This is a genomic window from Variovorax sp. OAS795 (genome assembly GCF_040546685.1).
Classification (GTDB): Bacteria; Pseudomonadota; Gammaproteobacteria; order Burkholderiales; family Burkholderiaceae_C; genus Variovorax.
This window is the reverse complement of the sequence record NZ_JBEPOH010000001.1, coordinates 1,787,953-1,841,993: the sequence shown is the minus strand read 5'-3', so window position 1 is coordinate 1,841,993 and position 54,041 is coordinate 1,787,953. Positions and strand designations below refer to the sequence as shown.

The following is a 54,041-nucleotide window of genomic DNA, read 5'->3' as shown; positions in this document are numbered from 1 at the left end:
CGAGGCCGGCAACCACCTCAGCCTTGAACTGCTGGCGGCTGTATTGCTCGATGTCCATGATCTTGCGGCGATCGCGGAACTCGGCAAAGGTGATGGCCAGGCCGTCTCGGCCCGCGCGGCCGGTGCGGCCGATGCGGTGGGTGTAGTCCTCGGCCTTCATCGGCAGGCCGAAGTTGAAGACGTGGGTGATGGTGGGCACGTCGATGCCGCGGGCGGCAACGTCGGTGGCCACGAGGATCTGCACCTGGCCCTGGCGCAGTGCCATCAGGCGGCGGTTGCGCAGGCCCTGGCTCAGGGCGCCGTGCAGCGCCACGGCGCTGAAGCCTTCTTGCTGCAGGTCGGCGGCGAGGCCGTCGCACTCGACTTGCGTGCTGGCGAACACGATCGCCTGGTTGATGCTGGTGTCGCGCAGCCAGTGGTCGAGCAGCTTGCGCTTGTGCTGGCTGTTGTCGGCCCAGTACAGGGACTGCTTGATGTTGGCGTGCTTCTCTTGCGGGCTGTCGATGGTGATGCGCTGCGGCTCGCGCATGACGCGCTGGGCCAGTTGCTGGATGCGCGGCGCGAAGGTGGCGCTGAACATCATGGTCTGCTGGCGCTCGATGGTGAGCTGGTTGACTTCGGCCAGGTCGTCGGAGAAACCGAGGTCGAGCATGCGGTCGGCTTCGTCGACCACGAGGAACTTGACCTGGTCGAGCTTGAGCTGCGACGAGCGCTGCAGGTCGAGCAGGCGGCCGGGCGTGGCCACCACGAGATCGGCGTTCTGCAGCTTGGCGATCTGCAGCTGGTAAGGCATGCCGCCCACCACGTTGGCCACGCGGAGGCCGCGGCAATGGCGGACCAGTTCGATGGCGTCGTGTGCCACTTGCTGCGCGAGTTCGCGCGTCGGGCACAGGATCAGGGCGCCAGGCGTGGCGGCCTTGAAATGGCGTGCGTTGGTCGGGTCCTTGCGCTTCGGCTTCTTGGGCACGGCTTCGCCGCGGGCAGCGGCTTCGGCGGCCAGGCGCTGGAATTCGGCCTTGGCTTCGGCTTCGGCTTCGGCCTGGCGCTTGAGCAGCGTGTGCAGCACGGGCAGCAGGAAGGCGGCGGTCTTGCCCGAGCCGGTCTGGCTGGAGACCATCAGGTCGACGAAACGGGCCTTGCCGTCCTGGCCGGCTTCACCGCCCATGGCGAGCGGGATCACCTTGTCTTGCACGGTGGTCGGCTGGGTAAAGCCCAGGTCGGCCACGGCGGCGATCAGTTCGGGCGCGAGGCCGAGCTTGACGAAGCCGTTGGGCGCGCGGGGCTCTTCGGCCACGGCCGCTTCGGGCGTTGCTGCGTCGAGCGCGTCGAGGATCGGCGCTTCGGACAGGGTGTCCGCGGCGGCGATGAATTCGTTGTTGTTGGTGGATTGCACAGGCGCGAACTCGCCCTGCGCTTCAAAAGCGTCGGTCATGTAGAAATCAATCTCAAACGCGAGCGCTGCCGTAGGCGGCGCCCCGTTGGTGGTTAAAAACATCAACCATCCAACGACATTCAACTTCTGGCTTACGCCGGAGGCTGCGGCCCTTTTTGATCAGCAAAAGCGATCGGGCGCGGTGTGCAAGATAGGGAGATGCGAAGAGACGCCGACCAGAAAACCAAAAATACCGGAAGCCGGATCAGCGAAGCCCACGATTATGGCACGAGTCGGGGTTTTTACCTAATCCGTCAATCGCAAGAAGGTTTCCCGGTAGTGCGCGAGCTCCTCGATGGATTCGTGCACGTCGGCCAGCGCCGTGTGGGCCTGCTGCTTCTTGAACGCGCTGTAGGCGGCGGGCTTCCAGCGCTTGGCCAGCTCTTTCAGGGTGCTGACGTCGAGGTTGCGGTAGTGGAAATACGCCTCCAGCTTGGGCATGAACTTGACCAGGAAGCGCCGGTCCTGGCCGATGGTGTTGCCGCACATCGGCGAGCCGCTGCGCGGGATGTACCTGGCGATGAACTCCAGCAACTGCTGCTCCGCGGCCGCTTCGTCCAGCGTGGAGGCCTTCACCTTGTCGATGAGGCCGCTGCGGCCATGCGTGCCCTTGTTCCAGGCGTCCATGGCGTCGAGCACCGCGTCGCTCTGGTGGATGACCAGCACGGGGCCATCGATGCGGGGCGTGAGGTCGGGGCCGGTGACGACCACGGCAATCTCGAGCAGGCGCTCTTTCTCGGGGTCGAGGCCGCTCATTTCGCAGTCGAGCCAGACCAGGTTCTGGTCGCTTTTCTTCAGCACGGGCGGGGCTGCGGGGGTCGTGGGGTCTAGGGATTCGGGCATCGCTGGATTGTCGTCGAAGGCCTGCGCCGGCCGGACCCGAGGGCTAAACTCGGCGCTCATGTCCTATTCGCTCATCTTCACCATTGCCTTCGCCTCTGCACTGGTCGCGGGCCTGCTCGTGAAGTTCTGGCTCGCCTCGCGGCAGATGCGCCACGTGGCGCGGCACCGGGGCGCCGTGCCGCCGGCCTTCGCGCACACCATCAGCCTGGCGGCGCACCAGAAGGCCGCCGACTACACCATCGCCAAGGCGCGCTTCGGCCTGGTCGAAATGGCCTGGAGCACCGCGCTGCTGCTCGGCTGGACGCTGCTCGGCGGCCTCGACGCGCTGAACCGGCTCCTGCTGGCCTGGCTCGGCGGCGGCATGGTGCAGCAGCTGGCCCTGCTGGCGGCGTTCGCGGCCATTGGCGGCCTGCTCGAGTTGCCCTTCACGCTCTGGCAGACCTTCAGGCTCGAAGAGCGTTTCGGCTTCAACAAGATGACCTTTCGCCTCTGGCTCGGCGACACGGTCAAGTCGACGCTGCTCGGTGCGGCCATCGGGCTGCCGATCGCCGCGGTGATCCTCTGGCTCATGGGCACCGCGGGCACCACGTGGTGGCTCTGGGCATGGGCCGTGTGGATGGGCTTCAACCTGCTCGGGATGCTGATCTATCCCACTTTCATTGCGCCGCTCTTCAACAAGTTCAAGCCGCTGGACGACCCGCATCTGAAGGAGCGCGTCACGGCATTGATGAAGCGCTGCGGCTTTGCCGCCAAGGGCCTGTTCGTGATGGATGGCAGCACCCGCAGCGCCCACGCCAACGCTTACTTCACCGGCTTCGGGGCGAGCAAGCGCGTGGTGTTCTACGACACGCTGCTGCGCCAGCTCAACCCGAGCGAAGTGGAAGCCGTGCTGGCGCACGAACTCGGCCACTTCAAGCACCGCCATATCGTGAAGCGCCTGGTGGCGATGTTCGCGCTGAGCCTGGCGGGCTTCGCGCTGCTGGGCTGGGTGTCCACGCAGGCCTGGTTCTACGCGGGCCTGGGCGTGCAGCCCAACATGGCGGCCACGGCGCCGAACAACGCGCTCGCGCTGCTGCTGTTCATGCTGGCGATCCCGGTGTTCGGCTTCTTCATCGCGCCCCTGCCCGCGCGCCTGTCGCGCAAGCACGAGTTCGAGGCCGATGCCTACGCCATTGCGCAAACCAGCGGCGCCGACCTGTCGGCCGCGCTGCTCAAGCTCTACCAGGACAACGCGTCGACGCTCACGCCCGACCCGGTGTTCGTCAAGTTCTACTATTCCCATCCCCCGGCCTCCGAGCGCCTCGCGCGCATGGCGGCGGCCTGAGACATCGCCCCGAAAGCCGAGCCCATGAGCAGCATGTTCAAGCCCAAAGACTGGAAAAACATTCCCCGCAAGGCCCTGAGCGCCACCGAGATCGTCTCGGGCCTTGCCCAGCTCGACGGCTGGAAGCTCAGCGGCGACGGCGCCGAAGTCGCCATCGAGAAGACCTTCAGCTTCGCGAACTATTTCGAGACCATCGCTTTCGTCAACGCGCTGGCCTTCATTGCGCACACGCAAGACCACCATCCGGATCTTTCGGTGCACTACAACCGCTGCGTGGTGCGCTTCAACACGCACGACGTCGGCGGACTCTCGGTCACCGACATCGAGTGCGCGCGGCAGGCCAACGCGCTGGTCGCGGACTCCGCCGCATGACGGACAACGCCCGTGGCTAAGCCGGGCCGCGCCGCCGCGTCCCCGGCCCCTGCCGCCAAGGCACTCCACGACGGCCTCGTCGTTGCCAGCCATGGGCGCCATTGCCTTGTCGAAACACCCGCCGGCGAGCGGCTGATCTGCCATCCGCGCGGCAAGAAGAGCCAGGCCGTGGTCGGCGACCGGGTGCGATGGCAGGCCACGGAGGACGAAGGCACCATCGAGGCGGTCCTGCCGCGCCGCAACCTTTTCTACCGGCAGGACGAGATCCGCACCAAGTCGTTCGCAGCCAACCTGGACCACGTGCTGATCCTGATCGCGGCCGAGCCGGAGTTTTCAGAGCACCAGCTCGCGCGTGCGTTGATCGCGGCCGAGGCCGAGCGCATCACGCCGATCATTGCGCTCAACAAGAGCGACCTCGTCGAGCCCTTTGGGCGCGCCTGGAACAAGCTCGCGCCCTACCGCCGAATGCATCACGGCGTGCTGCCGCTGTCGCTGAAGGCATCGGGCGAAGCAGACTACGCGTCGCTCATGAAGCTGCTGGCCGGCAAGTCCACCCTCGTACTGGGGCCCTCCGGCTCGGGCAAGAGCACCCTGACCAACCTGCTGGTGCCGGGCGCCACCGTGCTGACGCAGGAAATCTCCCAGGCACTGAACTCGGGCAAGCACACGACCACCAGCACCACCTGGTACTGGATCGACGAAGCGCGCACCACCGGCCTGATCGACTCGCCGGGGTTCCAGGAATTCGGGCTGAACCACATCCAGCCGATGCAGCTTGCGAGGCTCATGCCCGACATTGCCGAGCACGCGAACGACTGCAAGTTCTACAACTGCACCCACCTGCACGAGCCGGGCTGCGGCGTGATCGCGAACGTGGATTCGCCGGCCAGGCCGGGGCCGATCAGCGCGTCGCGCTACAGGATCTACGGCGAGCTCTTTGCCGAACTGAGCCAGTCGCGCTACTGAACCTCGAGGATCGATTCGAGCGCCCGCACCAGCGCTTCGCACTGTTCCCGCGTGCCGATGCTGATGCGAAGGTATTGCGCGATGCGCGGCTGCCTGAAATGGCGCACCAGCACCGCACGCTCGCGCAGCAGCGCCGCCAGCTCGGCCGCATCGCGCCCGGGATGGCGCACGAAGATGAAGTTGGCCTGCGAAGGCAGCACTTCGAAGCCCATGTCTTCCAGTTGCAGGCCGAGCCCTTCGCGGGTGTCGACGACCTTGCCGCGGGTGGCGGCGAACCAGTCTTCGTCCTCGAGTGCGGCCACCGCGCCCGCCGTGGCGAGGCGATCGAGGGGATAGGAATTGAAGCTGTCCTTGACGCGCACCAGCGCGTCGATCAGGTGCGCCTGGCCGCAGGCAAAACCGACCCGCAGGCCAGCGAGCGAGCGCGACTTGGACAGGGTCTGCACCACCAGTAGGTTCGGATACCGGCCGACCAGCGGCAGCGCGCTCTCGCCGCCGAAATCGACATACGCCTCGTCCACCAGCACCACGCGCTGCGGGCATGCGGCAAGCAATTGCTCGATGCGCGAAAGCGGCAGCCCGATGCCCGTGGGTGCGTTCGGATTGGCGATCACGAGGCCGGCGCAACCCTGCGCGGCGCGCGCGGCCAGGGCATCGACGTCGATGCGCAGGCCCTCGTCCATCGGCAGCAGTTCGCATGCAATGCCGTAGAGCTGCGCGTAGACGCGATAGAAGCTGTAGCTCACGTCGGGCATCAGCAAGGGCTCGGCCTGCTGGAAGAAGGCGAAGAAGGCGTGCGCCAGCACCTCGTCCGAGCCGTTGCCCGCAAAGACCTGGCCGGGCTGGAGGCCATGCCGCCGCGCGACCGCTTCGCGCACCGCGAGCGAAGCCGGATCGGGGTAGCGCTCCAGGCCATTGGCCGCCGCCTGCTGGATGGCGTCGATGGCGCGGGGCGACGGCGGGTACGGGTTCTCGTTGGTGTTGAGCTTGACGAGGTTGGCGATGCGCGGCTGCTCGCCGGGCACATAGGGTTCGAGCGCGCCGATGCGCGGGCTCCAGAAAGCCGGCACTGCAGAAGTCATGGCGTCTTCGTCGCCTGTTCTCAACCGAGCAGCCGGGCCAGGGTGAGCAGGGCCAGCAGCACCATCCACATCACGACGGAGCGCCAGACCAGGCCGACCACGCTGCGCAGGTGGCCGGGCTCGGGCTCGCGGCCCGGCGTGCTGCCGCTGTCGGGCCGGCGGCCGTCGGCCATCGAATCGCCGGCTTGCGCGCGCGGCAGCGGGTCGGCGACCGGAATCGGGCTCAGCGCGCCGCCGCCCAGCCGGACGTTGACCGCCCCCGAGGTCGCCGCGAGGATCACGCCGTCGTTCTCGCTCGCAAAGCGCCGTGCATCGTTGCGCCAGCAATCGATGGCTTCCTCGAAGCTGCCGACCACGGCAAAGCCCAGCGCGGTGATGCGCGCGGGCAGCCAGTCGATCGCGTGCCATGCGCGGTCGGCCGCGCGCTGCACCGAAACGCTCGAAGGCTGGATGGCCGCGCCGTTCTTGTGCGTCCAATAGCGCGAGACGAATTCGCTCATGCGATAGAACGCCGCACCCGCGGGGCCCAAGCCCAGGGCGGCAAGAATCGAGAACCACGCCAGCACGCCGAACACATGGCGGTGCGCCGCGATCACCGAATGCTCGATCACATGGCGGACGATTTCACTGCGCGGCAGGTCGGCCGCATCGACACCCTGCCAGTGCGCCAGCAGCGAGCGCGCGAGCGGCTCGTCGCCTTCGTCGAGCGCATCGCGAATGTCGGTGAAGTGGTGGCTGAACTGCCGGAAGCCGAGGGTGACGTAGAGCACCGCAATGCTCCAGAGCACGGCAAAGGGCAGGCCCAGCGTGAGCACCAGCAGCCAGTGGATGCCCAGTGTCAGCAAGGTGGGCACGAACACCGCAAGGGCCCAGGCGACCCATCCGTGATGCGGTTTGCCGGCATCGAAGTTGCGGCTGGTCCAGCGCGTCCACGCCAGCACGCCGCCGTATACCGGGTTGCGCGGGGCGAGCGGCCGCACCTGCTCGATCAGCAACGCACACAGGATGGCAAAGAAGCTCATCCTTCGATGATAGCGAGAGAGCTCGCGCAGGCCCGGCCGCGGCGGGCTCAGGCGCTGAGGAACCGGTAGAGGTTGCGCAGCATGCCCGCGGTGGCGCCCCAGACGAAGCGCTCTTCGGCGCCGTCCTGGTAGGGCATCGAGTACCACTCGCGCCGGGTGCCGTCGGGCGCCGGCACGGTGTGGCGGCGGTGATTGGCCGGGTCCATGAGCCAGGCCAGCGGCACCTCGAAGGCCAGCGCCACCTCATAGGGGTTGATGGTGAGTTCGAAGCCGGGCTTCACCAGCGCGACCACCGGCGTCACGATGAACGAAGTGACCGTGGTGTAGGTCGGAAGGCTTCCGAGCACCTCGATGTACTGGGCCGACAGGCCCACTTCTTCCCAGGCTTCGCGCAATGCCGCGGCCGCGGTGTTCGCGTCTTCGGGATCGACCCGGCCACCGGGGAACGCGACCTGCCCCGAATGGTTGGACAGGTGCGCGGTGCGCTCTGTCAGCAGCACGGTGGCGCCTTCCGGGCGCTGCACGATGGGCACCAGCACGGCTGCCTGAGCCGGCGCGCGGTCGGTCAGGCGCGGTTCGCGGCGCAGTTCGGGTGTCCACGCCGGCGGGGTCGCAAAGCGCCTGCGCAGCGCCTCGGTCGCCAACTGCTCGGGCGGGACGGCGGGCAGGCCATCGGGACCGCCGACCACCGGTGCCTTGCGCGGGTCGATCTGCATCAGCGTGGGCGGCACCACGGCATTGACGGGTTCGACGGGAGCGAGCGGCATGGGAACGGTGGAATCGGTCAAGTGAAAGTGTTTCGGTGAAGCGTAGAGCTTAAGAGAGCGATGCCGTGGTTGCGCAAAAAACGTGCACGGCGCACAACGCAAAAAGCCGCCAGAACGGCGGCTTTTTGCACGACAGGCAGCAGCTTACTTGGCAGCCTGCGACTTGCCCGGCAGCTTTTCCTTGATGCGTGCCGAACGGCCGCTGCGCTCGCGCAGGTAGTACAGCTTGGCGCGGCGAACGTCACCGCGGCGCTTGATTTCGATGCCGGCGATCAGCGGGCTGTAGGTCTGGAACGTACGTTCCACGCCTTCGCCACTGGAGATCTTGCGCACCGTGAAGCCGCTGTTGAGGCCGCGATTGCGCTTGGCGATCACGACGCCTTCGTAGGCCTGCACGCGCTTGCGGGTGCCTTCGACGACGCTCACGCTGACGATGACCGTGTCACCGGGCATGAAATCGGGGATCTTCTTGCCGAGGCGGGCGATTTCTTCCTGCTCGAGGGTTTCGATGAGGTTCATGATTTCCTGATATTCGATCGTGCTCGCGCTACACAAAAGGCGCCTTTTGGTTCGTTGCTTCTCAACGGCCTGGGGCCATGAGAACCCGCAACGAGGCCAGGCGCGGCCGGGCAGAGGATCGGGGAACCGACGATTATAGCTTTTTTTTGAGCGCCGTCTCATCGGCCTTGCCGAGGCGCCCGGCAGCGCGTGCGGCGTCGATCAGGTCGGGGCGCCGTGCGGCGGTGATCGCCAGGCGCTGGTCGCGCCGCCAGCGCTCGATCTGCACATGGTGCCCGGAGAGCAGCGGCGCCGGTACGCCCTGCCCGTTCCATTGCTCCGGCCGCGTGTAGTGCGGGCAGTCGAGCAGGCCGTCGAGCGATGGATTGAAACTGTCCTGCACGTGGCTCGCCTCGTCGCCCAGCACGCCGGGTTGCAGGCGGGCCACCGCATCGAGCAGCGCCATGGCCGGAATCTCGCCACCCGAAAGGACGAAATCGCCGAGGCTGATCTGGTGCGTGACGCGCGTGTCGATGAAGCGCTGGTCGATGCCTTCATAGCGGCCGCAGACCAGCACGGCGCCCTCGCTGGCGGACCAGCGCTCGACCGCTTCGTGGCGCAAGGGCTCGCCGATGGGGGAAAACAGGACGACGGGCGCCGCGGCGCCGCGCGCGGCCAGCGCCGCATCGAGGCAGGCCGAGAGCGGCTCGGCCATCATCACCATGCCGGGACCGCCACCGAAGGGCCGGTCGTCCACGCGCTTGTAGTTGCCCTGCGCAAAGTCGCGCGGATTCCAGAGCACGACCTCGACCTGCTTCGACTCGTAGGCACGGCGCGTCACGCCGCTGGCCATGAACGGAGCGAACAGTTCGGGAAAAAGCGTGAGGACGTCGAAGCGCATGCGCGCGAGCCGGTCAGGCCTTTCGCCGGGCCGCCGCAAGGAAGGCCTGCGCCCCCTCGGGGGGCAGCGAATACACGAAGTGACGAGCGTGGGGGCTGCTCATTTCAGTATTCGGGCTGCCAGTCGACCGTGATGAGACGGCCGGCCAGGTCGACCTTGTCGATGAAGACCGAGACGAAGGGCACCATGCGCTCGATGGCCTTGCCGTCTTCCTCGGCCGCGAGCACCAGCGTGGTCTGCGGACCGGTGGCGAGCAGTTCGCGCACCGTGCCGAGCGCGACGCCTTCGCGGTTCACCACCGAGAGGCCGATCAGGTCGACCCAGTAGTACTCGTCGTCGCCGGCCGTGGGAAAGCTCGAGCGCGGCACGAACACGCGCGCGCCGCGCAGTGCCTCGGCGGCATTGCGGTCGGGCACATCCTCGGACGAGGCGACGATGCAGTCGGAATGTTCTTTGGCTTCGCGGATCGCGAGCCGGAAAGCGGCGGTCGCCGAGGCTCCGGGAGCCTGCAGGAACCAGCGCTTGGAAGAAAAAAGCGCCTCGGGCTGGGCGCTGTGGGGCAGGACCTTGAACCAGCCCTTGATGCCCCAGGCATCGGCGATGCGTCCTACCTCGATCGCATCCGCCGGCAATTCGGCGGCTTCGAGTGCGGGCAGCATCGCCTTGCCGGACAGCTTAGGCTGCCGCCTTGGGGGCCGCTGCAGCAGCTTGCTTGATCAGGCGCAGGACCGTGGGCGAAGCTTGTGCGCCGACGCTCTTCCAGTAGGCCAGGCGATCCTGGGCAATACGGATGCTTTCTTCGTTTTCCTTGGCGATCGGGTTGTAGAAACCCAGGCGCTCGATGAAACGGCCATCGCGGCGAACGCGCTTGTCCGACACGACGATGTTGAAGAACGGACGGCCTTTGGAGCCGCCGCGGGAAAGTCGAATGACGACCATGATTTATCCTTGGGTGGTGCAGCAGGCCCGTCTTCTGGACAGGAGGCCCGCTCACAGTGTTCTTTCAGCGTCGAGACACGCGACATGGCCACCCGGCCAGCGACACGCTGAAAAGCCTGCGATTATAGCCCGACCCGCGTTTTATCCAATTCCAGCGCTTGCCGCGCTTCGATTTCCACCTGCATGACCCTCACCATCCGCCCCAGCCGCGACGAAGATGTCGCAGCCATCACGGCCATCTACGCCCATCACGTGCTGAACGGCACCGGCACCTTCGAGACCGAAGCGCCCTCTGTGGCCGACATGTCCGCGCGGCGCGCCGACGTGCTCGGCAAGAACCTGCCCTACATCGTGGCCGAGGACCACGGCGAAGTGTTGGGTTTTGCCTACTGCAACTGGTTCAAGCCGCGTCCGGCGTACCGTTTTTCAGCCGAAGACTCGATCTACATTTCGGAAAACGCGCGCGGGCGGGGCTTGGGCGGCCAGTTGCTCGCAGCCCTCTCGCAGGCCGCGGAAGCGGTGGGCGTGCGCAAGCTGATCGCCGTCATCGGCGACTCGGCCAATGCAGGTTCGGTCGGCGTCCATCGCAGCCAGGGCTTCACGCACGTGGGCGTGCTCAAGGACTGCGGCTGGAAATTCGGCGAATGGCGCGACGTGGTCCTGATGGAAAAGGTGCTCGGCCAAGGCAGCACGACCAAACCCGAATGAAAAACAAGACCGTTGCCGCCTGGCTCTCCTTCCTGGGCGGCCCGCTGGGCCTGCACCGCTTCTACCTGCGCGGCATGGGCGACTGGCTCGGCTGGCTGCTGCCCATTCCCACGGCGCTGGGCTTCTACGGCATCGAGCGCGCACGCATGTACGGCCTGGACGACGGATGGAGCTGGGTGCTGATTCCGCTCCTGGGCTTCACCATCGCGGGATGTGCGTTGATGGCCATCGTCTACGGCCTCATGACGCCCGAGAAATGGAACGCCCGCTTCAACGGCGGTGCGCCTTCGGACGCCGCGCCGGGCCGCACCAACTGGGCCACGATCGGCGCCGTGGTGCTCGCGCTGCTCTTCGGCACCACGGTGCTGATGGCCAGCATCGTGTTCAGCTTCCAGCGCTACTTCGAGCACCAGGTCGAGGAAGGCCGGAAGATTTCGCAGTAGCTGGAGTCAGAAAATCTGCAGGCTGACCCAGTAGGCAATCGCCGCAACGAACGCCGAGGCCGGGATCGTGAAGATCCAGGCCCAGACGATGTTGCCCGCCACGCCCCAGCGCACGGCACTGGCGCGCTGCGCGGAGCCCACGCCCACGATGGCGCCGGTGATGGTGTGGGTGGTCGACACCGGAATGCCCAGTGCGGTGGCCAGGAACAGCGTCAGCGCGCCGCCGGTTTCGGCGCAGAAGCCGCCCACGGGCTTGAGCTTGGTGATCTTCTGGCCCATGGTCTTCACGATGCGCCAGCCGCCGAACATGGTGCCCAGCGCAATGGCGGCATAGCAGCTCACGATGGTCCAGGTGGGCGGGGTCGCGTCGGTGGCCGAGGCGTAGCCGGTGGCGATCAGCAGCATCCAGATGATGCCGATGGTCTTCTGCGCGTCGTTGCCGCCGTGGCCCAGGCTGTAGGCCCCGGCCGAAACCAGCTGCAGCCGCCGGAACCAGCGGTCGACCCGCGACGGCGTGGCCCGCCGGAAGCCCCAGGCCACCACCACCATCATCATCGAACCGAGCACGAAGCCGAGGAACGGCGAGACGAAGATGAAGGCCACCGTCTTCCAGATGCCGGTGGCCACGAGGCCGCTGGTGCCGGTCTTCGCGATCACGGCACCCACGATGCCGCCGATCAGCGCGTGCGACGAGCTGCTGGGGATGCCGTAGTACCAGGTCACGAGGTTCCAGCTGATGGCGCCGACGAGCGCACCGAAGACCACGTGCACATCGACCACGCCGGGCTGTGCGATGCCCTTGCCGACCGTGGCCGCCACGCTCAGGTGGAAGATGAAGATCGCGATCAGGTTGAAGAAGGCCGCGAACAGCACGGCGTGTCCGGGCTTGAGCACGCCGGTCGACACCACGGTGGCGATCGAGTTCGCCGCGTCGTGGAAGCCATTCATGAAGTCGAACAGGATCGCGAGCGCGACCAGCACCATCACCACCCAGAGGGCGACCTGAACCGTTGCCATCGAGTGCTGCCGATCAGGAATTCTCGAGGACGATGCCCTCGATCACATTGGCCACGTCCTCGCACTTGTCGGTGATCGTCTCGAGCAATTCATAGATTGCCTTGAGCTTGATCACCTCGCGCACATCGGGCTCCTCGCGGAACAGCTTGCTCATGGCACTGCGCATCACGCGGTCGGCGTCGGACTCGAGGCGGTCGATCTCCTCGCAGGTCTTGAGCGTGGCCTCGGCCACCGCCGGATCGGCGATCTTGCTCAGGAACTTGACGGCGTCCTTCAGGCGGTCGCAGCACTTCACGCTCAGGGCCGTGAGGCGCACGATCTCGTCGGTCATGTGGCGCACGTCGTACAGCGCCATGGTCTCGGCCGAGTCCTGGATCAGGTCGGCCACGTCGTCCATCGTGTTGATGAGCTTGTGGATCTGCTCGCGGTCGATGGGCGTGATGAAGGTCTTGTGGATCAGCCGGTTGACGTCGTGCGTGACACGGTCGGCCGCGCGCTCGGCATTGTCGACGTCGCGGTTGTATTGCTCCCGCAGGTGCACGTCGTTGTAATTGGCCACGAGTTGCTCGAACGCCCGCGCCGCTTCGACAATGCGCTCGGCGTGCTGGTTGAACATCTCGAAAAAATTCCCCTCGCGGGGCAGCAGCTTGCCAAACATGGCGCTCTCCTGGGTTCGCGGCTGCCACAAATGCGTGACAACGTCATGAAAAACCGCGCAAGTGTAATGGGCGGCGCAATTTCGCCTGCGCGGCGGGGTTCCCCGCCGGCCCGCTCAGACGCGAATCCGCTCGATGACCTGGGACGAAACGCGGGCGAGCGCTGCGCGCGGCACCTTGTCGGGCGCGATTTCGGCCAGGGGCTTGAGCACGAAGGCGCGATCGCGCATGCGCGGGTGCGGCAAGGTCAGCGCGGGCGTGTCCTTAATCGCATTGCCGTGCATCAGCAGGTCGAGGTCGAGCGTGCGCGGCGCATTGGGAAACGGCCGCTCGCGCCCGGCCTGCTCCTCGAGCAGGTGCAGTTCGGCCAGGAACGCCTCGGCCGTGAGCCCGGTGCGCACGGCGACCACCGCGTTGATGAAATCGGGGCCTTCCGCATCGACCGGCGCGCTGCGGTACAGCGACGAACGCGCGGTGACGACCGTGCGCTCGATGGTGCCGATGGCGTCCATGGCCGCCTTGACCGCCGCCTGGGCGTCGCCCAGGTTGGCGCCGATGGCGACGAAAGCCTGCACGGTCGGGTAGTCCTCGCGCGTGCGGCGTGCGGCCGGGCTGCCGGGCGCCACCTTGCCCGAGGGCCGGCTGGAGGCGCGGCGCACGGGCGCCGGTCCACTCTTCGGCCTGGCGGCACCGCTGCGCGGCGGCGCGGTCTGGCTCCTGCCGCCGCTTTTGCCGCCGGGTTTGCCGTCCTTCGGCCGGTTGGGGGCGCTCATTCGCCTGCGGCGCTCCCGCCGCCCTCGCCTGCACCGCCACCGCCGCCACCGGCGCGCGGCTTCCGGCGGCGCCGGCGCTTGCGCGGCGCCGCGGCTTCGCCATCGCCCGCCGCGCCCGCGGTTTCGGTTTCCAGCTCGTCGTCCGGCTGTGCCGGCTCGTCGGCATCCTGGCGGTCCTGCCGCTGCCGCCCAGGCAGCTCGTCGCGGGGCTTCGAAGGCACCGGGTCTCGCGTTCTCACGCGCTGGCGGGTCTTCTGCTCGTCGCGCACCTGTTCCAGCAGGTCTTGCCGGCGCACGTCGTCGGCCGTGCTGAATTCCTGCCACCACTCGGCGATGGCCTCGCCGACCTCGCCCACGTCGGCGCGCAGGCGCATGAAGTCGAAGGCGGCGCGAAAGCGCGCCTGCTCGACCAGGCTGTAGGGCGTGGAGCCGGTGCGCTTGTCGAAGCGCGGCTGCATCATCCAGATCTCGCGCATGTCGGCGGCCAGCTTGCCGCGGCCCGACACGTCGCCGATGCGGGCGTTGAACACGTCGTCGATCGCGTCCTGCAGCGCCGGGAAAGGCGGCTGCGCGCGTTGGCCATGCCGGCCTTCGATGCGCTGGGCCCAGCCGTCGCGCACGTCGGCCCAGAGCACGCAGGCCAGCAGGAAACTGGGCGCCACGGGCTTGCCTTCGCCCACGCGGCGGTCGGTGTCCTGCAGGGCCGCCTTCACGAACGGCGAATCGGCGCGCTCGACCACCACGTCGAGCAGCGGGTAGATGCCCGTGACCAGCCCCAGCTTGCGCAGCTGCTCGACGGTGGCAATGGCATGGCCGGTCTGCAGCAGCTTGAGCATTTCGTCGAACAGTCGGCTCTGCGGCACGTCGGCCAGCAGCTTGCTCGACTCGACCAGCGGTGCGGCGGTCTTGGTTTCCATCTTGAAACCCAGCGCCGCGAGCTTGGCCGAGAAGCGGATCGCGCGAATGATGCGCACCGGGTCTTCGCGGTAGCGGGTGGCCGGATCGCCGATCATGCGCAGCGTGAGCTTCTGCGCGTCCTTGATGCCGTTGTGGTAGTCGACCACGATCTGGTTGGCCGGGTCGTAGTACATGGCGTTCACGGTGAAGTCGCGGCGCGCCGCGTCTTCGTCCTGCGGGCCCCAGACGTTGTCGCGCAGAACCCGGCCGGTCGAATCGACCGCGTGCGTCATGCCCGCGAGCTCGCCCTTGCTGGTGCGCTCGTTGCCCTTCACCTGCTCGGCCGCGGCGTTGTCCATGTAGGCGCGGAAGGTCGAAACCTCGATCACCTCGTGCTCGCGGCCGCGCCCGTACACCACGTGGACGATGCGAAAGCGCCGCCCGATGATGAAGGCGCGCCGGAACAGCGACTTGACCTGCTCCGGCGTGGCATTGGTGGCCACGTCGAAGTCCTTGGGGCGCAGGCCCAGCAGCAGGTCGCGCACCGCGCCGCCCACCACATAGGCTTCGTAGCCGGCCTGCTGGAGGGTGGTGACGACGTTCTTCGCGCGTTCGTCGACCAGGGCGGGATCGATCCTGTGAACCTCCGCCGGCACCTCCTGGCGCTTGCCGAAGCGGCTCTTGCCCTGTGTGCCGCCGGCCGATTTGCCGAGCAGCTTGTCGATGAATTTCTTGATCATTGTTGGTTGAAGCTCTTCTTATTCGCTTTCGAGCATGGATCGGATCAGCGGGATCGTGATCGCGCGCTGTGTCTGCAGGGCATAGCCATCGAGCTGCGTGAGCAGCTCCATGAGGCTGCCCAGGTCGCGGCTGAAGCGGTGCAGCATGAAGTCGAGCACGTCGTCCGACAGCATGACGCCGCGCGCGTCGGCGGCCTGCCGCAGCACCGCGCGGCGTTCGCTTTCGCTCAGCACCTGCAGGTGGAACACGTGGCCCCAGCCCAGCCGGGTGCGCAGGTCTTCGCGCAGCGGCAGGTCCGCCGGCGGCAGGGCGCCCGCGGCGACCACGCCGCGCTGCAGGCTCTGCGCGTTGACGAACCAGTTGAAGGCCGCGTGCTGCTGCACCGCGGTGTACAGGTGAACGTCGTCGAGCAGGACGGCGCCCCAGCGCTCGTCGAACTCGGGCGGCTCCAGCAGCCCGGCATGCAGCCAGCCCACGCTCGCGCCCTGCTCGCGCAGTGCGACACGCACTGATTCGAGCAGATGGGTCTTGCCGCTGCCGCTTTCGCCCCAAAGATAGGTGGGCACGGGAGAGTGCGGCACCGCCTGGCCGGCGCCGCCCACCCACAGTTGCAGGTGCCGCAGCGCCGCCTCGTTGGGGCCGGCAAAAAAAGCGTCGAAGCTGGGGCCCGTCGCAATGCCGATATCGAGCGCGAGCTGTTTCATCCCGGGAAGGTTCATGGAGGGGGCCCGGAGGGCCCTTAAAATCGTGAGGAATTCTATCGGCCCGGCCGCTTCGGTGACCGGCGCCCCCACCTTCCTGCTTCCTTCCCGCCCCTTTCCCGACACCGTCCGACCATGACTTCCCCTACGCCCACCCCGCTCAGCTACAAGGATGCCGGTGTCGATATCGATGCCGGCGACGCCCTGGTCGACCGCATCAAGCCCCTCGCCAAGAAGACCCTTCGCGAAGGCGTGCTGGCCGGCATCGGCGGCTTCGGCGCGCTGTTCGAGGTGCCCAAGCGCTACAAGGAGCCGGTGCTGGTGAGCGGCACCGACGGCGTGGGCACCAAGCTCAAGCTGGCGTTCGAATGGAACATGCACGATACGGTCGGCATCGACCTCGTGGCCATGAGCGTCAACGACGTGCTGGTGCAGGGCGCCGAGCCGCTCTTCTTTCTCGACTACTTCGCCTGCGGCAAGCTCGACGTGGACACGGCCGCGGCCGTGATCGGCGGCATCGCGCGCGGCTGCGAGATTTCCGGCTGTGCGCTGATCGGCGGCGAAACCGCCGAAATGCCCGGCATGTACCCGGCCGGCGAGTACGACCTGGCGGGCTTCGCGGTCGGCGCTGTCGAAAAGTCGAAGATCCTCACGGGCCAGAACGTCAAGCCCGGCGACGTGGTGCTGGGCCTTGCCTCGGCCGGCGTGCATTCCAACGGGTTCAGCCTGGTGCGCAAGGTGATCGAACGCGCGGGTTCCGACCTGCCCGCCACGCTCGACGGCAAGCCCTTCCGCGAAGCCGTGATGGAACCCACCCACCTGTATGTGAAGCCGGTGCTCGAAGCGCTGGCCCGGCACCCGATCAAGGCGCTGGCCCACATCACCGGCGGCGGCCTGCTCGAGAACATTCCGCGCGTGCTGCCCGAAGGCACGGCCGCCCACCTCAAGAAGGGCAGTTGGCCGCAGACCGAACTCTTCGCCTGGCTGCAGAAGGTGGCGGGCATCGACGACATCGAGATGAACCGCACCTTCAACAACGGCATCGGCATGGTGGTGGTGATCGATGCGTCCGAGGCCGCCGCCTGCGCCGCCACGCTGCGCGCGGCGGGCGAATCGGTGTTCGAGATCGGCACCATCGCCGAGCGCGGCGCGGGAGCCGCCGTGATCGTCGGCTGATCTTTTCCTCCGAGGCTACGCGCGCGCAGCACCCGGACCCCGATGCCCAAACCCACCGTCGTCACCATCGATCCCAAGCCCAGGCCGGCTTCGCGCAACGTGGTGCTGGCCAGCTACCTGCTGATGCCGGCCGCGCTGCTGCTGGTGATGTGGGAGCACCTGCTGCCGGGCCTCTTGTGCGTGTGCATCGGTTTCCTGGCCGCGCGCTGGTTCGCGCGCCTGATCGGCAACGGGCTCGCGCGGCTCGGGCTGTCGCCCGGGCGTGCCGGCGTGGTGTCGCGGATCCTTGCTGTCACGCTGGTGCTGCTGGGACCTATCGCGCTGGTGACGCTCGGCCTGTCGGAGGCGCGCGAATACATCCTCGACGCCCCCGACCAGTACCGCGACCTGCTCGACTTCACCGCGCGCACCGTGCTCGAGCTGCGGCTCAAGCTTCCGCCCGAGATCGCCATCTACCTGCCCGAGGGCGCGGCCGAAATCCAGCGCGTGGTGGCCAACTACCTGCGGGCGCAGGCCGGCTCCCTGGCACTGGCCGGGCGGGCCTGGCTCGGCGGGCTGCTGTTCGCCTATGTGGGGCTGATCGTCGGCGGGCTGGCCGCCATTGCGCCGCCGCCGCTGCGGCACCGGCCCTTGGCCGCGCAGCTGTACCGGCGCATCACCATCTTCGGCGAAGCCTTCCGCCAGATCGTTGCCGCGCAGTTCTGGATCGCGGCCTTCAACACGCTGCTGACCGCCATCTTCCTGCTGTTCCTGATGCCGCTGTGGGGCCCTCACCTGCCCTACACGCCCGCACTCATCACGCTGACCTTCGTGGCGGGTCTGGTGCCGATCGTGGGCAACCTGGTCTGCAACTCGGTCATCACGCTGGTGGCGCTCTCGGTGTCGCCGATCACGGCGCTCGCGTGCCTGATCTTCCTGATCGTCATCCACAAGGCTGAATACGTGATCAACGCCAAGGTGGTCGGCAGCCGCACGCAGATGCGGGTGTGGGAGCTGCTGGCGGTCATGTTCGTGGCCGAAGCGGTGTTCGGTCCGGCCGGCCTGGTTGCGGCGCCACTCTTCTACGCCTACCTCAAGAAAGAGCTCCAGGCGGCCGAGCTCGTCTAGCGGCGATGTCCTGATCTGATCGATTCTGGTCCGCTTCGGCGCGGACCGCGGGCTCGCGGCGCTGAAGAATAGGCGGCATCATCCACTATGCCCTTCGGGCCACGCCCCATGAAATCCTGTCTGATTGTGATCGACGCCCAGGAATCGTTCCGGCAGCGCGCCTATTGGTCCGAAGAAGTCGCCCGGCCCTACTTCGCCGCGCAGAACGCGCTGATCGAAGGCTGCGTTGCCGCCGGCATTCCCATCGTGCGTGTCTTCCATGTCGACGAGCCCGCCGTGGCAAGCCATCCCTTCGCCGTCGAGTCGGGCTTCGTGCGGCCGATCGGGGGGCTGGCGCCTTTCGAAGCGGCGGCCACCTTCACCAAGCACCGGCACAGCGCGCTGGTCAACAGCGGCCTGGACGCCTGGCTCACCCGGCAAGGCATCGGCCGACTGATCGTGAGCGGCATCCGCACCGAGCAATGCTGCGAGACCACCACGCGACACGCGTCCGACCTGGGCTGGGAGGTCGACTACGTGACCGAGGCCACGCTGACCTTCGACATGGTGCAGCCCGATGGGCGCCCGCTGGCCGCCGCCGACATCAAGGCGCGCACCGCGGCCGTGCTGGACGGCCGCTTCGCCACCGTGTGCAGCGTGGCCGAGGCCCTGCAGCGCGCCGGCAACGAGGCCTGCGAAAGCGTGTCGGCATGACCTTGCGCGTCCGCATCCTCGCCTACGACGGTGTCGAGGCACTCGACTTCGCAGGCCCGTTCGAGGTGTTCACCACGGCCAGCCGCGTCAGCCAGCGCATGAACCCCGGCACGCCGGCCCCGTTCGAGGTCGCGTCGGTGGCACTCGCCAACGGCGGCCACCCGGTGCAGGCGCGCGCCGGCCTGCGCCTGCTGGCGGACCATGACCTGGCCGCCAGCCCGCAAGCCGACCTGCTGGTCGTGCCCGGCGGCGTGGTCGATGCGCCGATGGCGAGCGATGCCACCCTGCGCTGGATCGCCGAATGCGCGAGCGGCGCGCAGCTGGCCGCCTCGGTCTGCACCGGTGTCTTCCTGCTGGCCAAAAGCGGCGTGGTCACGCACGAGGCCGTCACCACGCACTGGGAAGACATCGCGGATCTGCGCGCGCAGTTTCCCTTGCTCGACGTGCGCGAAAGCGAGCGCTGGGTCGACAGCGGCCACGTCGTCAGCTCCGCGGGCATCAGCGCCGGCATCGACATGAGCCTGTACCTGGTCGAACGGCTGGCCGGCCGCGCGCTGGCCGAACGCACCGCGCGCCAGATGGACTGCCCATGGAACTCCCGCAGCAGCCACCCATCCGCGTAGTGTTCGTGCTGCTGCCGGGCAGCCTGGTGCTCGACTGGGCCGGCCCGGCGGAGGCACTGCGCATCGCGAACCAGCGGCTCGTCGCCGCGGGCCGGCCCGAGCGCTTCGAGATCGAATTCGCCAGCCCGCGCCCCACGTCGATCGGCTCCGTGGGTGTGATGCTCGCCGATCTCGCGCCCCTGCCGGCGCAGTGGACCGGACCGGCCTGGATCGTGCTGGTCGGCCTGCCCGGCGACTCCATTGCAGTGGACAACGCCGAAACACAGGACCTGCTGCACTGGCTGCGGGGCCAGCGCTTCGAGCGCGGCCGGCTCGAGCTGATCACGGTCTGTGCCGGCGCCCTGCTCGCCGCGCACGCGGGCGCGCTCGCGGGCCGGCGCGCGACCACGCACCACCATCACCTGGACGAACTGCGTGCGGTGGAGCCGCGCTGCGACGTGGTGGCCAACCGCGTGTTCGTGATCGATCCGCCGGTCTACAGCAGCGCCGGCGTCACCACCGGCATCGACCTGCTGCTGCACCGCATCGCGGATGAGTGCGGCGAGCCGCTCGCGGCCCAGGTGGCGCAAACGATGGTGGTGGCGCAGCGGCGCGGTCCGCACGACCCGGAACTGTCGCCCTTCCTCGCCTACCGCAACCACCTGCACGCGGCACTGCACCGGGTGCAGGACGCCGTCAGCGAGCAGCCGCAGGCCGACTGGAGCGTGCCCCGGATGGCCGAGGTGGCCCACACCTCGGCGCGGCACCTGACGCGGCTCTTCGTCGAACATGCGGGCGTGGCGCCGCTGGCCTACCTGCGCCGGCTGCGGCTCGCGGCGGCGCAGCTTGCGCTGGCGTCGGGTGCGAGCGTGACGCGGGCGGCGGAAATTTCCGGCTTCGGGTCGGACACCCAGCTGCGGCGCGCCTGGCATCAATTCGGCCTGCCGGGCTCGCCCTCGGCCTCCACGCCGCTGCCAAGAGCCTAGCGGCCGGTCAGGGACTCAGCGCTCCGGCAAGGCGCAGGCACGGGCGCGCGCCAGCAGCAATGTCTTCTCGCGCGTGTTGCGCGTGAGCGCGGCGGCGCGGTCGAATTCCCTCCGTGCCTCGTCGCGGCGGCCGAGCTTGAACAGCAGGTCGCCGCGCACCACCGGCAGCAGGTGGTAGCCCTGCAATGCCGGCTCGCCGGCGAGCGCATCGGCCACTTCGAGCCCCGCGGCCGGCCCGAAGGCCATCGACAGCGCAACGGCGCGGTTCAGTTCGACGATGGGCGACGGCGACAGCGCAGCCAGCGCGTCGTACAGCGCCGCGATGCGCGGCCAATCGGTTTCGCCGGCGGTGCGCGCCCGGGCGTGGCAGGCGGCGATCGCGGCCTGGAGCGCATAAGGGCCGAGGGCGCCGCCCAGCGCCTCCGCGCGGGCCAGTCCCGCGAGGCCCCGGCGGATCAGCATGTGGTCCCAGCGCGCACGGTTCTGCTCCAGCAGCAGCACCGGCTCGCCCGACGGGCCCACGCGGGCCGCCGTGCGGGACGCCTGGATTTCCATCAGCGCCACGAGGCCGTGCACCTCCGCGGCATCCGGCATCAGTTCGGCCATGACACGGCCCAGGCGCATGGCTTCGTCGCACAGCGCGGGGCGCATCCAGTCGTCCCCGGCCGTGGCCGAGTAGCCTTCGTTGAAGACCAGGTAGAGCACCTCGAGCACCGAGGCGAGCCGCGCCTCGAGCTCATGCCGGCGCGGCACCTCGAAGGGCACGCGCGCTTCGAGCAGCGTGCGCTTGGCGCGCACGATGCGCTGCGCAATGGTGGCCTCCGGCACCAGGAAGGCACGCGCAATTTCGTCGGTCGCGAGGCCCCCCATCAACCGCAGTGTGAGCGCCACGCGCGCCTCGGTCGAAAGCACCGGGTGGCAGGCGGTGAACACCAGCCGCAGCAGGTCGTCACCGATGTCGTCGTCGATCGCCGCATCCACCGCGTCGGCAAAGTCGGCCTGCGCCATCTCGTGCTGCGCATCGAGTTCCCGGCCGATCTCGGGGGCCTTGCGCTCGGCCAGCTGGCCATGGCGCAGGCGGTCGAGCGCGCGGCGCTTGGCCACGGCGGTGAGCCAGGCCGCCGGGTTGTCGGGCACGCCGGCGCCGGGCCATTGCTCCAGGGCCGAGACGAGCGCGTCCTGGGCCAGCTCTTGGGCCAGCCCCACGTCGCGCACCATGCGCGCCACCGTGGCGATGATCTTCGCCGACTCGATGCGCCACACCGCCTCGATGGTGCGGTGGATGGCGGCCTGGCCATCCTCCGGAGCGCTCATGCCTTATGGCTTCCTGAGCGCCTGCATCGACGCCAATTCGGTGGTCAGGGCCTGCACCTCGGGCGGGTAGTCGGCAATCTCCTGGATCTGCCGGACCTCGATGACCTCGTTCTCGCCGCCGGGGCAGCGGGTGGCCCATTCGATGGCGTCGGCACGCGAGGGCACATCGATGATCCAGTAGCCGCCGAGCACTTCCTTGGCTTCGGCAAACGGGCCGTCCACCACCTTGGGCTTGCGCCCCGGAAAGCTCACGCGCGCGCCCATCGAAGGCGGATGCAGGCCGTCGCAGCTGATCAGCACGCCGGCTTTCTGCATCGATTCGTTGTAGGCCATCATGGCTCCGACCGCATCGACGTCGTCGGGAATGGTGCCGGGCGGCGCGGTTTCGTAGCCGTGGGGAATCATCAGCAGCATGAATCGCATGGCGGGTCTCCTCGCGCTTCGGCCGCTCAGCCGCCGGCCTGGGTGCGGGCCTCGGACTCCGCGCGCAGGCGCTCTTCCTGCGCCAGCAGCTCGGGCGTCATCGCGTCGCCGAAGTCGGCGGCTTCGAACACCTGGCGGATCTCGATCTCGCCTTCCTCGAACGGACTGCGCTTGATCCATTCGACGGCTTCTTCCTTCGACTTGACCTGCAGCAGCCAGAAGCCCGCGAGCAGTTCCTTGGTCTCGGCGAAGGGGCCGTCGATGACGGTGCGCTTGCGCCCTTCGCAGCGCACACGAACGCCCCTGGACGAAGGGTGCAGGCCTTCGCCCGCCAGCAGCACGCCGGCTTTCACCAGTTCCTCGTTGAACTTGGCCATGGCGGTGAGCACTTCGGTGCTGGGCATCACGCCCGCTTCGGAATCCTTGTTGGCCTTGACCAGAACCATGAATCGCATGTCGTTCCTCCTGAAGGTCGATGAGGTGGGGAGCCGCAAGAACCACGCGCTCCTGTTCACACGTCGCGCGAGCCAGCGAAGGATCGACACAGCCGCGGCGATCGATCTGCAATTTTTTGTATCAGCAAGTCAGGGCAGATAGCCGCAGAAGCGCAGGATGTGTCCATCGGGTTCGCGGATCGCGAACTCGCGCAGGCCCCAGGGCTGGGAGGTGGGCGGCTCGACCACGGTCACGCCGCGCTTCACGTAGGCGGCATGCAGGCCGTCCACGTCCTTGCCCACGTGGATCACGATCTCGCCGCGCCATGGCGGCGTGCCGCGCGTGTTGCATTGCCACAGCCGCAGGTAGACGGGATCGCCGTAGCTGCGGTCGCCTTTCTTGACCCGGGCGTAGCTGGGCGGCTCGCCGGCGATGAAGTCGAGTTCGAAGCCCAGCACGTCGCGGAACCAGCGCGCGGCGCGCGAGACGTCGGACACCGGCAGCACCGGCTGCACGCCATGGAATTCATGCCGCGTGCCCAGATCGGGCGCGGCGGCGACGCCGTCCCCGGCGTTCATCAGTTCGAGGCGCGCCGCAGCGCGGCCACGCGTTCGGCGATGGCGTCGACGTCGAGTGCGTCTTCGGCATGGGCCAGGTAGGTTTCGAGGTCGCGCACGGCGGCCGCGGTGTTGCCTTGCTCGGCGTGCGCGATGCCGCGGTCGCGGTATTCGCCCCAGGCGGTGGGCAGCAGCGCAATCAGGCGGTCTTGCACCGCGATGGCGCGCTGCCAGTCTTCCTGGGCCCGGTGCACTTCCTTCAGGTTGCGCAGCATGCGGCCGATGATCTCGCGCGAACTGGCCGGCTGGAGGTAGAGGCCGAGCGGCACGTCGAAGTCGCCGACCAGCCCGTTGCTTCGCTTGTAGGGCTCCAGCCGCTCGCCCAGTTCTTCACGCGAGAGCGACTTGCCGGTGAAGGGATCGATGACCACCTGCCCCTTGGGCAGCGTGACCTTGAGCATGAAGTGGCCCGGGAAGCCCACACCGCGCGCCTGCAGCCCCAGCCCCTGCGCCAGTTCCATCCACAGCACCGCGAGCGAGATGGGGATGCCGCGGCGCGTGCGCAGGACGGCGTTCAGGTAGCTGTTGTCGGGGTCGTAGTAGTCGTTGACGTTGCCGCCGAAGTTCAGGTCGTTGAAGAAGAACTGGTTGAGTGCGCGCAGCCGCGCCAGCGGGGCGGCGTCGGCCGGCAGCCGGCGCTTGAGGCGAGCCAGCAGCTGGTCGACATCGCCGAGCACCTGCTGCACGTCGAGGTCGGGGTATTCGTCCTGGGCGAGGCTGGCAGCCGCCTCCAGGAGCGGAAAGTGGTCGTCGCTCTGCACCAGCGATTCGAAGTACGCGAGTGCGGTGGGAACCTGGAAGCTGAACGTCATGTGTCTTTGTAGAGGAGCATTCGGGGAGCGTCAAGGCGGTGTTTTCAGCTTGCGCAATTTGCAGACACGCGTGTGGGCGGGGCCCCGGCACGGTTTCGCCGCCGGACCTTCGCCGGGTCAACGCCGGGGCATTTACCGCCGCATGAAACTGCGCAGGCGCACGCCCACCGCCGCCAGGACGGCGAAATACAGCAGCGCTGCGCCGGCGATCAAGGCGGCCAGCAAGCCGATGCGATGGAAGCGCTGCTCGCGCAGGCCGATCCAGTCGAAATGGCGCGAACCCCAGGCCAGCAGGGCCGCCAGCACCAGCGCGCCGGCCAGCACCTGGAGGACGAATTTTCCCCATCCCGGCTCGGGCCGGTAGCTGCCGCGGCGGATCAGGCCCACGAGCAGCCAGACCGCGTTGACCAGCGCGCCGATGGCGATGGTCAGCGTCAAGGCGGCATGCTGCAGCAGCGGCACGAGAAAGAAATTGAGGACCTGGGTCAGCACCAGCACGCCGATGGCGATCAGCATGGGCGTGCGCGTGTCCTGCCGGGCGTAGTAGCCCGGCGCGAGCACCTTGACCGCCACCAGCCCGACCAGGCCCACGCCGTAGCCCATCAGCGCCACGGTGGTGCGGCGCACGTCCTCGCCCTGGTAGGCACCGTTGTGGAACAGCACGGCCACCAGCGGCTGGGCAAAGAGCAGCAGCGCGACGGCACACGGCGCCGAAAGCAGGATCACCAGCCGCAGGCCCCAGTCGAGCAGGGACGAGTAGCGCGCGTCGTCCTTGGCGGCGCGGGCGCCCGCAAGCTGCGGCATCAGCACCACGCCGAGCGCAACGCCCAGCATCGCGGTCGGGAATTCCATCAGCCGGTCGGCATTGCTCACCCAGGTCACGCTGCCCACCGCGAGGTGCGAGGCGATCTGCGTATTGATGAGCAGCGATATCTGCGCCACGCTGACCCCCAGCAAGGCGGGCAGCATCAGCTTCAGCACCTTGCGCGTGGTGGGGTCGGCCCAGGCCGCGCGCAGCGCCTTCCAGCTCGCGCCGATGCGCGGCATGAGGCCCAGTGCGCGCAGCGCCGGCACCTGCAGCGCCAGTTGCAGCACCCCGCCGACCAGCACGCCGGCGCACTGCGCATAGATGGGCTCGATGCCGTAGCGCCTGAAGAGGGGTGCGCCCGCCACGATGGCAAGGATCAGGGAGAGGTTCAGCAACACCGGCGACGCCGCCGGCACTGCGAACTTGCGCCAGGTGTTGAGCACGCCGCCCGCCAGCGCCACCAGCGACATGAAGCCGATGTAGGGGAACATCCAGCGCGTCATGACCACGGCCGCGTCGAACCCCGCCAGCCCGCTCGCCATGGCCCACACCAGCCAGGGCGCGCCGAGCACGCCGGCCACGCACAGGACCACCAGCGCCCAGGTGAGCAGCGTGGCGACGTGGTCGATCAGCGCCTTGGCGCCCTCCTCGCCGGCCTCGGTCTTGCGCGCGGCCAGCACCGGGACGAAGGCCTGGCTGAAGGCGCCTTCGCCGAAAACCCGCCGGAACAGGTTGGGAATGCGGAACGCGACGTTGAAGGCGTCGGTCAGGGCGCTGACGCCGAACACAGAGGCAAAGAGCACGTCGCGCACGAGGCCCGTGATCCGCGATGCGAGCGTCAGAAGCGAAACGGTGGAAGCGGATTTGAGCAGGGACACGGGGCGAGTGTAGGGCCCGCCAAGCCGCGATTCGGCGAAAAAGCCAACCCGGCCTATAATGGAGGGCTTTGCTGCATCATCCTCAGACACCTAAGGAACTAAACCATGGCATCCGCCAAGCCCAAGAAAAAGAACCCGCGCCTCGCCTCCGGCCGTAAGCGCGTCCGTCAGGACACCAAGCTCAACGCCGCGAACACCTCGCTGCGCTCCAAATACCGTACCGCCGTGAAGAATGTCGAAAAGGCCGTCCTGGCCGGCGACAAGACCAAGGCGAGCGAACTCTTCGCGAAGGCCCAGAGCATCGTCGACACCGTCGCCGACAAGGGCATCTTCCACAAGAACAAGGCAGCTCGCGACAAGAGCCGCCTGTCGGCGAAGGTCAAGGCCCTCGCCCTCGCGCCTGAAAAGGCAGCCGCCTGACACCTGTCAGGCAAGCCCGGACCGGAATCCTCCAGTCCGCCGTTTGAACGGGGTGCGCTGCAGCAAAGTGTAAAAAACCGCCTTCGGGCGGTTTTTTCATGGCCGGTCGATTCCCGCGGGGAGAACCAACGGCTCAGGTCTTGGGTTCGGCGGGCGGTGCGGCGTCGGGCACGAGGCAGGCTTCGGCCACCTGCAGGTCGTTGTCCCGCGCAAAGTTGACGCAGAAGTCCCAGGCCATGGGTTCGGCATCGCGCAGGGCGCGGTTCACGACCACGCACTTGACGCCGTTGAGGGTGGTTGGCACGCACCAGGGCGAGTAGCTCAGGTGGCTGCCCGGATAGGCGCCCCCGGGCCGGAAAGAACACATCACGCCGGCCAGCCGCTCGGCCCAGTCGCTCGGTCGAAAAGTCCGGCCATCATGAGTGATGCCCTGGATGAAGATTTCTTTGGCAGTGGGGGAAATCATCGTTGAATGAGGCGCCCGGAGCAGGTGCTGCGGTGCAACAAGAGATTCTATCCGGCCCGCTTTTGCCTCCCGGACGGTGGGCATTGCTGTGATGCGGAATCCTCAATGAAGCTGTCGGACCACGCGCCTAGAATCCGCGGTTCCCTTTCTGGAGAACCCGAATGAGCGCTACCGCCCAGCCCACCTCGCCCCACGTCATGAACACCTACGGTCGCCTGCCGATCGCGTTGTCGCACGGCCAGGGCTGCCGAGTCTGGGACACCACGGGCAAGGCGTACCTGGACGGCCTCGGCGGCATCGCGGTGAACACCCTGGGCCACAACCACCCGGAGCTGGTGCCCGCGCTGCAGGACCAGATCGCCAAGCTGATCCACAGCTCCAACTACTACCACGTGCCGGGCCAGGAACAGCTGGCCGCCAAGCTCACCGAGCTGTCGGGCCTGACCAACGCGTTTTTCTGCTGCACCGGCCTCGAAGCCAACGAAGCCGCGCTGAAGCTCGCGCGCAAGTTCGGCCACGACAAGGGCATCGAGCGGCCCGAGATCGTGGTGTACGAGGCCGCGTTCCACGGCCGCAGCATCGCCACCCTATCGGCCACGGGCAACCCGAAGGTACAGGCCGGGTTCGGCCCGTTGGTCGAGGGCTTCATCCGCGTGCCGCTGAACGACATCGCGGCACTCAAGCAAGCCACCGAAGGCAACCCCAACGTGGTGGCCGTGTTCTTCGAGACCATCCAGGGCGAAGGCGGCATCAACCCGATGCGCTGGGAATACCTGAAGCAGGTGCGCGCGCTGTGCGACGAGCGCGACTGGCTCATGATGATCGACGAAGTGCAATGCGGCATGGGCCGCACCGGCAAATGGTTCGCGCACCAGTGGGCCGGGATCAAGCCCGACGTGATGCCGCTCGCCAAGGGCCTGGGCTCGGGCGTGCCGATCGGCGCGGTGGTGGCCGGCCCCAAGGCCGCCAACATCTTCGGCCCGGGCAACCACGGCACCACCTTCGGCGGCAACCCGCTCGCCATGCGCGCCGGCATCGAGACGATCCGCATCATGGAAGAGCACAAGCTGCTCGAGAACGCCGCCACCGTCGGCGAGCACCTCAGGAGCGCGCTGGAGCGCGAGATCGGCGGCCTGCCCGGCGTGAAGGAGATCCGCGGCCAGGGCCTGATGCTGGGCATCGAGCTGGACCGCCCCTGCGGCGTGATCCTGAACCGCGCCTGCGACGCGGGCCTGCTGCTGAGCGTCACGGCCGACAAGGTGATCCGCCTCGTGCCGCCGCTCATCCTGAGCATTGCCGAGGCCGACGAGATCGTCGCCATCCTCGCGCCCCTGGTGAAAACTTTCCTGTCGGAGCCCGCAGCGCAATGACGACCGCCACCACGCCCCACGCGATCCGCCACTACCTGCAGTTCTCGGACTTCACGGCCGACGAGTACGCCTACCTCTTCGAGCGCATGGCGATCATCAAGAAGAAGTTCAAGACCTATGAAAAGCACCAGCCGCTGACCGACCGCACGCTGGCCATGATCTTCGAGAAGGCCAGCACGCGCACCCGCGTGAGCTTCGAGGCGGGCATGTACCAGCTCGGCGGCAGCGTGGTGCACCTGACCACCGGCGACAGCCAGCTGGGCCGCGCCGAGCCCATCGAGGACAGCGCCAAGGTCATCAGCCGCATGGTCGACCTGGTGATGATCCGCACCTACGAGCAGACCAAGATCGACACCTTCGCGGCGCACTCGCGCGTGCCGGTGATCAACGGCCTGACCAACGAGTTCCACCCCTGCCAGATCCTCGCGGACATCTTCACCTACATCGAGCACCGCGGCTCCATCCAGGGCAAGACGGTGGCCTGGGTCGGCGACGGCAACAACATGGCCAACACCTGGCTGCAGGCGAGCGAGATCCTGGGCTTCAAGGTGCACGTGAGCACGCCCAGCGGCTACGAGGTCGACCAGTCGGTGGCGGGCCTGCGCTCGGCCGACAGCTACCAGGTCTTCAAGGACCCGATGGAAGCCTGCCGCGGCGCCGACCTCGTCACCACCGACGTCTGGACCAGCATGGGCTACGAGTCCGAGAACGAGGCGCGCCGCAAGGCCTTTGCCGACTGGTGCGTCGACGAGGACATGATGCGCATCGCCCAGCCCGACGCCTTGTTCATGCACTGCCTGCCCGCGCACCGCGGCGAGGAAGTGCAGGCCGAGGTCATCGATGGCCCGCAGTCGGTGGTGTGGGACGAAGCCGAGAACCGCCTCCACGCGCAGAAGGCGCTGATGGAATTCCTGCTGCTCGGCCGCCTGTAGCCCGCAACGCCGGCCGGCTCGCTCAGAAAGCCCAGGCGCCGAGCTGGTAGTAGTCGAAGCCGCTGCTGCGGCCGCCGAGGCAGCGCGCGAGAAAATCCTCTGCATGGCGGTACATGGCGAGGTTGTTGGTCCACTTCTGGTTGCCGTGGCCATCGTCCTGGAAGCTCACGAACTCGACCTGCTTGCCGGCCCTGCGCAGGGCCGCCACCATGCGCTCCGACTGGTCGAACTTCACGCGCGGGTCGTTCACGCCATGCATGATGAGCAGCGGCCCGCGCACGTTGGACACATGGTTGATGGGCGACTTGGCATCCAGGACCTTGCGCTGCGCCGGATCGGCCGGATCGCCCACGTAGCGCCTCCACCAGGGCAGGCCCAGCGACCAGTAGGCGGGCGCGTTCTCGATCAGCCGCGAGAGATCGGACATGCCGACCGCATCCACCGCGCAGGCAAAGGTCTCGGGCGTCATCGTGGCGCCCACCAGCGCCGAGTAGCCGCCGTAGCTTGCGCCATAGATGGCGACCCGCGCCGGATCGGCCAAGCCTTCGGCCACCGCCCAGCGCACGCCGTCGACGAGGTCGTCGTGCATCTTGCCGGCGAATTCGCCCACGGCCTTTTCCATGAAGGCGCGGCCGTAGCCGGTCGAGCCGCGGTAGTTCACCTGCAGCACCGCGTAGCCGCGATTGGCGAGGAACTGCTGCACGCTCCGGTTGGAGCCCTGGTAGGTCCACAGGTCGCGCGCCCAGGGGCCGCCGTGAACCAGCAGCACCATCGGCAGCGCGCGTGCCTGCGCGCCCGCGGGCAGCGTCAGGTAGCCATGGATCTGCAGGCCGTCGCGTGCGGTGTAGGCGATCGGCCTTGTCGCGGCCAACGCTGACGCCAGGCCGGCGGTGCTGCTTTCGCCGAGCAGTTCGGGCGGCGCGGCGGCATCGCGCAGCAGGTAGTACTTCCAGCCCCGGTCGGTGCCGACGCTGACGGTCATGGTCTGGCCGTCCGTGGCCATGCTGGTCACGTGGACTGCGGCCGGAGCGCCGCCGCTCAAGGGGCCGAGCCGCGCCGCAAGCGCCGCATCGAAATACCTGGCGCGCGGATAGCCGGGCGTCGAATAGGCGGCGAGCGGCGCATGGGTGCGCCGGCTCATCAGCACCTGCTCGACATCCACCTCGGCCTCTTCGTGGAACACTTGTTCGGCACCCGTCTCGAGATCGATGCGCACCAGGGCCTGCTTGTCGCGCCCGCGGCCGGAGACGGCCCATGCCGTGTGCGTGCCGGGCACGAAGTCCGCGATCCACCAGGACTCGCCCTTCTGCCAGCGCAGCGTCGTGCGCCAGTCGCCGCCCTCGGGCACCTGCAGGTACCCGGCCTCCCCGTCCTGCACCGAACGTGCGCGCAGCCGCCCGTCGCGGTCCACCGACCAGCTCATGACATTGCCGGGATTGCGGGCAAGCAGGGTCCGGGCACCGGTGGCCGGATCGATGCGCAGCAGGTCGAAGACCTTCTTGTCGCGCTCGTTGGAAGTCACGACGACATCCGCGCTGTTCTCGACCCGCCGCTGGATCCGCGAACGCGTGCCCTTGAACGGTGTCAGGTCGACCGGCTGCGCATCGCTGCGCGCCATATCGACGGCGAACACATGCGTGTCCTCGTCGCCGGTGCGATCCACCGTCAGCAGGAGAAAGCGGCTGTCGCCCGACCAGACGAAGGATTGGGCGGGCAGTGGAATCGCGCGGGTTTCGCCGCTCGCCAAGGTCTTCACCCACACCGCCGGCTTCAAGCCGCTGACGCCCTTCCATGCGAGCCATGCGCCGTCGGGCGACACGCGGTACTGGCCGGTGCCCTCCACGTTCGCGACAAACTCGCGAACGGGGATCAGCGGCGACAGCGGCTGGTCTTGCAGCGCCGGATGCGTGGGCCCCACAGCGCAGCCGCCCAGCAGTGCGGCCCAGGCGAGCGCGATCAGGATTCTCGGCGTCATGGAATCTTCTCCTTGTTGAATGGCTGGATTGTGGGCCGCCCAACCTTTGGCATTCCCAAAGGTGCACAAGCCACAATGAAGCCATGCACATCCTGCTCATCGAAGACGATCTCGACCTCGGGCGTGCGCTTCAGGCCACCCTCAAGGTCGAGCACTTCACCAGCGAGTGGATGCGCCGCGCCGCCGATGCGCCCCATGCCATCGATGCAGCCCGCGTCGACTGCGTGCTGCTCGACCTGAACCTGCCGGACGCCAGCGGATTCGACCTGCTGCGCGCATGGCGCCGCAGCGGCGTTCGCGTGCCGATCATCGTCATCACCGCGCGCTCGGCGCTGGACGACCGGCTGGCCGGCCTCGATGGCGGCGCGGACGACTTCGTGCTCAAGCCCTTTGCCACCGCCGAACTGATCTCACGCATCCGCGCGGTGTTGCGGCGCAGTGCGCGCCAGGCCAGCGACAGCTGGACCCTCGGCGAGCTCGTGATCGAGCCGCGCCGCCGCCGGGTGCAGTTGGCGGGCCAGGCCCTGGCCCTGTCGCAGCGCGAGTTCCAGATCCTGCTGGAACTCGCGCGCGAGCCCGGTGCCGTGGTCGCCAAGAGCAGCCTGGCGCAGCGGCTGGAACCGCTGGGCGATCCGGTCGACTTTGCCGCCATCGAAGTGCACGTTTCCAACCTGCGCAAGAAGATCGGCACCGAGCGCGTGCGCACCGTGCGCGGGGTCGGCTACCTGCTCGAACCATGAGCGCGCTGCACACGCTCTGGCGCCGCGTGAGCGAGCCGTCGCTGGTGCGGCGCGGCACCGGGTCGACGCTGCTGGTGTTCCTGCTGATCTGGTGCGCCCTGCTGGCCTATCTCTATGCCGAGAACCGCAAGTACCTTGCCGAGGCACCCGGGTTCCAGCAGTTCGGCGATGCGCTGCTGGTCGCGCTCGACGAGACGCCGGACCCGCGGCAAGCCCGCGTGGTGATGGCCGCCACCGAGCGCTGGACCGCCATCCGCCGCACGCAGGACAAGCGCCTGGCCGGGATCGTGCGCTACGAACTGCGCGACAGCCACGGCGCCCTTGTCTATGCCTCCGAAGGATGGACGGGTGCCGCTGCCGGCGGGGACGCCTACTGGCGCTATGACCGCACGAGCCCACACTGGCGGCTGCAGATTCTCAATCCGCGCCGCACCGGCAGTGCCTTCCTGCGCTACAACGCGAGCTTCATCCTGCCCTACCTGCTGGTGGCGTTTCCCTTCGTCCTGCTGGCGGTCTGGCTCACGGTGCGCGCGAGCCTGCGCCCACTGCAGCAACTGGCGCGCCGGATCGAAGAGCGGCCGAGCGACGACCTGAGTGCCGTCGGCGTGCCGGCGCGCTACCGCGAACTCAAGCCCCTGGTGCAGGCGCTGGACACCTTGCTGCTGCGGCTGCGCGGCACGGTGCAGCGCGAGCGCGCCTTCGTGCAGGACGCGGCCCATGAGATCCGCACCCCGCTGGCGGTCATCAATGCACAGGCCCATGTGCTGGCGCAAGCCACCGATGCGGCGCAGCGCGCGCAGGCCGAGGCCGAGCTGAACCTCGCCATCGCACGCACCTCGCACCTCGCGCAGCAACTGCTCGAACTGGCCGCGCTGGACCGCGCCGGCACGCCGCAGGCGTCACGCATCGACCTGGCGCACTGGATGCGCACCCTGCTCGGCCACGCCGCCCAGGCGGCCCTGCGCGAAGGGCGCGAGCTGTCGCTGGAAGCGCCCGACACCCTGCACGGCAGCATCGACCTGCCGGCCATGGAATCGGTCGTGCGCAACCTGGTCGACAACGCGCTGCGTCACGGCGTGCCGGGCAGCGGCATCGCCGTGAGCTTGCGCATCGAAGACGGCCAGCTGCTGGTGGAAGTCCGCGACGACGGCCCCGGCATTCCCGAGGCGCAGCGCGCGCGGGCGTTCGAGCGCTTTCACCGCGGCGGCGATGCGCGCGCCAGCGGCGCCGGCCTGGGGTTGTCGATCGTCCGCGAGGCCACGCTGCGCCTGGGCGGCGTCGTCGAGATCGTCGAGGGGCTGCGAGGCCGGGGCGTGGGATTCCGCGTCTGCGTGCCCTGGGCCGCAGCCTAGTGCCCGTATCGCGGTGCCGTTAGCATTCCCTCCGATGACCACGCCCACCTCCTGCCAGCAATGCGGCGCCTGCTGCGCCAGCTACCGCGTCGACTTCAGCGTGCATGAACTCGACGACAACGGCGGCCGCGTGCCGTCCGGCCTGGCGGTCGAGGTGAACGATGCGCTCTGCCGCATGCGCGGCACCGACCACACGCCGATGCGATGCGCCGCGCTCACGGGGAAGATCGGCAACGCGGTGGCCTGCGGCATCTACGAATGGCGCCCCAACCCGTGCCACGAACTGCAGGCCGGCAGCGATGCCTGCGAACGGGCACGCGCGCACCACGGGCTGCCGCCGCTGCACTGAGCCGCGGTTCATCTGGTCACGCACGGTGTTGGAAATAACCGACACCACGACCCCTCGCCGGGCGCTAACTTCACGCCATGGCTTCATCATTCGAGCAACGCATCTGGGACATCTCGCCGCCCGTGCATGAAGGCGCGCCGGTGTTCCCCGGCGACACGCCCTACCGGCAGCGATGGGCGGCGACCATCTCACCCGATTGCCCCGTCAACGTCAGCGAGATCACGCTCTCGCCGCACGTCGGCGCCCACGCCGACGCGCCGCTGCACTACGACCCCGAAGGCCAGACCATCGGCCTGGTGGACCTGGCGCCTTTCATCGGCCCCTGCCGCGTGATCCACGCCATCGCCAAGGGGCCGCTGATCGAGTGGGAGCACATCGCCCATGCCATCACCAGCCAGCTGCCGCCGCGCGTGCTGGTGCGCACCTATGCCGCCATGCCGGTCGGCCACTGGGATCCGCGCCTCGCGGCCTACGCGCCGGCCACCGTCGAGCGGCTGGCGGCCATGGGCGTGAAGCTGATCGGCATCGACACCGCCAGCATCGACCCCGCCGACAGCAAGACACTGGAGAGCCACCAGCGCATCCGCCGCCTCGACCTGCGCGTGCTCGAGAACCTCGTGCTCGACGATGTGCCCGAGGGCGACTACGAACTCATCGCGCTGCCGCTGAAGCTGGTCAGCGCCGATGCCTCCCCCGTTCGCGCCGTACTGCGCGAACTTCCACGCTGAAACCCGACCCATGACCACCCTTGACGACTGCCGCGCGCTCGACGCGCAAGACCCGCTGCGCGCACTGCGCGACCAATTCACGTTGCCCAAAGGCGTGATCTACCTGGACGGCAACTCGCTCGGCGTGCTGCCCAAGGCCGCGCCGGCGCGCATCGCCGAAGTCGTTGCCGAGGAATGGGGCCGGGGCCTCATCCGTTCGTGGAACACCGCGAGCTGGTTCGACCTGCCGCAGCGCCTGGGCGACAAGCTGGCGCGGCTGATCGGCGCCGCGCCCGGCGAAGTGGTGTGCACCGACAGCACCTCGGTGAACCTCTACAAGGTGCTGTTCGCGGCGCTCTCGCAGCAAAAGGACAGCGGCCGCAAGCTGGTGGTGAGCGAGCGCAGCAACTTTCCGACCGACCTCTACATCGCCGAGTCGCTGTGCCGCGAACGCGGCTTCACGCTCAAGCTGATCGAGGCGGGCGAACTGCAAGGCCCGGGTTCGGTGCTGACCGACGAGGTCGCCGTGCTGATGCTCACGCACGTCAACTACCGCACCGGCGCCATGCACGACATGAAGGCCATTACCGCCGCGGCGCACGCGGCAGGCGCGCTTACCGTGTGGGACCTTGCGCACTCCGCAGGCGCCGTGCCCGTGGCGCTCAACGAAAGCAACGCCGACTACGCCATCGGCTGCGGCTACAAGTACCTGAACGGCGGACCGGGCGCGCCTGCGTTCGTGTGGGTCCATGCGCGGCACGCGGGCAAGTTCGAGCAGCCGCTGTCGGGCTGGTGGGGCCACGCGGCGCCGTTCGAGTTCACACCGCACTACCGCCCCGCGCCGGGCGTGGGCCGCTACCTTTGCGGCACGCAGCCGATCATTTCGCTCGCGGGGCTCGAGTGCGGACTCGACACCGTGCTGGCGGCCGAAGCCTTCGACGACGGCCGCGGCGCGATGGCCGCGCTGCGCGCCAAGTCGCTCGCACTCACAGACCTTTTCATCCGGCTGGTCGAAGAGCGCTGCGCGGGCCAGGGGCTCTCTCTGGTCACGCCGCGCGAGCATGCGCAGCGCGGCTCGCAGGTGTGCCTCGGCCGCGGTGAAGGCGCCTACCCCATCGTGCAGGCGCTGATCGCGCGCGGCGTGATCGGCGACTACCGCGCGGGCGATTCGCAGATGCCCGACATCCTGCGCTTCGGCTTCACGCCGCTGTACCTCGGCTTCGAGGACGTGTGGAACTCTGTCGAGCACCTGGTGCAGGTCCTCGAATCGGGCGAGTGGAAGCGCGAGGAATTCAACCGCAAGAACGCAGTGACCTGAAAAGAACCGTCCCATGAAACACCGATTGATCGCCCTCTTCGCATCGATTTTGATGCTCGCCCCGCCGGCCCTCGCACAGCAACCGGGCTTCACGCTGGACCAGCTCAAGGCTTTCGTCGCGCTCACGCCCGATGCCTTCCGCCAGCAGGTCAAGGCCCAGGGCTTTTCCTACGCCGACAGGACGGTGACCGACGAGGTCAGCATGATCGAGTACGAGAAGATGGTCGACGACCAGAACGTCCGCCTCATGAAGTCCACCTACGTCGAAAGCCGTGCGGGCGAGAACAGCGTCGAGCTCGCGCTGACGGACAAGGCCGCCTTCGACCGGCTGGTCAAGGAGGTTCGCGCCGCGGGCTACGCGCCGGCCGACAAGGGACGCATTCCCGGCGGCGAGACCTACCAGGAGTTCAAGCGCAAGTCCGACGTGGTGCGTTTCGTCTACCCACGAAAAGATTCCATTCCGGGACGCCCCTCCTATACCGCCGTGGTCTGGCGATAACCGGCGAGCAAACACCATGAGCACCGAAAAAATCGTCCACGAAGAAAAGGCGCAGCTCGACTTCAGCAAGTCGATGAGCTACGGCGACTACCTGCACCTGGACGAGATCCTCAACGCGCAGCATCCGCTCTCGCCCGCGCACGACGAGATGCTGTTCATCGTGCAGCACCAGACCAGCGAACTCTGGATGAAGCTCATGCTGCACGAGCTGCGCGCCGCCACGCGCTGCATCGCGGAAGAAAAACTCGCCGACGCCTTCAAGATGCTCGCGCGCGTGAGCCGCATCATGGAACAGCTGGTGAGCGCATGGACGGTGCTCTCGACAATGACACCGCCCGAATACACGGCGATGCGGCCGTACCTCGCCAACTCCAGCGGCTTCCAGAGCGCGCAGTACCGGTGCATCGAGTTCGCGCTCGGCAACAAGAACGCCGCGATGCTCAAGCCGCATGCGCACCGCGTCGATCTGCTGGCGCAGGTCGATGCCGCGTACCGGTCCCCTTCGCTCTACGACGAATCGCTGAAGCTGCTCGCGCGCCGCGGCCTCCCCGTGCCGGCCGACCACCTGAAGCGCGATTGGACCCAGCCCTACGAAGCCAGCGATGGCGTCGAGGCGGCGTGGCTCGTCGTGTACCGGAACCCGCACGACCACTGGGAGCTGTACCAGCTCGGCGAAAAGCTCACCGACCTGGAAGACGCCTTCCGCCTCTGGCGCTTCCGCCATGTGACCACGGTCGAGCGCGTGATCGGTTTCAAGCGCGGCACCGGCGGCACGGGCGGCGTGAGCTACCTGCGCAAGATGCTCGACGTGGTGCTGTTCCCCGAAATCTGGAAGCTGCGCACCGATCTTTGATGCGACTTGTTGCCTCCCTTGCACAAAGCGCTACATTGGCAAGAACGGAGGCAATCCCATGAACGATGTCCAGTTCTCGCACGAAGAGCTTGCAACCCTGCGCGAACATGGCGTGGTCCTGTTCGCGGACCGCGTGATCTTCGAGGCCCAGCCGCCCATGCCCGAGGCGCGCATCGCCGCAATCGAGGCGCAATGCGCGGGGCCGATTCCCGAGGCGCTTGCGTCGCTGTGGCGGCAAACGGCCGGCGGCCGGCTCGACTACGACCTGTCGCTGCCGATGGGCGGCAACGTCGAATCCATCAGCTGGTCCGAACTGTTCTGGGACGGCAGCGACGGCTATCGCGACCTGCAGGGCTGGATCGCGCATGAACAGGAACTGGCGCAAGAGGCGGCCCAGGAAGAAGGCCGCGACTGGAGCGGCAAGCTCACGCACCTGCCCTTCGGCGGCTTCGAGTACCTCGACCGGATCTACGCCGTGGTCGAGCCCGGCCCCGAGTACGGCAACATCACCGCATGGAAGCACGGCCTTCCGCCGGCCTGGACGCATGCACTGCACGAAGACAGCCTGGGCACCATCGCACCCGACCTGCTCGGCGCCTTCGCGACGCTGCATCTCGACGAAGACCCGCTGGGTTCCACGAGCGACTATTTCTCGGGCCAGGCGCTGCTGCAATACCTCGACGACAGGCACCAGGACCATGGCCTGGATCTCGACCTGATGGACAAGCTGGTGGCGTTCTATTGCCGCGCCGTGATCGACTGGCGCACACCGCTGGCGGATGGAACGCTTCGCCGGCTGCCGACCACTGCGCGCGCGGCGCTGAACCATGCGATTGCCACCGACGATGCCGAGCTGGTGGCCGAACTCGCCGCCGCGGGCGTGGGCTTCGAAGGTCCGCTGCAAGGCAGTGCGCTGGCCACCGACGTGGCCATCGGCAAGAACGCCTTCGCCGCGGCCATGGCGCTGGTGCGCGCCGGTGCGCCCGTGGCGGCCGACGCCCTGGGCAGCATCGACGGCCAGATTTCGCCCGAGCTCACGACGGCACTGCTGGCCAACGGGGCGGAGCCCAACGTCGCCGCCATCGCCAAGTGCGCGGCCTGCGGTGCGCCCGCCAGTGCGCACCTGGTCGCCGATGCCTGCACGCAGGCCGGCATCGACGTGCCGTCGGCATTCGCTGCCGAACGCGATGCGATGCTGGCCGAACTCGAGGCCACGCTGCTCGAGGTGCGCAACGGCTCGCAGGGCCACTACCTCGGTGCCGAGGGCCTGGCCGAGCGCATCGAACACCTGCAGACTTTCAGGCTCTGAGAGCCCGCCGGCGTCAGCCGGCGTACAGCCACGGCTGGTCGAGCAGCCGCGCGCCCAGGACGCGCATCGCCAGGTCCCGGCCCAGGCGCAGGGTCCCCGTGGCATGAAAGACCTGGCCATTGCGCCGGGCCCTGGCCTGCACCATGGCGTTGCGCTTCCAGCGCACCTCTGCATAGCGCGCAAAGGCCGCGGGCACTTCGGCCGCCCCGCCTTCGCCCAGCGCCTCGGCCAGCGCCACGGCGTCCTCGATGGCCATGCCTGCGCCCTGTGCGAGGTAGGGCACCATCGGATGCGCGGCATCGCCCACCAGGGCCACGCGCTCGTGCGCCATGTCGTCAGCGGAAGCGAGCGGGGGACGGTCGCTGAGCGTCCAGGCGCGCCAGCCGGGCATGGCTTCGAGCAGGGCCTGCAACGCGCCGCCGCTTCGGCCCGCGGCCTGTTGCAGCGCGGCAAGGCTGCTGGCCTGGTCCCAGTCGCGCGCATCGCCCGCGGACGCGGATTCGGCGATGACCACCACGTTGAGCCAGGCGCCGCCGCGCACCGGGTAGGCCACCGCATGCAGGCGCGGCCCGAGCCACACATCGATGCGTTGGCGCCGGAGCGCTTGCGGCAAGTCGGCCTGCGCGGCGATGGCGCGCCACGCGGTGTGGCCGGTGGCGCGGGGCGGCTCGGCCGCCGACGCGGAATCGAGCCGTTGCCGCGCCACGCTCCACAGGCCGTCGGCACCGACCAGCGCATCGCCCTCCCAGGCACGCGCGCCGCTGCTGGCGACGCACACCAGGTCATCGCCGGCCGCGACCTGCGTGACATGCGCATCGGTCACCAGCGTGCCGGTGCCGCGCGCGCGAACGGCTTCGAGCAGCAGCGCGTGCAGGTCGGCGCGATGCACGCAAAGGTACGGCGCGCCGTAGCGCTGGCGCATGGCGTCGCCCAGCGGCAGGCGGGCCAGCTCGGCGCCGCTGCCCGCGCTTCGAACCACCAGGACTTCGGGGCTGGCGGCAACGGCCGCGAGGCCGTCGGCCAGGCCCAGGTGGTGCAGGCGCCGCGTGACGTTGGGGCCGACCTGGATGCCGGCACCGATTTCGGCGAATGCGGCCGCCTGCTCGAAGACATCGACCCGGTGACGGCCCCTGGAGAGCGCCAGCGCGCTCGCAAGGCCCCCGATGCCGCCGCCGGCGACGAGGATGTGGGCGGGCATGGGCCTCAGCGGCTGTGCGTGGACAGCGCGCCGCGGCCGGCTTCGTCGGGTTCCTTCTTGCCGGCGGCCTGGGGACCGCAGCTGCCACAGCTGTCGCAGGAGCCGCAGCCCGAGGTCCTGGCGAGCGAGGCCGCCAACTGGTCGGCGCGTTCCTGGCCGACCAGCCCGGCACGGTGCGTACCTGATGCGAGCTTGCGCGCCGCGATGCGCCGCCAGCCCGCGGGCATCCAGCGCCAGACCGCGTAGAACGCGGCGGCCGCGACGATCAATCCGACGATCAGTTGCTGTGCCATTTCTTCTTCATGCCTTTCATTGCAGCTTTTAACCTGCGCCGAGCGCGACCGCAACGCGGTAGGTGACGAAGCATGCGGCATACGCGAGCCCGAACAGGTAGCCCGCCATGATCCACACGTAGCGCCACGACCCCGTCTCGCGCTTCACTGCGGCCAGCGTCGAGATGCACTGGGGCGCGAACACGTACCAGACCAGCAGCGACAGCGCGGTGGCGAGCGACCAGCTGCCCGCGATCAGCGGTTCGAGCTGGCCCGCCACGTCGTCGCCGCTGGCCGATAGCGCGTACACCGTGCCGAGCGCGCCCACCGCCACTTCGCGCGCCGCCATGCCGGGCACCAGCGCGATGGAGATCTGCCAGTTGAAGCCGATGGGCGCGAAGATGTGCTCGAGCCCGCGGCCGATCATGCCGGCCAGGCTGTACTGGATGGCCGGACCCGTGGCGCCTTCGGGCGGCGAGGGAAAGGTCGACAGGAACCACAGCAGGATGGTCAGCGTGAGGATGATCGTGCCCACGCGCTGGACGAAGATCCAGGCCCGTTCGTAGAGGCCCAGCACCAGGTTGCGCGGGTTGGGCCAGCGGTACGCCGGCAACTCCATCATCAGCGGCGAATGCTGCTTGTTGTCGCGGAAACGCTTCATCACCCAGGCCACCGCCATGGCCGAGACGATGCCGAAGACATACAGCGCGAACAGCACCACGCCCTGCAGGTTGAACACACCGCCCACGGTGCGCGCCGGAATGAAGGCCGCGATCAGCAGCGCATAGACCGGCAGGCGCGCCGAACAGGTCATGAGCGGCGCGATCATGATGGTGGTGATGCGGTCGCGCCAATTGCTGATGGTGCGCGTGGCCATCACGCCGGGAATGGCGCAGGCGAAGCTCGACAGCAGCGGGATGAAGGAACGGCCCGAGAGCCCCACCGCGCCCATGACGCGGTCGAGCAAGAACGCCGCGCGCGGCAGGTAGCCCGAGTCTTCCAGCGCCAGGATGAACAGGAACAGGATCAGGATCTGCGGCAGGAACACGATCACACCGCCCACGCCGGCAATGACGCCGTCCACCAGCAGGCTCTGCAGCATGCCTTCGGGCATGTGGGCCTTCAGCAGGTTGCCCAGGCCCTCGGTGCCGGCCTTGATGGCGTCCATCGGCACGTTGGCCCAGCTGAACACGGCCTGGAACATCAGGAACATCGTGGCCGCGAGCACCAGCATGCCCCACACCGGATGCATCACCACGCGGTCGATGCGGTCGCTCGTGGCCAGGCTGCCGACCGGCTCGCGCACCGCGATACCGAGGATGCGGCGCACCTCGCGCTGGGTGGCCAGCACGTCCTCGAGGCCCGGCGCCTGCCAGGGCTGCGGCGCGGCGGCGGCCACCGGCGCATCGAGGGCTTCGAGCAGGCTCTGCGCGCCGCCCGACTGCACGCCGACGGTTTCGATGATCGGCACCCCCAGCTCGCGCGACAGCACGGCCGTGTCGATCACGATGCCCTGCTTCTTCGCCATGTCGGTCATGTTGAGCGCCACCACCATCGGCAGGCCCAGGCGCTTGGCCTCGAGCACGAGCCGCAGGTTGAGCCGGAGGTTGGTGGCGTCCGTCACGCACACCAGCAGGTCGGGCAGCGGCTCGCTGCTCTTGCCCGTGACCACGTCGCGCGTTACGGCCTCGTCGGCGCTGAGCGCGTTGAGGCTGTAGGCGCCCGGCAGGTCGAGCACGAACACGCGGCGGCCCGACGCGGTGCGCAGCAGGCCTTCCTTGCGCTCCACCGTCACGCCGGCGTAGTTGGCCACCTTCTGCCGGCTGCCGGTGAGCAGGTTGAAGAGCGCCGTCTTGCCGCAGTTCGGATTGCCCAGCAAGGCGATGCGCCCCGGCTGCGCGGTGGCCGCGAGCCGCCCCGGGCCCTGGATCACGGCTTCAACCATGGCGTGCGCCTTCCTGCACGCCCGGTGACACGTGAATGAGCGCGGCCTCGTGGCGGCGCAGGGCGAACGTGGTGTGGCCCAGCCGCACCGCCAGCGGCTCGCGCCCCGGGAGGCCGCTGGCCACGATGCGCACGGCTTCGCCTGGCACGAAACCGATCTCAGTCAGGCGCAGCACGAGCTCGCGGTCGTCCGCGCCATCGGGGCGGGCCACGTCGAGCACCGTGGCCCACTGGTTGTCGGGGAGCTGGTCGAGCCGCAGGCTGGACGATGCCGGCGCGACGCCGGAAATGTTGGTTTGCACGGTAAGAAAGTGCGTCGGAATCCGAACGCGCCAGGTGAGCAAAGGCTAGATGCTATCAATTCTCAATCGCAGAAACCTGACCAAGCCCCTTTGACCACGCAGGTTCTGCCCTTTCTCGCCTGCTCAGGCCAGTTCGATGATGCGCGCAGCGACCGCGTCGCCCTGCACGACGAGCTCCGCGACGGCGATCGGCAGTGAGAACCGGCGCGGTCCGGCACTGCCCGGATTGACGTAGAGCACGCCGCCGCGCTCCTCGATCTTCGGCTTGTGGGAATGGCCCGAAACCACCACGCGGACGCCCGCCGCCACAGGTTCGATGTCGATCTGCGACAGGTCGTGGATGGCGTAGACGAGCACGCCGGCCGCTTGCAGGAACTCCGTCTCCGGAATCCCCGCAGCCCAGTCCTCGCGGTCGTTGTTGCCCCGCACCACGGTGAGCGGCGCGATCGCCCCCAGCGCGGCGAGGATCGCCGCATCGCCGATATCCCCGCCGTGCACGATGAAGTCGCTGCCTTGCAGCGCCGCCAGCGCCTGCGGGCGCAGGAGGCCATGGGTGTCGGAGATGAGGCCGACGCGGATCGGGGCGGCATGGGGTGGTGTGGTTCTCATGCCAAAAATTATTCTCCCGATCACGGGCCGGCGGTGCGAAAAGCCGGATGGTCGCGAGGCGAAGGCATGATCGACGCATGCAAGAGGACCTGAATACATCGCCGCCCGAACCCCAGATGCCCGAGCTGCCCGACGCCGGTTCCGCCCCGTCCCAGGTAACGGCCGCCCTACCGCGCGCCAGTCTCTGGCGCTGGATCAAGGAAGGCTTGCGCACCGCATTCCTGCAGGCGCCGCGCACCGAGGCCGCGCCCGGCCCAATGCAACTGCTGCTGCTCCTCTTGCTGCCCCAACTGCTGTGGGTCGGGTTGACCCGCTTCCTGGTGACAGGGCCGGCGCAGCTCAATGCCACGGCCGCGCTCAATTCGCTGTGGTTCTGGGGACTGCTCGCATGGCTCGGCTGGACGACGCTGCGCGGCCCGCAGCACCGGCTTGCGCGCTGGCTGGTGCTCGCCACCTGGGCCACCGTGCCCGCCACCCTGCTGTTCGTCGGCCTGTCGATCGGCTATGCGCACGGCTGGTTGCCGGAGTTCCTCGAGGACGCGACCTATTTCTGGAGCCTCTACGGCCTGGGCTATGTGTGGATGCTGTTCGCCATCGGCTGGCTCAGCGCGCGCGAAGCGGTGGCGCGGTGGCGGGTCGCGCTGCTGGTGCCGGCGCTCGCGGGCATGCTGGCGCTCGGTTTCTGGCAGGCCATGAACATGCAGGACCGCCTCTGGCAGGCCGACTACGCCGCCACTGCAGCCGCGGAGCCCGAACGCCCGCGGCTGAAGCTGACGCAGGAAGTCTTCGAGCAGCAGCAGGCCTTGTGGGAGCGCACGCTGGCCGGCATTGCCGCCCGCGAGCCGGGGCGCACCAATGTCTATGGCCTGGTGTTCGCGCCGTATGCCGCGGAAGACGTGTTCCTGCGTGAAAGCACGATGGTGGCCAAGGTGATCCAGGAGCGCTTCGGCGCAAAGGACCGCGTGCTCCACCTGGCCAACCACCCCACCACCGCCGCCACCCTGCCCTGGGCCACGCCGCTCAACCTGCAGCGTGCGGTGGCCGCCCTCGCGGGGCGCATGGACCGCGAGAACGACCTGCTGGTGGTGTACCTCACCTCGCACGGCGCGCGCGACCACCAGCTGGCCGCCACGAACGGGCCGCTCTCGGTGCCGTGGCTCACGCCGGCCGAGTTGCGCAAGGCGCTGGACGACGCGGGCATCCGGCATCGCGTCGTGGCGATCTCGGCCTGCTACTCGGGTGGATGGATCGAGCCGATGGCCACCGAACACACGCTGGTCATGACCGCCGCGGACGCCACGCACACCTCGTACGGCTGCGGCCGCCTTTCGGAGCTGACCTTCTTCGGCCGCGCGGTGTTCGACGAAGAGCTGCGCAAGACCCGCTCCTTGGAGGCCGCGTTTGCCGCCGCCGTGCCGGTGATCAAGCAAAGGGAAATCGACGCCGGCAAGGAAGACGGGTTCTCGAACCCTCAGATCCGCGTCGGGGAAAAGATCCGGCCGGTGCTGGCCGAACTGGCCCGGCGGCTGGACGGCGGGAAGTAGCCGCCCCGCCGCGTCCGACGCGCTCAGGCCAGGAGTTGGCGCAGCACGAAAGGCAGGATGCCGCCGTGCTTGTAGTAGTCGACCTCGATCGGCGTGTCGATGCGCAGCCGCACCGTCACCTCCTGGTGCGAACCGTCGGCGCGGTGCACCACCAGCTTGACGTCCATCTGCGGCTTGAGCTGTCCGCCGATCACCACGTCGATCTTTTCGTCGCCCTTCAGGCCCAGCGTCTGCCATGAATCGGCGCCGCGGAACTGCAGCGGCAGCACCCCCATGCCGACCAGGTTGGCGCGGTGGATGCGCTCGAAGCTGCGCGCCACCACGGCCTTGATGCCCAGGAGCTGCGTGCCCTTGGCGGCCCAGTCGCGCGACGAGCCGGTGCCGTATTCCTCGCCGCCGAACACCACCGTCGGCACGCCCTCTTCCATGTACTTCATGGCGGCGTCGTAGATGAACATCTTCTGGTTGCCCGGCTGGAACAGCGTGACGCCGCCTTCTTCCTGGGTGCCGTTCACGTCGGGCGGGATCATCAGGTTCTTGATGCGCACGTTGGCGAAGGTGCCGCGCATCATCACGTCGTGGTTGCCGCGCCGCGAGCCGTAGCTGTTGAAGTCGGCCTTGGGCACGCCATGCGCCTTGAGCCAGATGCCCGCGGGCGAGCTTTCCTTGATGGAGCCGGCCGGCGAGATGTGGTCGGTGGTGATCGAGTCGCCGAACAGCGCCATGATGCGCGCGCCCTTGAAGCCCGCGTCCGATGCATGCGGCGCCATCTTGAAATCCGCGAAGAACGGCGGCTCGGCGATGTAGGTCGACTCGGGCCAGTCGTAGACCTGGCCCGCGGTGCCCTTGATGCTGCTCCAGAACTTGCCCGGATCGCTCTTGACCTTGTCGTAGTTCTCGCGGAACGACCTGGCGTTCATCGCGAAGCGCAGGTTGTCGTCGATCTCCTTCGGCGTCGGCCAGATGTCGCCCAGGTATACGTTCTTGCCGTTCTTGCCCTTGCCCACCGGCTCGGTCATGAGGTCGACCATCACGTTGCCCGCGATAGCGAAAGCAACCACCAGCGGCGGCGATGCGAGGAAGTTGGCCTTCAGGTTCGGGTGGATGCGGGCCTCGAAGTTGCGGTTGCCCGAGAGCACGGCCGCGCCGACCAGGTCGTTCTTGACGATGGCATCGTTGATTTCGGGCGTGAGGTCGCCCGCGTTGCCGATGCAGGTGGTACAGCCGTAGCCGGCCAGGTAGAAGCCCAGCTTCTCCAGGTACGGCAAGAGGCCGGCCTTCTCGAGGTATTCGGTGACGATGCGGGAACCAGGCGCGAGCGAGGTCTTGACGTGCGGCTTGACCGTGAGGCCCGCCTCCACCGCCTTCTTGGCCAGGAGGCCGGCCGCGAGCATCACGCTCGGGTTCGAGGTGTTGGTGCACGAAGTGATGGCCGCGATCAGCACGTCGCCGTTGCCGATGGTCACGCTGCCTGCCTTGGGCGGCGGCGGCGCCGCCTCCTCGTCGTCGCCGCGGCCGCTCGCGGTGAGCGGGTAGCGCAGCTTCAGCCGCTCGGCGGGCTGGTTGAAGCCGTTGGCATCGTTGGGCTTGCTGAAGAGTTCGGAGAACTTGGTCGACAGGTGGCCCAGGTCGATGCGGTCCTGCGGGCGCTTGGGGCCCGCGAGGCTCGGCGACACGGTGCCCAGGTCGAGCTTGACGATCTTGGTGTAGTCGATGTCGCCCGGCGCGGGCATGCCGAAGAGGCCCTGCGCCTTGTAGTAGGACTCGAAGAGCTCGACCTCTTCCTTGGTGCGGCCGGTGCCTTCGAAGTACGCCACGGTCATTTCATCGACCGGGAAGAAGCCCATGGTGGCACCGTACTCGGGCGCCATGTTGCCGATGGTGGCGCGGTCGGGCACCGCGATGGAAGCGGCGCCGGGGCCGAAGAATTCGACGAATTTGCCCACCACTTTCTCGGCCCGCAGGATGGCGGTGACGAACAGCACCAGGTCGGTGGCCGTGACGCCTTCGCGAAGCTTGCCGGTGAGCTCGAAGCCCACCACGTCGGGCGTCAGCATGTACACCGGCTGGCCCAGCATCGCGGCCTCGGCCTCGATGCCGCCCACGCCCCAGCCGACCACGCCCACGCCGTTGATCATGGTGGTGTGGCTGTCGGTGCCGACCAGCGAGTCGGGGTAGTACACCGGCACATCGGCGTTGTCGCTGGAGCTCTTGTAGACGCCGCGCGCAAAGTATTCGAGGTTGACCTGGTGCACGATGCCGAAGCCCGGCGGCACGACGCGGAAGGTGTCGAAGGCCTGCATGCCCCACTTCATGAACTGGTAGCGCTCGTTGTTGCGCTGGAACTCGAGCTTCATGTTGAGTTCGAGTGCCTTGGGCGTGCCGTAGTAGTCGACCATGACCGAATGGTCGACCACCAGGTCGACCGGCACCAGCGGCTCGATGGTCTTGGGCGACTTGCCGAGCTTGGCGGCCACGCTGCGCATGGCGGCCAGGTCGGCCAGGAGCGGCACGCCGGTGAAGTCCTGCAGCACCACGCGGGTCACGACGAAAGGAATTTCATCGGTGCGCTCCGCGTTGGGCGCCCAATGCGCCAGTTCTTCGACATGCTTGGGCGAGACCTTCTGCCCGTCGCAATTGCGCAGCACCGACTCGAGCACGATGCGGATCGAGACCGGCAGCCGGTCGACGGTGGGGTACTGCCTGGCCAGTTCCTTGAGCGACCAGTATTTGCCGGATTTGCCCGATGCGGTCTTGAAGGTCTTGAGGGTGGACGCAAAGGCGTGTGCCGGTGCTTTGGCCATTGAGGAACTCCTGTTGGTTCGTGGAAGCACCTCAAGGATAGCGGGGATCAATGTCAATTGCTGTAGTCAGGGACTAAGCGCGCCTCCCTGCCCGGCGCAGTGCGGCGCAAACCGGTCCATTGCAGCTCGGCCAGCACCACCACGCACAGCACCTGCGCCAGCACCCACGCCATGCCCGGCGCACTGACCGCGAACACGCCGCTCATCAGCAGCGCGATGCACGCCACGGCCCAGCCGAAGTTGCCAGCCACCACCAGGCCGATCAGCGTGCGCGGCGGCGTGCGGCTGCTGGCCATGACGTGAGAATCTCCTTCAGTGGTTGCGCCGCAAGCCTGTCCTGCCGCGTTGGAGCCAATGATTCCGGAGGGTGCGTGCACGGTCGATAACCTGCGAGGTCATGGCGAGGCCGCGTCGCCACGCCAGAATCGGGGCCATGAACACTTCACGCACCCACTCGTCCAAGGCCGGCCAGCCTGGCGCGCGCGACCCGTTCGGCGTGCACCTCAGGCACTGGCGCACCCGCCGCCGGCTGAGCCAGCTCGACCTCGCGCAGGAGGCCGAGGTCTCGACGCGCCACCTGAGCTATGTGGAGACCGGCCGCGCGGCGCCCAGCCGCGAGATGGTGCTGCGCCTGGCCGAGCGGCTCGACGTGCCGCTGCGCGAACGCAATGCATTGCTGGTCGCGGCGGGCTTCGCGCCGATGTACCGGCAGCGCTCGCTCGACGACCCCGCCATGGCCGCGGCGAGGCGTGCGGTGGACCTGGTGCTCAAGGGCCACGAGCCATTTCCCGCACTGGCGGTCGACCGGCACTGGAACCTGGTGGCGCACAACGCATTGGTGCCGATGCTGATGGCCGGCGCCGCGCCCGAGCTGGTGACCGCGCCCATCAACGTGCTCAGGCTGAGCCTGCACCCCGACGGGCTGGCCCCGCGCATTGCCAATCTTGCGCAATGGCGCGCCCATCTGCTCGAGCGATTGCAGCAGCAGATCGCCGCGACGGGCGACGCGGTGCTGCAGGCGCTGCACGACGAACTCGAGGCCTATCCCACGCCGCAGGTGAGCCACGACACGCCCGCGGTGGAGACCGAACTCTCGGGCGTCGTGGTGCCCTTTCAACTGGCCACGCCGAACGGCGTGCTGAGCTTCATCAGCACCACCACGATCTTCGGCACGCCGGTCGATGTCACGCTGCAGGAGCTGGCGGTGGAGTCGTTCTTTCCGGCCGATGCACAGACCGCCGCGGCACTGGCCGCGTTGGCGGCGGGCTGAGGCGTGCGGCCGTGGCGCCGCACGTAAAAAAGCCCCGCCAAGGCGGGGCTCTTCGGCTGCGAAGCAGCGCGTGGATCAGGCCACGGCGGCGGCGTCCGCTTCGGTCTTGTAGTCGTCGATCTTGTCGAAGTTCAGGTACTGGTAGATCTGCGCGCTCGACGCGTCGAGCACGCCGGTCGCGGCCATGTACTCTTCGCGCGTCGGGATGCGGCCCAGGCGCGAGCAGATGGCGGCCAGTTCGGCCGAGCCGAGGTACACGTTGGTGTTCTTGCCCAGGCGGTTCGGGAAGTTGCGCGTGCTGGTCGACATGACCGTGGCGCCTTCGCGCACCTGCGCCTGGTTGCCCATGCACAGCGAGCAGCCCGGCATCTCGGTGCGCGCACCGGCATTGCCGAACACGCCGTAGTGGCCTTCCTCGGTGAGCTGCTGTGCGTCCATCTTGGTGGGGGGCGCGATCCACAGCTTGACCGGGATGTCGCGCTTGCCTTCGAGCAGCTTCGACGCGGCGCGGAAGTGGCCGATGTTGGTCATGCACGAGCCGATGAACACTTCGTCGATCGCGGCACCGGCCACGTCGCTGAGCGTCTTCACGTCGTCCGGGTCGTTCGGGCAGGCCACGATGGGTTCGTGGATCTCGGCCAGGTCGATTTCGATGACTGCTGCATAGTCGGCGTCGGCATCGCCCTTGAGCAGCTGCGGGTCCGCAAGCCAGGCTTCCTGCGCGGCGATGCGGCGCGCCAGCGTGCGGGCGTCGGCATAGCCTTCGGCAATCATCCACTTCATCAGCGTGATGTTGCTGTTGATGTACTCCTGGATCGGTTCCTTGTTCAGGTGCACCGTGCAGCCGGCGGCCGAGCGTTCGGCCGAGGCGTCGCTCAGTTCGAAGGCTTGTTCGACCTTCAGGTCGGGCAGGCCTTCGATCTCGAGGATGCGGCCCGAGAAGATGTTCTTCTTGCCCTTCTTCTCGACCGTGAGCAGGCCGCTCTTGATGGCGTACAGCGGAATGGCATTGACCAGGTCGCGCAGCGTGACGCCGGGCTGCATCTTGCCCTTGAAGCGCACGAGCACCGACTCGGGCATGTCCAGCGGCATCACGCCGGTGGCGGCCGCGAAGGCCACGAGGCCGGAGCCCGCCGGAAAGCTGATGCCGATGGGGAAACGGGTGTGGCTGTCGCCGCCGGTGCCGACGGTGTCGGGCGTGAGCAGGCGGTTGAGCCAGCTGTGGATCACGCCGTCGCCGGGGCGCAGCGAAACGCCGCCGCGGTTGGCCATGAAATCGGGCAGCTCGTGGTGCATCTTGACGTCGACCTTCTTCGGGTACGCCGCCGTGTGGCAGAACGACTGCATGACGAGATCGGCCGAGAAGCCCAGGCAGGCCAGGTCCTTGAGCTCGTCGCGCGTCATCGGGCCGGTGGTGTCCTGCGAGCCGACCGAGGTCATCTTGGGCTCGCAATAGGTGCCCGGGCGAACGCCTTGTCCTTCGGGCAGGCCGCAGGCGCGGCCGACCATCTTCTGTGCGAGCGAGAAGCCCTTCCTGGTGTCGACGGGGCTTTGCGGCAGGCGGAACAGCGTCGAAGCCGGCAGACCCAGCGCTTCGCGCGCCTTGGTCGTGAGGCCGCGGCCGATGATCAGCGGAATGCGGCCGCCGGCGCGCACTTCGTCGAAGAGCACGTCGCTCTTGACGGTGAATTCGGCGATGACCTTGCCGTCCTTCAGCGCCTTGCCTTCGTAGGGACGCAGCTCGACCACGTCGCCCATGTTCATCTGGCTCACGTCGAGCTCGATGGGCAGCGCGCCCGAGTCTTCCATGGTGTTGTAGAAGATCGGAGCGATCTTGCCGCCGAGGCAGACGCCGCCGAAGCGCTTGTTGGGCACGAAGGGAATGTCTTCGCCGGTGAACCAGAGCACCGAGTTGGTGGCGCTCTTGCGCGAGGAGCCGGTGCCGACCACGTCGCCGGCATAGGCCACGAGGTGGCCGCGCGCGCGCAGGTCTTCGATGAACTTCACCGGGCCGCGCTTGCCGTCTTCCTCGGGGACGATGCCGGGGCGGGCGTTCTTGTGCATCGCCAGGGCGTGCATCGGAATGTCGGGACGCGTGGTGGCGTCGGGTGCGGGAGACAGGTCGTCGGTGTTGATTTCACCGGCCACCTTGAAGATGCTGACAGTGATGCTTTGCGGCACTTCGGGGCGGCTGGTGAACCATTCGGCATCGGCCCAGCTTTGCAGCACGCCCTTGGCGTTGGCGTTGCCCTTGTCGGCCTTTTCCTTGACGTCGTGGAACTGGTCGAACATCAACAGGGTTTTCTTCAGGCCTTCGGCCGCGACGCCGCCGACTTCGGCATCGTCGAGCAGGTCGATCATCGGGCTGATGTTGTAGCCGCCGAGCATGGTGCCGAGCAGTTCGGTGGCGCGGGCGCGCGAGATGTAGGCGTTCTTCTCGGTGCCGTGGGCCACGGCCGCCAGGTAGCTCGCCTTGACCTTGGCCGCGTCATCGACGCCGGCGGGCACGCGATAGGTGAGCAGATCGAGCAGGAAGGCACCGTCCTTGGCGTTCGCGCTCTTGAGGAGCTCGATGGCTTCGGCGGTTTGCTTCGCGCTCAATGGCAGCGGCGGAATACCGAGCGCGGCGCGTTCGGCAACATGGTCAACGTAGGCTTGCAACATCTTCTTTTCTCCGGAAACGGGCTGGCGGGTGTGCGGCACGGCAAGCAAGAGCCGCGCCGCACCCCGTGGGGGACTTCTTACTTCTTGGCTGGATCGGCGCCTTCGAACAGGCTCTTGGGCGGGTTCTTCTTCATTTCTTCGGCAAACGCGACCTGCTCCGCGGTCTGGCATTCGTCGGCAATGCGCAGGCCCGCCTTCTGGTTCATCAGCATCGACTTGTTGCCCAGCTGCAGCCACATGGCGCCGGCGCGGGCGTCTTCGAGACGGATGGCGCCGGTGCGGCTTTCGACCGGGTGCATGCGGTACTTCACGTCCTTGGTCGACACGTTGAAGAAGCCGGGCTTCTTCTCGTCGGCTGCAACGGTGACGTCGGCGCCGAGTTCGCACTGGGCCTTGCCGAGCGACACGCGCTTGGCCACGGCCAGGTCGGCTTCGGTCAGGACGATGGTGGATTCATCGGCAATGGGCGTGACTTCCTCGACGGCCTTGGCGGCGCGGCGGCTGACTTGCTTCTTGGGCGGCGCTTTCTTGGTTTCGGCCTTGGCAGCCGGCTTGGCGGGCGTGGTCTGCGCCGAGGCGGCAAACGGGAGCGCCAGGGCCAGGGCTGCGATCAGAACGATTTTCTTCATGGGTGTGTTTCCTTGAGTCTGGATTCGGAAGTTTCAGGAGGCCGCGAGTGCAAACCAGGCTTTTGCCTCTGGCGGCATCGCGCGCCCTGTTGCGTGGGCGCGCGTCAGCACTTGCCAGAAATGGCGATAGCTCGCGCGGTCGTGCAATGTGCCATCGATTTGGGTCGGCGCCCAATTTGCAAGCGCCGCAGTTGTAATGATTCTTGTAGCCACCTGAATTTGTGCCTCGTCCGGTGCAAAAGCCTCGAGGATCGGCCGGATCTGGTTCGGGTGGATGCTCCACATGCGCGTGTAGCCGAACTCGGCCGCCGCCCTGCGGGCTGCCATGCGCATGGCGCCGGCATCGTTGAACTCGGTGACCACGCAGTGCGAAGGCACCTTGCCGTAGGCATGCGCGGCGGACGCGATGGCCAGCTTGGCGCGCACCACCAGCGGGTGCGTGAACTGGCCCGCGGCGCCCATGCCATCGGCGGGAATGGCGCCGGCATGGGCCGAAACGAAGTCCATCAGCCCGAAGCTCAGCGACTGCACGCGCGGATGCGCCGCGATCTCGAACGCGTTGTGCACGGCCAGCGGCGACTCGATGAGCACGTGCAGCGGCAGCGAATCGGCATCTGCGGCCTCGAGGGCCGCCACCGCCTGCGCGACGTCGACCGCGGATTCGACCTTGGGCACCATCAGGTGGCTGAGCCGGTGGCCGGCGCGGCCGGCAATGGTGACCACGTCGCCCGCAAAGGCCGGATGATCGACCGGATGAACCCGCACGCCGACCCGCATGCCGGGCTTCGCGGCCAGCGCGAGTTCGGTCACGAGCGCGGCGTGCTCGGCCTCGCCGCCCACGGGGGCGCCGTCTTCGCAATCGAGCGTGACGTCGAACACGCAGGCGCCGAATTCTTCGGCCATGTCGGCCTGCAGCGCCAGGCTCTTCTTCATCCGCGCCTCGACGCCGCTGTAGTGGTCGCACACGGGCAGCGTCACGGCGCCGGCTTGCGCACCGAGCAGCACCTGGGCCGGATGGACTGGTGTCGTCATGCTTTCCTCTGCGCCACGATGAACATGCGCGGAAAGGCCAGCAGGCGCCTGCCGTCGGTGCGGGCCGGGTAGGCCTCGTCGACGCGGCGCTGGTATTCGGCGAGATAGCTGGCCTGCAGGTCAGGCGGCAGCCGGTCGACGAAGGGCTTGAGCCCCGTGCCGCGCACCCATTCGACGATGGCCGCGGCGTCGGCCATGGGGTGCTGGTAGATGGTATGCCACACATCGACCTTGGCCGCAGCGGGCGCCAGCAGGTCGTAGTAGCCGCCAAGAGGAAGCAGCAGCGTGCGCAGGCGGTCGGCATCGCCGATGGGCCCGGCCCAGGGCGCCTCGGCCGCCACGGCGCGCATGAGGCGGTGCGTGGGCTCTTCGCGGTTGTCGGGCATCTGGATGGCGAGCACGCCACCCGGGGCCAGCGCAGCGAACAGGCGCGGGATCAGTTTTTCGTGGTCCGGCACCCATTGCAGGGATGCGTTGGCATAGATTAGATGAGGTCGGGCGCTTCATGCGGCGCCCAGGTCGCGATGTCGCTCAACTCGAAGCGCGCCCGCGGCAGGCGCTCGCGCGCACTGGCCAGCATGGCTTCGGAGTTGTCGGTCCCGAGGGCTTGCGCCTGCGGGAACCGCTGGACCAGCAGCTCGGTGGAATTGCCCGGCCCGCAGCCCAGGTCGACCACGCGGGACGCCTCGGGCAACGGCACCCGCGCCAGGAGTTCCTGTGCGGGGCGGGTGCGCTCGTCCTCGTAGCGACGGTAGAGCGCGGGGTTCCAGTCGAGCATGCCGGCCGTCTGCCTAGACCAGGTGTGCAACGCCGGCTTGTTCGCCTTGCAGCTCTTCCAGGGTCTTGTTGATGCGTTCCTGGCTGAAAGCATCGATCTCGAGGCCTTCGACCAGCTTGTATTCGCCGTTTTCGCAGGTGACCGGGAAGCCGAACATGGTGTCCTTCGGAATGCCGTACTGGCCGTCCGACGGGATGCCCATGGTGACCCACTTGCCGTTGGTGCCCAGGGCCCAGTCGCGCATGTGGTCGATGGCGGCATTGGCGGCCGAGGCGGCCGACGAGAGGCCGCGCGCCTCGATGATGGCCGCGCCGCGCTTGCCGACGGTCGGCAGGAAGGTGTTGGCGTTCCATTCCTGGTCGTTGATCATCTTGGCGACGCTTTCGCCCTTGATGGTGGCAAAGCGGTAGTCGGCGTACATCGTGGGCGAGTGGTTGCCCCACACGACGAGCTTCTCGATATCGGCCACGGGCTTGCCCGTCTTGGCGGCGATCTGGCTGGCGGCGCGGTTGTGGTCCAGGCGCAGCATGGCGGTGAAGTTCTTGCGCGGCAGGTCCGGGGCGCTCTTCATCGCGATGTAGGCGTTGGTGTTGGCCGGGTTGCCGACCACCAGCACCTTGACATTGCGGCTGGCGACGGCGTTCAGCGCCTTGCCCTGCGCCGTGAAGATGGCGCCGTTGACGGCCAGCAGCTCGGCACGTTCCATGCCGGGGCCGCGCGGACGCGAACCGACCAGGAGCGCATAGTCGGCGTCCTTGAAGGCGGTCATCGG

The 54,041-nt window shown here is 68.1% G+C and carries 55 protein-coding genes and 2 pseudogenes (2 of these 57 only partly in view); 23 read left to right on the top strand and 34 right to left on the bottom strand.

Annotated elements, in window-relative coordinates:
• Both ABID97_RS08795 and orn read right to left on the bottom strand, forming a co-directional pair.
• On the bottom strand, window positions 1-1,432 hold the 5' portion of the coding sequence (locus tag ABID97_RS08795; RefSeq protein ID WP_354398134.1) for a DEAD/DEAH box helicase. The gene continues 506 nt to the left of window position 1, outside the view; only the first 1,432 of its 1,938 coding nucleotides appear in the window; its start codon is at window positions 1,430-1,432; its stop codon lies off the left edge, out of view.
• A 246-nt stretch (window positions 1,433-1,678) separates the two neighbouring features.
• Window positions 1,679-2,275 carry an oligoribonuclease gene (orn, locus tag ABID97_RS08790; protein WP_354398133.1) on the bottom strand — a complete coding sequence of 199 codons (597 nt, stop codon included), beginning with the start codon at window positions 2,273-2,275 and terminating at the stop codon, window positions 1,679-1,681.
• 58 nt (window positions 2,276-2,333) lie between these two features.
• On the opposite strand from orn, the gene ABID97_RS08785 reads away from it, so the two are divergent.
• Genes ABID97_RS08785 through rsgA form a run of 3 tightly spaced genes read left to right on the top strand, consistent with a single transcriptional unit; the run spans window position 2,334 to window position 4,937 of the window.
• Window positions 2,334-3,599, top strand: a complete 1,266-nt coding sequence (locus ABID97_RS08785) for a M48 family metallopeptidase (RefSeq protein ID WP_354398132.1) — start codon at window positions 2,334-2,336, stop codon at window positions 3,597-3,599.
• 24 nt (window positions 3,600-3,623) lie between these two features.
• Window positions 3,624-3,971 (top strand): 4a-hydroxytetrahydrobiopterin dehydratase, encoded by a 348-nt coding sequence (locus ABID97_RS08780; RefSeq protein WP_354398131.1) that lies wholly within the window; start codon window positions 3,624-3,626, stop codon window positions 3,969-3,971.
• Between the two features lie 12 nt (window positions 3,972-3,983).
• Complete coding sequence (rsgA, locus tag ABID97_RS08775) at window positions 3,984-4,937, top strand: ribosome small subunit-dependent GTPase A (RefSeq protein WP_354398130.1); 954 nt, start codon at window positions 3,984-3,986, stop codon at window positions 4,935-4,937.
• Here the strand turns inward: rsgA and hisC are convergent.
• From hisC to rpsP, 7 genes are all read right to left on the bottom strand, one after another.
• Entirely contained in the window at window positions 4,931-6,019 is a 1,089-nt protein-coding gene (hisC, locus tag ABID97_RS08770) for a histidinol-phosphate transaminase (protein ID WP_354398129.1), read from the bottom strand. The two genes, rsgA and hisC, sit on opposite strands and share 7 nt — an antisense overlap.
• A 20-nt stretch (window positions 6,020-6,039) precedes the next feature.
• On the bottom strand, window positions 6,040-7,041 hold the full coding sequence (locus ABID97_RS08765; protein WP_354398128.1) for a CobD/CbiB family protein: 1,002 nt from the start codon (window positions 7,039-7,041) through the stop codon (window positions 6,040-6,042).
• Window positions 7,042-7,088: 47 nt separating this feature from the next.
• On the bottom strand, window positions 7,089-7,808 hold the full coding sequence (locus ABID97_RS08760) for a CoA pyrophosphatase (protein WP_354398127.1): 720 nt from the start codon (window positions 7,806-7,808) through the stop codon (window positions 7,089-7,091).
• A gap of 144 nt (window positions 7,809-7,952) precedes the next feature.
• Window positions 7,953-8,327: a 50S ribosomal protein L19 gene (rplS, locus tag ABID97_RS08755; RefSeq protein WP_093018611.1), complete on the bottom strand. Its 375-nt coding sequence runs from the start codon at window positions 8,325-8,327 to the stop codon at window positions 7,953-7,955.
• 133 nt (window positions 8,328-8,460) lie between these two features.
• Window positions 8,461-9,207 carry a tRNA (guanosine(37)-N1)-methyltransferase TrmD gene (gene trmD, locus ABID97_RS08750; protein WP_354398126.1) on the bottom strand — a complete coding sequence of 249 codons (747 nt, stop codon included), beginning with the start codon at window positions 9,205-9,207 and terminating at the stop codon, window positions 8,461-8,463.
• Window positions 9,208-9,311: 104 nt separating this feature from the next.
• Window positions 9,312-9,866 carry a ribosome maturation factor RimM gene (gene rimM / locus ABID97_RS08745; RefSeq protein ID WP_354398125.1) on the bottom strand — a complete coding sequence of 185 codons (555 nt, stop codon included), beginning with the start codon at window positions 9,864-9,866 and terminating at the stop codon, window positions 9,312-9,314.
• Window positions 9,867-9,882: 16 nt separating this feature from the next.
• Window positions 9,883-10,146: a 30S ribosomal protein S16 gene (rpsP, locus tag ABID97_RS08740; protein WP_028259818.1), complete on the bottom strand. Its 264-nt coding sequence runs from the start codon at window positions 10,144-10,146 to the stop codon at window positions 9,883-9,885.
• Between the two features lie 183 nt (window positions 10,147-10,329).
• Here rpsP and ABID97_RS08735 point away from each other — a divergent pair, with 183 nt between their 5' ends.
• Window positions 10,330-10,854, top strand: a complete 525-nt coding sequence (locus tag ABID97_RS08735; protein WP_354398124.1) for a GNAT family N-acetyltransferase — start codon at window positions 10,330-10,332, stop codon at window positions 10,852-10,854.
• Window positions 10,851-11,297, top strand: a complete 447-nt coding sequence (locus tag ABID97_RS08730) for an NINE protein (protein WP_354398123.1) — start codon at window positions 10,851-10,853, stop codon at window positions 11,295-11,297. Before ABID97_RS08735 ends, ABID97_RS08730 begins: the two co-directional genes overlap by 4 nt.
• 6 nt (window positions 11,298-11,303) lie before the next feature.
• Here the strand turns inward: ABID97_RS08730 and ABID97_RS08725 are convergent, their stop codons facing one another.
• From ABID97_RS08725 to hda, 5 genes are all read right to left on the bottom strand, one after another.
• Window positions 11,304-12,314 carry an inorganic phosphate transporter gene (locus tag ABID97_RS08725; RefSeq protein ID WP_354398122.1) on the bottom strand — a complete coding sequence of 337 codons (1,011 nt, stop codon included), beginning with the start codon at window positions 12,312-12,314 and terminating at the stop codon, window positions 11,304-11,306.
• A gap of 13 nt (window positions 12,315-12,327) precedes the next feature.
• Entirely contained in the window at window positions 12,328-12,972 is a 645-nt protein-coding gene (locus ABID97_RS08720; protein WP_354398121.1) for a DUF47 domain-containing protein, read from the bottom strand.
• A 114-nt stretch (window positions 12,973-13,086) separates the two neighbouring features.
• Window positions 13,087-13,743 carry a 2-amino-4-hydroxy-6-hydroxymethyldihydropteridine diphosphokinase gene (folK, locus tag ABID97_RS08715; protein WP_354398120.1) on the bottom strand — a complete coding sequence of 219 codons (657 nt, stop codon included), beginning with the start codon at window positions 13,741-13,743 and terminating at the stop codon, window positions 13,087-13,089.
• Window positions 13,740-15,380 (bottom strand): polynucleotide adenylyltransferase PcnB, encoded by a 1,641-nt coding sequence (pcnB, locus tag ABID97_RS08710; protein ID WP_354398119.1) that lies wholly within the window; start codon window positions 15,378-15,380, stop codon window positions 13,740-13,742. Before pcnB ends, folK begins: the two co-directional genes overlap by 4 nt.
• An 18-nt stretch (window positions 15,381-15,398) precedes the next feature.
• Window positions 15,399-16,085: a DnaA regulatory inactivator Hda gene (hda, locus tag ABID97_RS08705; RefSeq protein WP_354401706.1), complete on the bottom strand. Its 687-nt coding sequence runs from the start codon at window positions 16,083-16,085 to the stop codon at window positions 15,399-15,401.
• A gap of 132 nt (window positions 16,086-16,217) precedes the next feature.
• On the opposite strand from hda, the gene purM reads away from it, so the two are divergent.
• From purM to ABID97_RS08680, 5 genes are all read left to right on the top strand, one after another.
• On the top strand, window positions 16,218-17,258 hold the full coding sequence (gene purM, locus ABID97_RS08700; protein WP_354398118.1) for a phosphoribosylformylglycinamidine cyclo-ligase: 1,041 nt from the start codon (window positions 16,218-16,220) through the stop codon (window positions 17,256-17,258).
• Between the two features lie 42 nt (window positions 17,259-17,300).
• The gene (locus ABID97_RS08695) at window positions 17,301-18,365 is read left to right on the top strand and encodes an AI-2E family transporter (protein ID WP_354398117.1); all 1,065 of its coding nucleotides are present in this window, start codon (window positions 17,301-17,303) and stop codon (window positions 18,363-18,365) included.
• Between the two features lie 108 nt (window positions 18,366-18,473).
• Complete coding sequence (locus tag ABID97_RS08690; RefSeq protein WP_354398116.1) at window positions 18,474-19,058, top strand: cysteine hydrolase family protein; 585 nt, start codon at window positions 18,474-18,476, stop codon at window positions 19,056-19,058.
• Window positions 19,055-19,681: a DJ-1/PfpI family protein gene (locus ABID97_RS08685; protein WP_354398115.1), complete on the top strand. Its 627-nt coding sequence runs from the start codon at window positions 19,055-19,057 to the stop codon at window positions 19,679-19,681. The genes ABID97_RS08690 and ABID97_RS08685 overlap by 4 nt, the downstream gene beginning before the upstream one ends.
• Entirely contained in the window at window positions 19,648-20,646 is a 999-nt protein-coding gene (locus ABID97_RS08680; protein ID WP_354398114.1) for a GlxA family transcriptional regulator, read from the top strand. The genes ABID97_RS08685 and ABID97_RS08680 overlap by 34 nt, the downstream gene beginning before the upstream one ends.
• 15 nt (window positions 20,647-20,661) lie before the next feature.
• Here ABID97_RS08680 and ABID97_RS08675 read toward each other — a convergent pair whose 3' ends face one another.
• From ABID97_RS08675 to murJ, 6 genes are all read right to left on the bottom strand, one after another.
• Entirely contained in the window at window positions 20,662-21,960 is a 1,299-nt protein-coding gene (locus ABID97_RS08675; protein WP_354398113.1) for an RNA polymerase sigma factor, read from the bottom strand.
• 3 nt (window positions 21,961-21,963) lie between these two features.
• Window positions 21,964-22,383, bottom strand: coding sequence for a YciI family protein (locus ABID97_RS08670; protein ID WP_354398112.1), 420 nt, complete (start codon window positions 22,381-22,383; stop codon window positions 21,964-21,966).
• A gap of 26 nt (window positions 22,384-22,409) precedes the next feature.
• Window positions 22,410-22,838, bottom strand: a complete 429-nt coding sequence (locus ABID97_RS08665; RefSeq protein ID WP_354398111.1) for a YciI family protein — start codon at window positions 22,836-22,838, stop codon at window positions 22,410-22,412.
• Window positions 22,839-22,967: 129 nt separating this feature from the next.
• Window positions 22,968-23,396, bottom strand: coding sequence for a bleomycin resistance protein (locus ABID97_RS08660; RefSeq protein WP_354398110.1), 429 nt, complete (start codon window positions 23,394-23,396; stop codon window positions 22,968-22,970).
• Window positions 23,396-24,247 carry a SirB1 family protein gene (locus ABID97_RS08655; protein WP_354398109.1) on the bottom strand — a complete coding sequence of 284 codons (852 nt, stop codon included), beginning with the start codon at window positions 24,245-24,247 and terminating at the stop codon, window positions 23,396-23,398. Before ABID97_RS08655 ends, ABID97_RS08660 begins: the two co-directional genes overlap by 1 nt.
• Window positions 24,248-24,379: 132 nt before the next feature.
• Window positions 24,380-25,933: a murein biosynthesis integral membrane protein MurJ gene (gene murJ, locus ABID97_RS08650; protein ID WP_354398108.1), complete on the bottom strand. Its 1,554-nt coding sequence runs from the start codon at window positions 25,931-25,933 to the stop codon at window positions 24,380-24,382.
• Window positions 25,934-26,038: 105 nt separating this feature from the next.
• Here murJ and rpsT point away from each other — a divergent pair, with 105 nt between their 5' ends.
• Entirely contained in the window at window positions 26,039-26,353 is a 315-nt protein-coding gene (rpsT, locus tag ABID97_RS08645) for a 30S ribosomal protein S20 (protein WP_007831346.1), read from the top strand.
• 133 nt (window positions 26,354-26,486) lie between these two features.
• Here the strand turns inward: rpsT and ABID97_RS08640 are convergent, their stop codons facing one another.
• Window positions 26,487-26,819: a DUF3579 domain-containing protein gene (locus ABID97_RS08640; protein WP_354398107.1), complete on the bottom strand. Its 333-nt coding sequence runs from the start codon at window positions 26,817-26,819 to the stop codon at window positions 26,487-26,489.
• A 161-nt stretch (window positions 26,820-26,980) separates the two neighbouring features.
• On the opposite strand from ABID97_RS08640, the gene ABID97_RS08635 reads away from it, so the two are divergent.
• On the top strand, window positions 26,981-28,189 hold the full coding sequence (locus ABID97_RS08635; protein ID WP_354398106.1) for an aspartate aminotransferase family protein: 1,209 nt from the start codon (window positions 26,981-26,983) through the stop codon (window positions 28,187-28,189).
• Window positions 28,186-29,121, top strand: coding sequence for an ornithine carbamoyltransferase (gene argF, locus ABID97_RS08630; protein ID WP_354398105.1), 936 nt, complete (start codon window positions 28,186-28,188; stop codon window positions 29,119-29,121). The genes ABID97_RS08635 and argF overlap by 4 nt, the downstream gene beginning before the upstream one ends.
• 22 nt (window positions 29,122-29,143) lie before the next feature.
• On the opposite strand, the gene ABID97_RS08625 is transcribed toward argF, so the two are convergent.
• Window positions 29,144-31,096 (bottom strand): S9 family peptidase, encoded by a 1,953-nt coding sequence (locus tag ABID97_RS08625; RefSeq protein WP_354398104.1) that lies wholly within the window; start codon window positions 31,094-31,096, stop codon window positions 29,144-29,146.
• An 83-nt stretch (window positions 31,097-31,179) separates the two neighbouring features.
• Between ABID97_RS08625 and ABID97_RS08620 the strand changes: the two genes are divergently transcribed.
• The 8 genes from ABID97_RS08620 to ABID97_RS08585 all read left to right on the top strand — a co-directional run bounded on the left by ABID97_RS08620 (window position 31,180) and on the right by ABID97_RS08585 (window position 38,223).
• On the top strand, window positions 31,180-31,836 hold the full coding sequence (locus tag ABID97_RS08620; protein ID WP_354398103.1) for a response regulator: 657 nt from the start codon (window positions 31,180-31,182) through the stop codon (window positions 31,834-31,836).
• Window positions 31,833-33,188 carry a sensor histidine kinase gene (locus ABID97_RS08615; protein ID WP_354398102.1) on the top strand — a complete coding sequence of 452 codons (1,356 nt, stop codon included), beginning with the start codon at window positions 31,833-31,835 and terminating at the stop codon, window positions 33,186-33,188. The genes ABID97_RS08620 and ABID97_RS08615 overlap by 4 nt, the downstream gene beginning before the upstream one ends.
• Window positions 33,189-33,222: 34 nt before the next feature.
• The gene (locus ABID97_RS08610) at window positions 33,223-33,537 is read left to right on the top strand and encodes a YkgJ family cysteine cluster protein (protein ID WP_354398101.1); all 315 of its coding nucleotides are present in this window, start codon (window positions 33,223-33,225) and stop codon (window positions 33,535-33,537) included.
• 77 nt (window positions 33,538-33,614) lie between these two features.
• Window positions 33,615-34,265 (top strand): arylformamidase, encoded by a 651-nt coding sequence (kynB, locus tag ABID97_RS08605; RefSeq protein WP_354398100.1) that lies wholly within the window; start codon window positions 33,615-33,617, stop codon window positions 34,263-34,265.
• A gap of 10 nt (window positions 34,266-34,275) precedes the next feature.
• Window positions 34,276-35,562, top strand: coding sequence for a kynureninase (gene kynU, locus ABID97_RS08600; RefSeq protein WP_354398099.1), 1,287 nt, complete (start codon window positions 34,276-34,278; stop codon window positions 35,560-35,562).
• Between the two features lie 13 nt (window positions 35,563-35,575).
• On the top strand, window positions 35,576-36,061 hold the full coding sequence (locus ABID97_RS08595; RefSeq protein ID WP_354398098.1) for a hypothetical protein: 486 nt from the start codon (window positions 35,576-35,578) through the stop codon (window positions 36,059-36,061).
• Window positions 36,062-36,077: 16 nt separating this feature from the next.
• Entirely contained in the window at window positions 36,078-36,914 is an 837-nt protein-coding gene (gene kynA, locus ABID97_RS08590; RefSeq protein ID WP_354398097.1) for a tryptophan 2,3-dioxygenase, read from the top strand.
• A gap of 58 nt (window positions 36,915-36,972) precedes the next feature.
• A complete protein-coding gene (locus ABID97_RS08585) occupies window positions 36,973-38,223 on the top strand; it encodes an SMI1/KNR4 family protein (RefSeq protein ID WP_354398096.1) in 1,251 nt (416 codons plus the stop codon).
• A 13-nt stretch (window positions 38,224-38,236) separates the two neighbouring features.
• Here the strand turns inward: ABID97_RS08585 and ABID97_RS08580 are convergent, their stop codons facing one another.
• The 5 genes from ABID97_RS08580 to ABID97_RS08560 all read right to left on the bottom strand — a co-directional run bounded on the left by ABID97_RS08580 (window position 38,237) and on the right by ABID97_RS08560 (window position 42,548).
• The gene (locus ABID97_RS08580) at window positions 38,237-39,421 is read right to left on the bottom strand and encodes an FAD-dependent monooxygenase (protein ID WP_354398095.1); all 1,185 of its coding nucleotides are present in this window, start codon (window positions 39,419-39,421) and stop codon (window positions 38,237-38,239) included.
• 5 nt (window positions 39,422-39,426) lie between these two features.
• The gene (locus ABID97_RS08575) at window positions 39,427-39,714 is read right to left on the bottom strand and encodes a DUF6587 family protein (protein ID WP_354398094.1); all 288 of its coding nucleotides are present in this window, start codon (window positions 39,712-39,714) and stop codon (window positions 39,427-39,429) included.
• A gap of 28 nt (window positions 39,715-39,742) precedes the next feature.
• Complete coding sequence (gene feoB, locus ABID97_RS08570; protein WP_354398093.1) at window positions 39,743-41,638, bottom strand: ferrous iron transporter B; 1,896 nt, start codon at window positions 41,636-41,638, stop codon at window positions 39,743-39,745.
• Entirely contained in the window at window positions 41,631-41,939 is a 309-nt protein-coding gene (locus tag ABID97_RS08565; protein ID WP_354398092.1) for a FeoA family protein, read from the bottom strand. The genes feoB and ABID97_RS08565 overlap by 8 nt, the downstream gene beginning before the upstream one ends.
• Window positions 41,940-42,062: 123 nt before the next feature.
• Window positions 42,063-42,548, bottom strand: a complete 486-nt coding sequence (locus tag ABID97_RS08560) for a metallophosphoesterase family protein (protein WP_354398091.1) — start codon at window positions 42,546-42,548, stop codon at window positions 42,063-42,065.
• Window positions 42,549-42,625: 77 nt separating this feature from the next.
• Here ABID97_RS08560 and ABID97_RS08555 point away from each other — a divergent pair, with 77 nt between their 5' ends.
• The gene (locus ABID97_RS08555; protein WP_354398090.1) at window positions 42,626-44,092 is read left to right on the top strand and encodes a C13 family peptidase; all 1,467 of its coding nucleotides are present in this window, start codon (window positions 42,626-42,628) and stop codon (window positions 44,090-44,092) included.
• Between the two features lie 23 nt (window positions 44,093-44,115).
• Here the strand turns inward: ABID97_RS08555 and acnA are convergent, their stop codons facing one another.
• Together acnA and ABID97_RS08545 are read right to left on the bottom strand one after the other, a co-directional pair.
• A complete protein-coding gene (gene acnA / locus ABID97_RS08550) occupies window positions 44,116-46,896 on the bottom strand; it encodes an aconitate hydratase AcnA (protein WP_354398089.1) in 2,781 nt (926 codons plus the stop codon).
• Between the two features lie 53 nt (window positions 46,897-46,949).
• A pseudogene (locus tag ABID97_RS08545) lies at window positions 46,950-47,171 on the bottom strand (hypothetical protein); the annotation flags it as partial.
• A 158-nt stretch (window positions 47,172-47,329) separates the two neighbouring features.
• Between ABID97_RS08545 and ABID97_RS08540 the strand changes: the two are divergent.
• The gene (locus ABID97_RS08540) at window positions 47,330-48,166 is read left to right on the top strand and encodes a helix-turn-helix domain-containing protein (protein WP_354398088.1); all 837 of its coding nucleotides are present in this window, start codon (window positions 47,330-47,332) and stop codon (window positions 48,164-48,166) included.
• A gap of 75 nt (window positions 48,167-48,241) precedes the next feature.
• On the opposite strand, the gene ABID97_RS08535 is transcribed toward ABID97_RS08540, so the two are convergent.
• The 5 genes and pseudogenes from ABID97_RS08535 to ABID97_RS08515 all read right to left on the bottom strand — a co-directional run.
• The gene (locus ABID97_RS08535) at window positions 48,242-50,830 is read right to left on the bottom strand and encodes a bifunctional aconitate hydratase 2/2-methylisocitrate dehydratase (protein ID WP_354398087.1); all 2,589 of its coding nucleotides are present in this window, start codon (window positions 50,828-50,830) and stop codon (window positions 48,242-48,244) included.
• Between the two features lie 77 nt (window positions 50,831-50,907).
• Complete coding sequence (locus ABID97_RS08530) at window positions 50,908-51,459, bottom strand: hypothetical protein (protein WP_354398086.1); 552 nt, start codon at window positions 51,457-51,459, stop codon at window positions 50,908-50,910.
• A gap of 33 nt (window positions 51,460-51,492) precedes the next feature.
• Entirely contained in the window at window positions 51,493-52,491 is a 999-nt protein-coding gene (locus ABID97_RS08525) for an HpcH/HpaI aldolase/citrate lyase family protein (protein WP_354398085.1), read from the bottom strand.
• Window positions 52,488-53,269 (bottom strand): annotated as a pseudogene (tam, locus tag ABID97_RS08520) (trans-aconitate 2-methyltransferase). Before tam ends, ABID97_RS08525 begins: the two are co-directional and overlap by 4 nt.
• 13 nt (window positions 53,270-53,282) lie before the next feature.
• A protein-coding gene (locus ABID97_RS08515; protein WP_354398084.1) for a malate dehydrogenase crosses the window boundary here: on the bottom strand, window positions 53,283-54,041 show its 3' portion. Its footprint extends 228 nt past the window's final position; the window shows 759 of its 987 coding nt (coding positions 229-987); its start codon lies beyond the right edge, outside the window; the stop codon is at window positions 53,283-53,285.

What these genes read in the sequence shown, in the direction of transcription:
- orn (WP_354398133.1), bottom strand. Translation starts at nt 2,275, where the DNA reads ATGCCCGAATCCCTAGACCCCACGACCCCCGCAGCCCCGCCCGTGCTG.
- ABID97_RS08785 (WP_354398132.1), top strand. Translation starts at nt 2,334, where the DNA reads ATGTCCTATTCGCTCATCTTCACCATTGCCTTCGCCTCTGCACTGGTC.
- ABID97_RS08780 (WP_354398131.1), top strand. Translation starts at nt 3,624, where the DNA reads ATGAGCAGCATGTTCAAGCCCAAAGACTGGAAAAACATTCCCCGCAAG.
- hisC (WP_354398129.1), bottom strand. Translation starts at nt 6,019, where the DNA reads ATGACTTCTGCAGTGCCGGCTTTCTGGAGCCCGCGCATCGGCGCGCTC.
- ABID97_RS08765 (WP_354398128.1), bottom strand. Translation starts at nt 7,041, where the DNA reads ATGAGCTTCTTTGCCATCCTGTGTGCGTTGCTGATCGAGCAGGTGCGG.
- ABID97_RS08760 (WP_354398127.1), bottom strand. Translation starts at nt 7,808, where the DNA reads ATGCCGCTCGCTCCCGTCGAACCCGTCAATGCCGTGGTGCCGCCCACG.
- rplS (WP_093018611.1), bottom strand. Translation starts at nt 8,327, where the DNA reads ATGAACCTCATCGAAACCCTCGAGCAGGAAGAAATCGCCCGCCTCGGC.
- trmD (WP_354398126.1), bottom strand. Translation starts at nt 9,207, where the DNA reads ATGCGCTTCGACGTCCTCACGCTTTTTCCCGAACTGTTCGCTCCGTTC.
- rimM (WP_354398125.1), bottom strand. Translation starts at nt 9,866, where the DNA reads ATGCTGCCCGCACTCGAAGCCGCCGAATTGCCGGCGGATGCGATCGAG.
- rpsP (WP_028259818.1), bottom strand. Translation starts at nt 10,146, where the DNA reads ATGGTCGTCATTCGACTTTCCCGCGGCGGCTCCAAAGGCCGTCCGTTC.
- ABID97_RS08735 (WP_354398124.1), top strand. Translation starts at nt 10,330, where the DNA reads ATGACCCTCACCATCCGCCCCAGCCGCGACGAAGATGTCGCAGCCATC.
- ABID97_RS08730 (WP_354398123.1), top strand. Translation starts at nt 10,851, where the DNA reads ATGAAAAACAAGACCGTTGCCGCCTGGCTCTCCTTCCTGGGCGGCCCG.
- ABID97_RS08725 (WP_354398122.1), bottom strand. Translation starts at nt 12,314, where the DNA reads ATGGCAACGGTTCAGGTCGCCCTCTGGGTGGTGATGGTGCTGGTCGCG.
- ABID97_RS08720 (WP_354398121.1), bottom strand. Translation starts at nt 12,972, where the DNA reads ATGTTTGGCAAGCTGCTGCCCCGCGAGGGGAATTTTTTCGAGATGTTC.
- folK (WP_354398120.1), bottom strand. Translation starts at nt 13,743, where the DNA reads ATGAGCGCCCCCAACCGGCCGAAGGACGGCAAACCCGGCGGCAAAAGC.
- pcnB (WP_354398119.1), bottom strand. Translation starts at nt 15,380, where the DNA reads ATGATCAAGAAATTCATCGACAAGCTGCTCGGCAAATCGGCCGGCGGC.
- hda (WP_354401706.1), bottom strand. Translation starts at nt 16,085, where the DNA reads ATGAAACAGCTCGCGCTCGATATCGGCATTGCGACGGGCCCCAGCTTC.
- purM (WP_354398118.1), top strand. Translation starts at nt 16,218, where the DNA reads ATGACTTCCCCTACGCCCACCCCGCTCAGCTACAAGGATGCCGGTGTC.
- ABID97_RS08695 (WP_354398117.1), top strand. Translation starts at nt 17,301, where the DNA reads ATGCCCAAACCCACCGTCGTCACCATCGATCCCAAGCCCAGGCCGGCT.
- ABID97_RS08690 (WP_354398116.1), top strand. Translation starts at nt 18,474, where the DNA reads ATGAAATCCTGTCTGATTGTGATCGACGCCCAGGAATCGTTCCGGCAG.
- ABID97_RS08685 (WP_354398115.1), top strand. Translation starts at nt 19,055, where the DNA reads ATGACCTTGCGCGTCCGCATCCTCGCCTACGACGGTGTCGAGGCACTC.
- ABID97_RS08680 (WP_354398114.1), top strand. Translation starts at nt 19,648, where the DNA reads ATGGAACTCCCGCAGCAGCCACCCATCCGCGTAGTGTTCGTGCTGCTG.
- ABID97_RS08675 (WP_354398113.1), bottom strand. Translation starts at nt 21,960, where the DNA reads ATGAGCGCTCCGGAGGATGGCCAGGCCGCCATCCACCGCACCATCGAG.
- ABID97_RS08670 (WP_354398112.1), bottom strand. Translation starts at nt 22,383, where the DNA reads ATGCGATTCATGCTGCTGATGATTCCCCACGGCTACGAAACCGCGCCG.
- ABID97_RS08665 (WP_354398111.1), bottom strand. Translation starts at nt 22,838, where the DNA reads ATGCGATTCATGGTTCTGGTCAAGGCCAACAAGGATTCCGAAGCGGGC.
- ABID97_RS08660 (WP_354398110.1), bottom strand. Translation starts at nt 23,396, where the DNA reads ATGAACGCCGGGGACGGCGTCGCCGCCGCGCCCGATCTGGGCACGCGG.
- ABID97_RS08655 (WP_354398109.1), bottom strand. Translation starts at nt 24,247, where the DNA reads ATGACGTTCAGCTTCCAGGTTCCCACCGCACTCGCGTACTTCGAATCG.
- rpsT (WP_007831346.1), top strand. Translation starts at nt 26,039, where the DNA reads ATGGCATCCGCCAAGCCCAAGAAAAAGAACCCGCGCCTCGCCTCCGGC.
- ABID97_RS08640 (WP_354398107.1), bottom strand. Translation starts at nt 26,819, where the DNA reads ATGATTTCCCCCACTGCCAAAGAAATCTTCATCCAGGGCATCACTCAT.
- ABID97_RS08635 (WP_354398106.1), top strand. Translation starts at nt 26,981, where the DNA reads ATGAGCGCTACCGCCCAGCCCACCTCGCCCCACGTCATGAACACCTAC.
- argF (WP_354398105.1), top strand. Translation starts at nt 28,186, where the DNA reads ATGACGACCGCCACCACGCCCCACGCGATCCGCCACTACCTGCAGTTC.
- ABID97_RS08625 (WP_354398104.1), bottom strand. Translation starts at nt 31,096, where the DNA reads ATGACGCCGAGAATCCTGATCGCGCTCGCCTGGGCCGCACTGCTGGGC.
- ABID97_RS08620 (WP_354398103.1), top strand. Translation starts at nt 31,180, where the DNA reads ATGCACATCCTGCTCATCGAAGACGATCTCGACCTCGGGCGTGCGCTT.
- ABID97_RS08615 (WP_354398102.1), top strand. Translation starts at nt 31,833, where the DNA reads ATGAGCGCGCTGCACACGCTCTGGCGCCGCGTGAGCGAGCCGTCGCTG.
- ABID97_RS08610 (WP_354398101.1), top strand. Translation starts at nt 33,223, where the DNA reads ATGACCACGCCCACCTCCTGCCAGCAATGCGGCGCCTGCTGCGCCAGC.
- kynB (WP_354398100.1), top strand. Translation starts at nt 33,615, where the DNA reads ATGGCTTCATCATTCGAGCAACGCATCTGGGACATCTCGCCGCCCGTG.
- kynU (WP_354398099.1), top strand. Translation starts at nt 34,276, where the DNA reads ATGACCACCCTTGACGACTGCCGCGCGCTCGACGCGCAAGACCCGCTG.
- ABID97_RS08595 (WP_354398098.1), top strand. Translation starts at nt 35,576, where the DNA reads ATGAAACACCGATTGATCGCCCTCTTCGCATCGATTTTGATGCTCGCC.
- kynA (WP_354398097.1), top strand. Translation starts at nt 36,078, where the DNA reads ATGAGCACCGAAAAAATCGTCCACGAAGAAAAGGCGCAGCTCGACTTC.
- ABID97_RS08585 (WP_354398096.1), top strand. Translation starts at nt 36,973, where the DNA reads ATGAACGATGTCCAGTTCTCGCACGAAGAGCTTGCAACCCTGCGCGAA.
- ABID97_RS08580 (WP_354398095.1), bottom strand. Translation starts at nt 39,421, where the DNA reads ATGCCCGCCCACATCCTCGTCGCCGGCGGCGGCATCGGGGGCCTTGCG.
- ABID97_RS08575 (WP_354398094.1), bottom strand. Translation starts at nt 39,714, where the DNA reads ATGGCACAGCAACTGATCGTCGGATTGATCGTCGCGGCCGCCGCGTTC.
- feoB (WP_354398093.1), bottom strand. Translation starts at nt 41,638, where the DNA reads ATGGTTGAAGCCGTGATCCAGGGCCCGGGGCGGCTCGCGGCCACCGCG.
- ABID97_RS08560 (WP_354398091.1), bottom strand. Translation starts at nt 42,548, where the DNA reads ATGAGAACCACACCACCCCATGCCGCCCCGATCCGCGTCGGCCTCATC.
- ABID97_RS08555 (WP_354398090.1), top strand. Translation starts at nt 42,626, where the DNA reads ATGCAAGAGGACCTGAATACATCGCCGCCCGAACCCCAGATGCCCGAG.
- acnA (WP_354398089.1), bottom strand. Translation starts at nt 46,896, where the DNA reads ATGGCCAAAGCACCGGCACACGCCTTTGCGTCCACCCTCAAGACCTTC.
- ABID97_RS08540 (WP_354398088.1), top strand. Translation starts at nt 47,330, where the DNA reads ATGAACACTTCACGCACCCACTCGTCCAAGGCCGGCCAGCCTGGCGCG.
- ABID97_RS08535 (WP_354398087.1), bottom strand. Translation starts at nt 50,830, where the DNA reads ATGTTGCAAGCCTACGTTGACCATGTTGCCGAACGCGCCGCGCTCGGT.
- ABID97_RS08530 (WP_354398086.1), bottom strand. Translation starts at nt 51,459, where the DNA reads ATGAAGAAAATCGTTCTGATCGCAGCCCTGGCCCTGGCGCTCCCGTTT.
- ABID97_RS08525 (WP_354398085.1), bottom strand. Translation starts at nt 52,491, where the DNA reads ATGACGACACCAGTCCATCCGGCCCAGGTGCTGCTCGGTGCGCAAGCC.